This is a genomic window from Halomonas sp. HG01 (assembly GCF_000968715.2).
Taxonomy (GTDB): Bacteria; Pseudomonadota; Gammaproteobacteria; order Pseudomonadales; family Halomonadaceae; genus Halomonas; species Halomonas halophila.
In genome coordinates, this window is record NZ_CP022134.1 from 3,318,122 (window position 1) to 3,372,173 (window position 54,052).

At 69.5% G+C, this 54,052-nt stretch carries 56 protein-coding genes and 1 pseudogene (2 of these 57 cut by a window edge); 37 read left to right on the forward strand and 20 right to left on the reverse strand.

Features of this window, described 5'->3' with window-relative positions:
* On the forward strand, window positions 1–116 hold the 3' portion of the coding sequence (locus tag UN84_RS15710; protein WP_046079342.1) for a M15 family metallopeptidase. 628 nt of this gene lie to the left of the window's left edge; only the last 116 of its 744 coding nucleotides appear in the window; the start codon falls outside the window, past its left edge; the stop codon is at window positions 114–116.
* Window positions 117–206: 90 nt separating this feature from the next.
* Here UN84_RS15710 and gap read toward each other — a convergent pair whose 3' ends face one another.
* Window positions 207–1,211 (reverse strand): type I glyceraldehyde-3-phosphate dehydrogenase, encoded by a 1,005-nt coding sequence (gene gap, locus UN84_RS15715; RefSeq protein WP_035592956.1) that lies wholly within the window; start codon window positions 1,209–1,211, stop codon window positions 207–209.
* 369 nt (window positions 1,212–1,580) lie between these two features.
* On the opposite strand from gap, the gene pyk reads away from it, so the two are divergent.
* From pyk to pgi, 3 genes are read left to right on the forward strand one after another with little or no spacing between them, the layout of a single operon-like run.
* Window positions 1,581–3,047, forward strand: coding sequence for a pyruvate kinase (gene pyk, locus UN84_RS15720; protein WP_046079341.1), 1,467 nt, complete (start codon window positions 1,581–1,583; stop codon window positions 3,045–3,047).
* A complete protein-coding gene (locus UN84_RS15725; protein WP_046079340.1) occupies window positions 3,040–3,516 on the forward strand; it encodes a methylglyoxal synthase in 477 nt (158 codons plus the stop codon). Before pyk ends, UN84_RS15725 begins: the two co-directional genes overlap by 8 nt.
* Window positions 3,517–3,564: 48 nt before the next feature.
* On the forward strand, window positions 3,565–5,232 hold the full coding sequence (gene pgi / locus UN84_RS15730) for a glucose-6-phosphate isomerase (RefSeq protein WP_046079339.1): 1,668 nt from the start codon (window positions 3,565–3,567) through the stop codon (window positions 5,230–5,232).
* 118 nt (window positions 5,233–5,350) lie between these two features.
* On the opposite strand, the gene UN84_RS15735 is transcribed toward pgi, so the two are convergent.
* Window positions 5,351–5,740, reverse strand: coding sequence for a fluoride efflux transporter FluC (locus UN84_RS15735; protein WP_046079338.1), 390 nt, complete (start codon window positions 5,738–5,740; stop codon window positions 5,351–5,353).
* Window positions 5,737–6,123, reverse strand: coding sequence for a fluoride efflux transporter CrcB (gene crcB, locus UN84_RS15740; RefSeq protein WP_046079337.1), 387 nt, complete (start codon window positions 6,121–6,123; stop codon window positions 5,737–5,739). Before crcB ends, UN84_RS15735 begins: the two co-directional genes overlap by 4 nt.
* A gap of 273 nt (window positions 6,124–6,396) precedes the next feature.
* Here crcB and ybiO point away from each other — a divergent pair, with 273 nt between their 5' ends.
* On the forward strand, window positions 6,397–8,703 hold the full coding sequence (gene ybiO, locus UN84_RS15745) for a mechanosensitive channel protein (RefSeq protein ID WP_046079336.1): 2,307 nt from the start codon (window positions 6,397–6,399) through the stop codon (window positions 8,701–8,703).
* Window positions 8,704–8,845: 142 nt separating this feature from the next.
* Here ybiO and UN84_RS15750 read toward each other — a convergent pair whose 3' ends face one another.
* Genes UN84_RS15750 through hemC form a run of 4 tightly spaced genes read right to left on the reverse strand, consistent with a single transcriptional unit; the run spans window position 8,846 to window position 13,250 of the window.
* Window positions 8,846–10,102, reverse strand: coding sequence for a heme biosynthesis HemY N-terminal domain-containing protein (locus UN84_RS15750; RefSeq protein WP_035599865.1), 1,257 nt, complete (start codon window positions 10,100–10,102; stop codon window positions 8,846–8,848).
* Window positions 10,099–11,523, reverse strand: coding sequence for a uroporphyrinogen-III C-methyltransferase (locus tag UN84_RS15755; RefSeq protein ID WP_046079335.1), 1,425 nt, complete (start codon window positions 11,521–11,523; stop codon window positions 10,099–10,101). Before UN84_RS15755 ends, UN84_RS15750 begins: the two co-directional genes overlap by 4 nt.
* Before the next feature lie 6 nt (window positions 11,524–11,529).
* Window positions 11,530–12,318 carry a uroporphyrinogen-III synthase gene (locus UN84_RS15760; protein WP_046079334.1) on the reverse strand — a complete coding sequence of 263 codons (789 nt, stop codon included), beginning with the start codon at window positions 12,316–12,318 and terminating at the stop codon, window positions 11,530–11,532.
* Window positions 12,318–13,250, reverse strand: coding sequence for a hydroxymethylbilane synthase (gene hemC / locus UN84_RS15765; protein ID WP_375700492.1), 933 nt, complete (start codon window positions 13,248–13,250; stop codon window positions 12,318–12,320). The genes UN84_RS15760 and hemC overlap by 1 nt, the downstream gene beginning before the upstream one ends.
* 302 nt (window positions 13,251–13,552) lie before the next feature.
* Between hemC and argH the strand changes: the two genes are divergently transcribed.
* From argH to UN84_RS15800, 7 genes and pseudogenes are all read left to right on the forward strand, one after another.
* The gene (gene argH, locus UN84_RS15770; protein ID WP_046079332.1) at window positions 13,553–14,989 is read left to right on the forward strand and encodes an argininosuccinate lyase; all 1,437 of its coding nucleotides are present in this window, start codon (window positions 13,553–13,555) and stop codon (window positions 14,987–14,989) included.
* Window positions 14,989–15,093: pseudogene (gene lptM / locus UN84_RS17550) on the forward strand (LPS translocon maturation chaperone LptM); the annotation flags it as partial. The gene argH and the pseudogene lptM, both read left to right, overlap by 1 nt.
* Before the next feature lie 101 nt (window positions 15,094–15,194).
* Complete coding sequence (gene lysA / locus UN84_RS15780) at window positions 15,195–16,475, forward strand: diaminopimelate decarboxylase (protein WP_046079330.1); 1,281 nt, start codon at window positions 15,195–15,197, stop codon at window positions 16,473–16,475.
* Complete coding sequence (gene dapF, locus UN84_RS15785; RefSeq protein ID WP_046079329.1) at window positions 16,475–17,308, forward strand: diaminopimelate epimerase; 834 nt, start codon at window positions 16,475–16,477, stop codon at window positions 17,306–17,308. Before lysA ends, dapF begins: the two co-directional genes overlap by 1 nt.
* A gap of 43 nt (window positions 17,309–17,351) precedes the next feature.
* The gene (locus UN84_RS15790; protein WP_106488191.1) at window positions 17,352–18,071 is read left to right on the forward strand and encodes a DUF484 family protein; all 720 of its coding nucleotides are present in this window, start codon (window positions 17,352–17,354) and stop codon (window positions 18,069–18,071) included.
* Complete coding sequence (locus UN84_RS15795) at window positions 18,064–18,984, forward strand: tyrosine recombinase XerC (protein WP_046078790.1); 921 nt, start codon at window positions 18,064–18,066, stop codon at window positions 18,982–18,984. The genes UN84_RS15790 and UN84_RS15795 overlap by 8 nt, the downstream gene beginning before the upstream one ends.
* Window positions 18,981–19,766, forward strand: a complete 786-nt coding sequence (locus UN84_RS15800) for an HAD family hydrolase (protein ID WP_046078791.1) — start codon at window positions 18,981–18,983, stop codon at window positions 19,764–19,766. The genes UN84_RS15795 and UN84_RS15800 overlap by 4 nt, the downstream gene beginning before the upstream one ends.
* A 195-nt stretch (window positions 19,767–19,961) precedes the next feature.
* Here UN84_RS15800 and yihA read toward each other — a convergent pair whose 3' ends face one another.
* The gene (yihA, locus tag UN84_RS15805; RefSeq protein WP_046078792.1) at window positions 19,962–20,576 is read right to left on the reverse strand and encodes a ribosome biogenesis GTP-binding protein YihA/YsxC; all 615 of its coding nucleotides are present in this window, start codon (window positions 20,574–20,576) and stop codon (window positions 19,962–19,964) included.
* A 178-nt stretch (window positions 20,577–20,754) separates the two neighbouring features.
* On the opposite strand from yihA, the gene UN84_RS15810 reads away from it, so the two are divergent.
* From UN84_RS15810 to UN84_RS15835, 6 genes are all read left to right on the forward strand, one after another.
* Complete coding sequence (locus tag UN84_RS15810; RefSeq protein WP_046078793.1) at window positions 20,755–21,375, forward strand: c-type cytochrome; 621 nt, start codon at window positions 20,755–20,757, stop codon at window positions 21,373–21,375.
* 123 nt (window positions 21,376–21,498) lie between these two features.
* Window positions 21,499–22,128 carry a thiol:disulfide interchange protein DsbA/DsbL gene (locus UN84_RS15815; RefSeq protein WP_035595074.1) on the forward strand — a complete coding sequence of 210 codons (630 nt, stop codon included), beginning with the start codon at window positions 21,499–21,501 and terminating at the stop codon, window positions 22,126–22,128.
* 1 nt (window position 22,129) lies between these two features.
* Window positions 22,130–22,936: an endonuclease/exonuclease/phosphatase family protein gene (locus UN84_RS15820; protein WP_035595070.1), complete on the forward strand. Its 807-nt coding sequence runs from the start codon at window positions 22,130–22,132 to the stop codon at window positions 22,934–22,936.
* Window positions 22,937–23,078: 142 nt separating this feature from the next.
* Window positions 23,079–23,639, forward strand: coding sequence for a TRAP transporter small permease subunit (locus tag UN84_RS15825; RefSeq protein WP_035595067.1), 561 nt, complete (start codon window positions 23,079–23,081; stop codon window positions 23,637–23,639).
* Window positions 23,639–25,042 carry a TRAP transporter large permease gene (locus tag UN84_RS15830; RefSeq protein ID WP_046078794.1) on the forward strand — a complete coding sequence of 468 codons (1,404 nt, stop codon included), beginning with the start codon at window positions 23,639–23,641 and terminating at the stop codon, window positions 25,040–25,042. The genes UN84_RS15825 and UN84_RS15830 overlap by 1 nt, the downstream gene beginning before the upstream one ends.
* A gap of 180 nt (window positions 25,043–25,222) precedes the next feature.
* Complete coding sequence (locus UN84_RS15835) at window positions 25,223–26,326, forward strand: TRAP transporter substrate-binding protein (RefSeq protein ID WP_046078795.1); 1,104 nt, start codon at window positions 25,223–25,225, stop codon at window positions 26,324–26,326.
* A gap of 128 nt (window positions 26,327–26,454) precedes the next feature.
* On the opposite strand, the gene UN84_RS15840 is transcribed toward UN84_RS15835, so the two are convergent.
* The gene (locus UN84_RS15840) at window positions 26,455–26,886 is read right to left on the reverse strand and encodes a YqaA family protein (RefSeq protein ID WP_046078796.1); all 432 of its coding nucleotides are present in this window, start codon (window positions 26,884–26,886) and stop codon (window positions 26,455–26,457) included.
* 62 nt (window positions 26,887–26,948) lie between these two features.
* On the opposite strand from UN84_RS15840, the gene thiD reads away from it, so the two are divergent.
* The 4 genes from thiD to dtd all read left to right on the forward strand — a co-directional run bounded on the left by thiD (window position 26,949) and on the right by dtd (window position 29,884).
* The gene (gene thiD / locus UN84_RS15845; protein WP_046078797.1) at window positions 26,949–27,770 is read left to right on the forward strand and encodes a bifunctional hydroxymethylpyrimidine kinase/phosphomethylpyrimidine kinase; all 822 of its coding nucleotides are present in this window, start codon (window positions 26,949–26,951) and stop codon (window positions 27,768–27,770) included.
* 99 nt (window positions 27,771–27,869) lie between these two features.
* The gene (locus UN84_RS15850; RefSeq protein WP_046078798.1) at window positions 27,870–28,715 is read left to right on the forward strand and encodes a universal stress protein; all 846 of its coding nucleotides are present in this window, start codon (window positions 27,870–27,872) and stop codon (window positions 28,713–28,715) included.
* Window positions 28,716–28,803: 88 nt separating this feature from the next.
* Window positions 28,804–29,382, forward strand: a complete 579-nt coding sequence (locus UN84_RS15855; RefSeq protein ID WP_035595050.1) for a chalcone isomerase family protein — start codon at window positions 28,804–28,806, stop codon at window positions 29,380–29,382.
* A gap of 64 nt (window positions 29,383–29,446) precedes the next feature.
* Window positions 29,447–29,884 (forward strand): D-aminoacyl-tRNA deacylase, encoded by a 438-nt coding sequence (dtd, locus tag UN84_RS15860; protein ID WP_046078799.1) that lies wholly within the window; start codon window positions 29,447–29,449, stop codon window positions 29,882–29,884.
* 9 nt (window positions 29,885–29,893) lie between these two features.
* On the opposite strand, the gene abc-f is transcribed toward dtd, so the two are convergent.
* A complete protein-coding gene (abc-f, locus tag UN84_RS15865) occupies window positions 29,894–31,840 on the reverse strand; it encodes a ribosomal protection-like ABC-F family protein (protein ID WP_046078800.1) in 1,947 nt (648 codons plus the stop codon).
* A 50-nt stretch (window positions 31,841–31,890) separates the two neighbouring features.
* Between abc-f and UN84_RS15870 the strand changes: the two genes are divergently transcribed.
* The 7 genes from UN84_RS15870 (at window position 31,891) to UN84_RS15900 (ending at window position 37,942) form a co-directional block, all read left to right on the forward strand.
* Entirely contained in the window at window positions 31,891–32,406 is a 516-nt protein-coding gene (locus tag UN84_RS15870) for a TIGR02444 family protein (RefSeq protein WP_052719319.1), read from the forward strand.
* 101 nt (window positions 32,407–32,507) lie between these two features.
* On the forward strand, window positions 32,508–33,530 hold the full coding sequence (locus UN84_RS15875; protein ID WP_046078801.1) for a TRAP transporter substrate-binding protein: 1,023 nt from the start codon (window positions 32,508–32,510) through the stop codon (window positions 33,528–33,530).
* 182 nt (window positions 33,531–33,712) lie between these two features.
* Window positions 33,713–34,291, forward strand: a complete 579-nt coding sequence (locus UN84_RS15880; RefSeq protein WP_046078802.1) for a TRAP transporter small permease — start codon at window positions 33,713–33,715, stop codon at window positions 34,289–34,291.
* Between the two features lie 28 nt (window positions 34,292–34,319).
* Window positions 34,320–35,606, forward strand: a complete 1,287-nt coding sequence (locus tag UN84_RS15885) for a TRAP transporter large permease (RefSeq protein WP_046078803.1) — start codon at window positions 34,320–34,322, stop codon at window positions 35,604–35,606.
* A 24-nt stretch (window positions 35,607–35,630) separates the two neighbouring features.
* Window positions 35,631–36,074, forward strand: a complete 444-nt coding sequence (locus tag UN84_RS15890) for a universal stress protein (protein WP_035595181.1) — start codon at window positions 35,631–35,633, stop codon at window positions 36,072–36,074.
* A gap of 132 nt (window positions 36,075–36,206) precedes the next feature.
* A complete protein-coding gene (locus UN84_RS15895; protein ID WP_046078804.1) occupies window positions 36,207–36,905 on the forward strand; it encodes an FKBP-type peptidyl-prolyl cis-trans isomerase in 699 nt (232 codons plus the stop codon).
* A 122-nt stretch (window positions 36,906–37,027) separates the two neighbouring features.
* Entirely contained in the window at window positions 37,028–37,942 is a 915-nt protein-coding gene (locus tag UN84_RS15900) for an AEC family transporter (protein ID WP_046078805.1), read from the forward strand.
* A gap of 257 nt (window positions 37,943–38,199) precedes the next feature.
* Here the strand turns inward: UN84_RS15900 and UN84_RS15905 are convergent, their stop codons facing one another.
* Window positions 38,200–39,084, reverse strand: coding sequence for a LysR substrate-binding domain-containing protein (locus tag UN84_RS15905; protein ID WP_046078806.1), 885 nt, complete (start codon window positions 39,082–39,084; stop codon window positions 38,200–38,202).
* 88 nt (window positions 39,085–39,172) lie between these two features.
* On the opposite strand from UN84_RS15905, the gene UN84_RS15910 reads away from it, so the two are divergent.
* Window positions 39,173–40,201, forward strand: a complete 1,029-nt coding sequence (locus tag UN84_RS15910) for a DMT family transporter (protein ID WP_082090854.1) — start codon at window positions 39,173–39,175, stop codon at window positions 40,199–40,201.
* A 15-nt stretch (window positions 40,202–40,216) separates the two neighbouring features.
* Here UN84_RS15910 and trmB read toward each other — a convergent pair whose 3' ends face one another.
* From trmB to thiS, 3 genes are read right to left on the reverse strand one after another with little or no spacing between them, the layout of a single operon-like run.
* Window positions 40,217–40,963 (reverse strand): tRNA (guanosine(46)-N7)-methyltransferase TrmB, encoded by a 747-nt coding sequence (gene trmB, locus UN84_RS15915; RefSeq protein ID WP_046078807.1) that lies wholly within the window; start codon window positions 40,961–40,963, stop codon window positions 40,217–40,219.
* A gap of 37 nt (window positions 40,964–41,000) precedes the next feature.
* Window positions 41,001–41,798 (reverse strand): thiazole synthase, encoded by a 798-nt coding sequence (locus UN84_RS15920; protein WP_035595017.1) that lies wholly within the window; start codon window positions 41,796–41,798, stop codon window positions 41,001–41,003.
* A 33-nt stretch (window positions 41,799–41,831) separates the two neighbouring features.
* Complete coding sequence (gene thiS / locus UN84_RS15925) at window positions 41,832–42,032, reverse strand: sulfur carrier protein ThiS (RefSeq protein WP_016855894.1); 201 nt, start codon at window positions 42,030–42,032, stop codon at window positions 41,832–41,834.
* A gap of 233 nt (window positions 42,033–42,265) precedes the next feature.
* On the opposite strand from thiS, the gene UN84_RS15930 reads away from it, so the two are divergent.
* Complete coding sequence (locus tag UN84_RS15930; protein ID WP_046078808.1) at window positions 42,266–42,658, forward strand: DUF423 domain-containing protein; 393 nt, start codon at window positions 42,266–42,268, stop codon at window positions 42,656–42,658.
* Here UN84_RS15930 and UN84_RS15935 read toward each other — a convergent pair.
* Together UN84_RS15935 and UN84_RS15940 are read right to left on the reverse strand one after the other, a co-directional pair.
* The gene (locus UN84_RS15935; protein ID WP_035595012.1) at window positions 42,634–43,047 is read right to left on the reverse strand and encodes a PaaI family thioesterase; all 414 of its coding nucleotides are present in this window, start codon (window positions 43,045–43,047) and stop codon (window positions 42,634–42,636) included. The genes UN84_RS15930 and UN84_RS15935 overlap by 25 nt on opposite strands.
* 158 nt (window positions 43,048–43,205) lie before the next feature.
* A complete protein-coding gene (locus UN84_RS15940) occupies window positions 43,206–45,380 on the reverse strand; it encodes a malate synthase G (protein WP_046078809.1) in 2,175 nt (724 codons plus the stop codon).
* Between the two features lie 229 nt (window positions 45,381–45,609).
* Between UN84_RS15940 and UN84_RS15945 the strand changes: the two genes are divergently transcribed.
* Together UN84_RS15945 and UN84_RS15950 are read left to right on the forward strand one after the other, a co-directional pair.
* Entirely contained in the window at window positions 45,610–46,593 is a 984-nt protein-coding gene (locus UN84_RS15945; protein ID WP_046080322.1) for an alpha/beta hydrolase, read from the forward strand.
* Window positions 46,590–47,090, forward strand: a complete 501-nt coding sequence (locus tag UN84_RS15950; protein ID WP_046078810.1) for a hypothetical protein — start codon at window positions 46,590–46,592, stop codon at window positions 47,088–47,090. Before UN84_RS15945 ends, UN84_RS15950 begins: the two co-directional genes overlap by 4 nt.
* Before the next feature lie 19 nt (window positions 47,091–47,109).
* Here the strand turns inward: UN84_RS15950 and UN84_RS15955 are convergent, their stop codons facing one another.
* Together UN84_RS15955 and UN84_RS15960 are read right to left on the reverse strand one after the other, a co-directional pair.
* Window positions 47,110–48,615: a YifB family Mg chelatase-like AAA ATPase gene (locus tag UN84_RS15955; RefSeq protein ID WP_046078811.1), complete on the reverse strand. Its 1,506-nt coding sequence runs from the start codon at window positions 48,613–48,615 to the stop codon at window positions 47,110–47,112.
* A gap of 85 nt (window positions 48,616–48,700) precedes the next feature.
* Window positions 48,701–49,060: an accessory factor UbiK family protein gene (locus UN84_RS15960; protein ID WP_046078812.1), complete on the reverse strand. Its 360-nt coding sequence runs from the start codon at window positions 49,058–49,060 to the stop codon at window positions 48,701–48,703.
* Between the two features lie 316 nt (window positions 49,061–49,376).
* Here UN84_RS15960 and UN84_RS15965 point away from each other — a divergent pair, with 316 nt between their 5' ends.
* The 3 genes from UN84_RS15965 (at window position 49,377) to glnK (ending at window position 51,562) form a co-directional block, all read left to right on the forward strand.
* Window positions 49,377–49,715, forward strand: coding sequence for a P-II family nitrogen regulator (locus UN84_RS15965; RefSeq protein WP_016855902.1), 339 nt, complete (start codon window positions 49,377–49,379; stop codon window positions 49,713–49,715).
* 39 nt (window positions 49,716–49,754) lie between these two features.
* The gene (locus tag UN84_RS15970) at window positions 49,755–51,077 is read left to right on the forward strand and encodes an ammonium transporter (RefSeq protein WP_035594997.1); all 1,323 of its coding nucleotides are present in this window, start codon (window positions 49,755–49,757) and stop codon (window positions 51,075–51,077) included.
* Window positions 51,078–51,223: 146 nt separating this feature from the next.
* Complete coding sequence (gene glnK, locus UN84_RS15975) at window positions 51,224–51,562, forward strand: P-II family nitrogen regulator (RefSeq protein ID WP_035594994.1); 339 nt, start codon at window positions 51,224–51,226, stop codon at window positions 51,560–51,562.
* Window positions 51,563–51,819: 257 nt separating this feature from the next.
* Here glnK and UN84_RS15980 read toward each other — a convergent pair whose 3' ends face one another.
* Window positions 51,820–52,596, reverse strand: coding sequence for a ferredoxin--NADP reductase (locus UN84_RS15980; protein WP_016855905.1), 777 nt, complete (start codon window positions 52,594–52,596; stop codon window positions 51,820–51,822).
* A gap of 160 nt (window positions 52,597–52,756) precedes the next feature.
* On the opposite strand from UN84_RS15980, the gene UN84_RS15985 reads away from it, so the two are divergent.
* On the forward strand, window positions 52,757–53,683 hold the full coding sequence (locus UN84_RS15985; RefSeq protein WP_035594992.1) for a LysR family transcriptional regulator: 927 nt from the start codon (window positions 52,757–52,759) through the stop codon (window positions 53,681–53,683).
* A 22-nt stretch (window positions 53,684–53,705) separates the two neighbouring features.
* On the opposite strand, the gene UN84_RS15990 is transcribed toward UN84_RS15985, so the two are convergent.
* Window positions 53,706–54,052: the 3' end of a methyl-accepting chemotaxis protein gene (locus UN84_RS15990; protein ID WP_107181771.1), read on the reverse strand. 1,507 nt of this gene lie beyond the right edge of the window; only the last 347 of its 1,854 coding nucleotides appear in the window; the start codon falls outside the window, past its right edge; it ends in the stop codon at window positions 53,706–53,708.

A 54,052-nucleotide genomic window follows, 5' to 3' on the forward strand; every position in this document is an offset into this window, starting at 1 on the left:
GGTGGCACTTCGACCTCGGCGACCCGCTGTGGGCCCACTACGGCGACCATCCCGCCGCCCGCTACGGCCCCACCCGACCGATGACGCTGGAGAGCCGCTGGCGGCGCGGCGTCTAGCGCGACCTCATTTTCTCATGGCCAGACACGGCGACGCCGGGCCACTCGCGTGGCCCGGCGTCGCTCGGTTCGGCGCTTCTGCTGGAGGAATCAGGCCGTGGCGTGCATCGCCAGGGCGGTATCCAGCATGCGGTTGGAGAAGCCCCACTCGTTGTCGTACCAGGCCATGACCTTCACCAGGCGACCGTTGGTCACGCGGGTGTGGTTGCTGTCGAAGGTGGAGGAGTTGGCGTCATGGTTGAAATCGATGGACACCAGCGGCTGGGCGTTGACCGCCAGCACCGGCGACGCCTGGGCCGCCTCGGCGACGATGGCGTTGATCTCTTCCTTGGTGGTGTCGCGACCCGCGGTGAAGGTCAGGTCCACCAGCGAGACGTTGATCACCGGCACGCGCACCGCCAGGCCGTCGAGCTTGCCATCCAGCTCCGGCAGCACCAGCCCCACCGCCGCGGCGGCACCGGTCTTGGTCGGAATCATGGAGTGCGTGGCGCTGCGGGCCCGGTAGGGGTCCGTGTGGTAGACGTCGGACAGGTTCTGGTCGTTGGTGTAGGCGTGCACCGTGGTCATCAGGCCGTTCTCGATGCCCACCGTCTCGTTCAGCACCTTGGCCACCGGGGCCAGGCAGTTGGTGGTGCAGGAGGCGTTGGACACCACCTTGTGCTCGGCGGTCAGCACGTCCTCGTTGACGCCGAAGACCACGGTGGCATCGGCGTCCGGGCTCGGCGCGGACACCAGCACGCGGCCGGCGCCGGCCTCGAGGTGCTTGCCGGCATCGGCACGCTTGGTGAACAGGCCGGTGCACTCCATCACCAGGTCCACGCCCAGGCGCTCCCAGGGCAGCTGGGCCGGGTCGCGCTCGGAGCGGATCTCGATGCGATCGCCGTCGACCGTCAGGCTGCTCTCGTCGTGGGAGACCTCGAACGGGAAGTGGCCGTGCACGGTGTCGTGGCGCAGCAGGTGGGCGTTGAGGGCCGGATCGCCCAGGTCGTTGATGGCGACGACCTGCACCCGGTCGCGATAGCCACCCTCGTACAGGGCACGAAACACGTTGCGACCGATACGACCGAAACCGTTGATGGCGATCTTGAGCGTCATGGCGTGATCCTCTCGAAACCAGTTGCCGACTTGTCAGGTGGGAGCGTGTCGAACCAGGGCAGGCGGCGGGCAGAGGCGCCTGCCGTCTCGTGGGCGGCTCGAAGGCTCGTCATGCCTCCAATGTGGATCAGGATGACGCCCGAGACAAGTTGTTTTTAGTAATTTTACAACACAAACCCCCTCGCCACCCCTACGCCCCCCGGTTAGAATCGCGAAACCAAAGGGTTTCAATGAAGAAAGCCGCAACACGGCGCCTCGGGCTCGACTTTCGTCGCGGACGCTTTGTTTCGTAATATCACCACTACTACGCTATCTTGACCCTTTCACTTCTCGCCTCGCCGCAACGGCCGCGCCCACAGGAGAACCGGCATGTCTGATCGCCCCACCCCCCTCCGCCGCACCAAGATCGTCGCCACTCTCGGCCCCGCCAGCGACCGGGAGGGCGTGCTGGAGCAGATGATCGCCGCCGGCGTCGACGTGGTGCGCCTCAACTTCTCCCACGGCGCCGCCGACGACCATCGCCGCCGTTTGAGTGCGGTGCGCGAGATCGCCGCCCGCCAGGGCAGAAGCGTCGCCGCCCTCGGCGACCTGCAGGGGCCCAAGATCCGCATCGCCCGCTTCACCGAGGGCAAGGTCGTGCTGGAGGAAGGCGCACCCTTCGTCATCGACGTGGCCCTCGACGGCCAGGCCGGTGACGCCAGCCGCGTCGGCTGCGACTATCGCGAGCTGGCCGACGACGTCACCGCCGGCGACCGCCTGCTGCTCGACGACGGCCGGGTGGTGCTCGACGTCGAACGCGTCGACGGCAGCGCCATCCACACCACCGTGGCGGTGGGCGGCGAGCTGTCCAACAACAAGGGCATCAACAAGCAGGGCGGTGGCCTCTCCGCCCCGGCGCTGACCGACAAGGACAAGGCCGACCTGGAGACCGCCATGGCCATCGGCGTCGACTACCTGGCCGTGTCCTTCCCGCGCAGCGCCGCGGACATGCAGGAGGCGCGGGACCTGCTGGGCGAGGCCGGCCGCGACATCGGCCTGGTGGCCAAGCTCGAGCGCGCCGAGGCGGTGGCCGACGACACCACCCTCGACGGCATCATCGAGGCCAGCGAGGCGGTGATGGTGGCTCGCGGCGATCTCGGCGTGGAGATCGGCGACGAGACGCTGATCGGTACCCAGAAGCGCATCATCAAGCACGCCCGCAGCCTCAACCGCGCGGTGATCACCGCCACCCAGATGATGGAGTCGATGATCGACTCGCCCTTGCCGACCCGCGCCGAGGTGTTCGACGTGGCCAACGCCGTGCTCGACGCCACCGACGCGGTGATGCTCTCCGCCGAGACCGCCGCCGGCGACTTCCCGGTGGAGACCGTGGAGGCCATGGCCCGGGTGTGCCTGGGCGCCGAGCGCGAGCGCATCGCCCAGTCCTCCGGCCACCGCATCCACGAGGGCTTCTCGCAGATCGACGAGACCATCGCCCTGTCGGCGATGTATGCCGCCAACCACCTGGAAGGCGTGGCCGCCATCGCCTGCATGACCTCGACCGGCTATACGCCGCTGATCGCCTCGCGCATCCGCTCCGGGCTGCCGATCGTCGGGCTGGCGCACAGCCCCGTCGCCCAGCGGCGCATGGCGCTGTATCGTGGGGTGATCTCGCTGCCCTTCGACACCAGCGAGATGTCGGCCGACGAGCTCAACGACCAGGCCCTGGCCCGGGTGGTGGCTCAGGGCATCGCCGCCCAGGGGGATCACGTGATCCTCACCCGCGGCGATCACATGAACGCCCACGGCGGCACCAATACCCTGAGGATTCTCGAGGTGGAAGCCCAGCATGAATGAGACACGCCCGCGGCGGGACATCCGCCGCACCCTGCCGGCCCGCAAGCGCATCGCGCTGATCGCCCACGACGGCAAGAAGCCGGAGATGCTGGCCTGGGCCAAGCGCTGGCAGGACACCCTGGCCCGCCACGAACTGGTCGGCACCGGCACCACCGCGACACGGCTGGCCCGGCAGCTGGGGCTCGAGATCGAGCCGCTGATGAGCGGGCCGCTGGGCGGGGATCAGCAGATCGGCGCGCGCATCGCCGAACAGGGCCTCGACCTGCTGGTGTTCTTCTGGGACCCCTTCGCGCCCCAGCCCCACGATCCGGACGTCAAGGCGCTGCTGCGCCTGGCCGCGCTGTGGAACGTGCCGGTGGCCTGCAACCCGGCCAGTGCGGACTTCCTGCTCAGCTCGTCCTGTCTCGACCGCGACGTCGAGATCGACATCCCCGATGCCGGCGGCTGGATCTCCGCGCGCACCGACTAATCGCCGCCAAGAAGCGACACGAGAACGACCACAACGAGGACACCTTGCATGTTTCAGCTCACCCGCAGCGTCACCTGGCAGGCCCTGAAGCGTCTGCATGCCGACACGGCCCATGATCGCATCGCCGACTACTTCACCGCCGATCCGCAGCGCTTCGACAAGATGAGCCTGCGCGTCGGCGGCCTGTTCCTCGACTACTCCAAGCACCATATTTCCGAGGCGGTGCTGGAGAAGCTGCTCGAGCTGGTCGATCACTCGGCGCTGGTCCAGCGCCGCGCCCAGATGTTCTCCGGCGACATCATCAACGTCACCGAGGACCGCCCGGTGCTGCACACCGCGCTGCGCAACGTCGGCGAAGGGCCGCTGATGGTCGACGGCCAGGACGTGATGCCGGAGATCCAGCGCACCCGCGAGCAGATCCAGCGCTTCTCCGAGGCGGTACGCAGCGGCGAGTGGAAGGGCTACAGCGGCGAGCGCATCAAGGACGTGGTCAACATCGGCATCGGCGGCTCGGACCTGGGCCCCAACATGGCCTGCCGCGCGCTGCTCAAGTACCGCCACCCGGAGCTCAACTTCCACTTCGTCTCCAACGTCGACGGCGCCCACATCCAGAAGGTGCTCAGCGGTCTCGATCCGGCCACCACGCTGTTCATCGTCTCCACCAAGACCTTCTCCACCCAGGAGACGCTGCTCAACGCCAAGACCGCGCGGCGCTGGTTCCTTGAGCACGCCGGCGAGGACGCCGACGTGGGCGCGCACTTCGTCGCCGCCTCCACCAACCGCAAGGCGGCGATGGCGTTCGGCATCCGCGAGGAGAACGTCTTCGAATTCTGGGCCTGGGTCGGCGGGCGCTACTCCATGTGGTCGTCGATCGGCCTGCCGATCGCCCTGGCCGTGGGCTTCGAGGGCTTCATGGAGATGCTCGAAGGCGCCTACGAGATGGACCAGCACTTCCTGAACGCGCCCCACGACGCCAACATGCCGGTGCTGATGGCGCTGATCGGGATCTGGTACATCAACTTCGCCGGCGCCGAGACCCACGCCATCGTGCCCTACGATCAGGCGCTGCATCAGCTGCCGTCCTTCCTGCAGCAGCTCGACATGGAGTCCAACGGCAAGTCGGTGGACATCTTCGGGCATCCGGTCGACTACAAGACCGGGCCGATCGTCTGGGGCCAGACCGGCTCCAACGGCCAGCACGCCTTCTTCCAGCTGCTGCACCAGGGCACCCGCTACGTGCCGATCGACTTCATCGCCTCGCTCAAGCCCGAGCCCGGCATGGAGGACCACCACTTCGCGCTGCTGACCAACATGCTGGCCCAGGCCAACGCCTTCATGGAGGGCAGCCAGAAGGGCAGCGACCTGGACCCCTACAGCTGCCCGGGCAACCGCCCCTCCAGCACCCTGCTGCTCGACGAGCTGACGCCGAAGACCCTCGGCGCCCTGATCGCCCTGTACGAGCACAAGGTCTTCGTCCAGGGGGTGATCTGGAACATCAACTCCTTCGACCAGTGGGGCGTGCAGCTGGGCAAGCGCATCGCCGGCGAGATCAGCGAGCGCATCGACGAGCACAGCCAGGACTTCGACGGCTCCACCCAGGGCCTGCTGACCCTCGTGCGCGAGCACTTCCCGAGCCAGAAGCGCCAGGCCGACGCCGGCGAGGCCCCCAAGGCCAAGCCGGAACCGAAACCCAAGCGCAACAAGGCCTCGAGCTGATGCCGCGATGAACCGAAGCAGGGCTTCGGGCGCTTATGATCCTCAGACATGGGGCGAACGCCGGTGACCTGAGGCGTTGCTTCGGGCGCCTATAACCTCAGACGCGGGGGGCGGGCGCCTATAAAGCGCCGCTCCCGACCCGCTGCCCCCACCAGGCGGCGCCCAGCCACAGCGGCACGCTGCCGACGCCATAGGCCAGCGCCAGCCCGGGGCGCGACGTCTCCAGCAGATAGAGCGTCTCCAGGCCGAACAGCGAGAAGGTGGTGAAACCGCCGCAGAAGCCGGCCACCAGGAAGGGCTGCCAGCGGGCAGCATGGCCGGTGAGGCGGCGGGCCGCCCGGGCGGCGAAGGCGGCGATCAGCCAGGAGCCGATCAGGTTGACCGCCAGCGTCCCCCACAGGAAGGCGCTGCCCAGCGCCTGCATCACGCCGAGCCCCACCAGATGGCGCGCCAGCGCCCCCAGACCACTGCCGAGCCCTACCGCCAGATAGCTCCGCCAGCCCGTCATGCGCCGCCTCCGGCCAGCCACCAGCCCAGCGCCGCAGCGGCCACGCCCGCGATCAGGGTGACCAGCACGTTGACCGCGGCCGGGCCGGGGCGCCCTTCCTGCCACAGGGTCAGGGTCTGCAGGCTGAAGGACGACACCGTGGTGAAGCCGCCCAGCCCGCCGACCGCCAGCAGCGACCAGGCGGGCGATGCCGTCATCGGCCAGCCCAGCGCCGGCGCCAGGGCGCCGATCGCCAGACAGCCCAGCACGTTCACCGCCAGGGTGCCCCAGGGGAAACCGCGCCCCAGCCAGCGTGCCGCCAGCTCGCCCACCGCCAGACGGGCCATGCCGCCCAGCGCGCCTCCCATCGCCACCAGGCCCAGCCCCAGGATACCGACGCTCATGGTGCGTCTCCGCGTGAATTCGCGACCATGCTAGCCGAGCCGAGAAGGCACCACAAAAAACGCCACCCCGGGGAGGGATGGCGCAACGTCATGCTTGCTTGCAGGAAACGTCGCCGTTCAGGCTTGAAGACCAAGGTGACACAATATTCGACATATGTACAACTCTCGTACACCATTGTAATACCGCCGAGACTCGACGCCTTTCCCCCAGACTGGGAAGATGCCGACTATTGCCATGCTTCACACCCACGCCACGACAAGGAGGCCCATCGCGTGACGCTCCCCAGACGAACCCTCTATCTGATCAGCGGCTGGCTGCTGGCCTGCCTGCTGCTGGTCTCGGGCCCGCTGCAGGCGCAGTCGCCCGAGGGCCAGCAGGCGGCCAACGCCACCCTGGCCAGCCTGCTGGAGAACCCCGAGACCCGTCAGCAGCTGATCGACCAGCTGCGCGCCCAGGCCCAGGCGCCGGCCGAGGCCGCCACCGAGGCGGCCCAGGACGTCGCCAGCGAGCCCTCGCTGCCCCGCCAGCTGGCCGACGCCACCAGCCACATCGTCGATGAGCTAGGCGGCCAGATCGGCGGCGCGGTCGATACCCTGGCCGGCCTGTTCGGCGGCAACCTGGTCGATGACGGCGGCTTCGACATGAGCGCCGTCACCAGCGCCGCCATCAACCTGGGCCTGGTAATCCTGGCGACCTTCGTGCTGTTCCTCGCCATCCGCCGCCTCGCCAGGCCATTCTTCACTCGGCTCAGCCAGTGGTCGCTGAACGGCCAGGGCCTGCAGCCGCTGCTGCGGCTGGTGATCTGCGTTGCGGTGGCGGCGCTGATCGACGCCCTGGTGGTGGCGCTGGCCTACGTCGGCGGCAACCTGGTGGCGACCTTCGCGGTGGGCGAGAGCGGCGAGCTGTCGACCCGCGCCTCGCTGTTCCTCAACGCCTTCCTGGTCATCGAACTGCTCAAGGCCGCGGTGCGCATGCTGTTCGCCTCGCACTACGAGGGGCTGCGCCTGCTGCCCATCGGCGCCGCCAACGCCAGCTACTGGAACCGCTGGATCGCCCGGCTGATCGGCCTGGCCGGCTACGGCCTGATGGTGGTAGTGCCGCTGGTCAACGCCTACCTGTCACCGGCGCTGGGCAGCGCCGTGGGCACCCTGATCATGCTTGGCGCCTACGTCTATGCCGTGGCCGTGGTGATGCGCAATCGCCAGGCGCTGCGCCAGGCCCTGAACCATAAGGCCGGGCAGACCACCATGACCGCCAGCCGGGTCTCGCTGCAGCTGTTCGCTCGTACCTGGCACCTGTTCGCCCTGGCCTACTTCACGGTGGTGCTGGTGCTGACGCTGACCCGGCCCGAGACCGCCCTGCCCTTCGTGCTGCTGGCCACCCTCAAGACGCTGGTCACGGTGCTGGCGGGCATGCTGGTGTCCTCCTTCCTGACACAGACCATCGGCCGGCGCATCCGCCTGGGCGATGACCTGCGCCGCAAGCTGCCGATGCTCGAGGCGCGACTCAACCACTACGTGCCCACCGCGCTGCGAGTGGTGCGCGCGGTGATCCTGATCGTGGTGGCAATGCTGGTGCTGAACGCCTGGGGCGCCTTCGACCTCGCCGCCTGGTACGCCTCCGAGGCGGGTCGCGGCCTGATCGGCAAGCTGCTCAGCGTGTTTGTGATCCTGGTGGTGGCTGCCGCCGCCTGGCTGGGACTGGCCAGCCTGATCGAGCACAAACTCAACCCCGAGACCGGCGGCGGCGTGCCTTCGGCCCGCGCCCAGACGCTGCTGGCGCTGTTCCGCAACGCCCTGGCCATCGCCCTGGTCACGCTGACGGCAATGATCGTGCTGTCCGAGATCGGCATCAACATCGGGCCGCTGATCGCCGGCGCCGGTGTACTGGGCCTGGCCATCGGCTTCGGCGCCCAGAAGCTGGTGCAGGACATCATCACCGGCGTCTTCATCCAGGTGGAGAACGCCATGAACACCGGCGACGTGATCACGGTGGGCGGCGTCACCGGGGTGGCCGAGAAGCTGAGCATCCGCTCGGTGGGCATCCGCGATCTGAACGGCACCTACCACATCGTGCCCTTCTCCAGCGTCGACACCGTGTCCAACTACATGCGTGATTTCGCCTACCACGTCGGCGAGTACGGCATCGCCTACCGCGAGGACATCGACGAGGCGATCCAGGTGCTTCGCAATGCCTTCGAGGATCTCAAGGCCGACGAGGAGCACAACGTCAACCTGCTGGAGCCGCTGGAGGTCGCCGGAGTCATCGCACTGGCCGACAGCTCGGTGAACATCCGCGTGCGGATCAAGACCACGCCGGGCACCCAATGGGCCACCGGCCGCGCCTTCAACCGGCTGGTCAAGCTGCACTTCGACGCCGCCGGCATCGAGATCCCCTTCCCGCACACCACGCTGTACTTCGGCGAGGACAAGGACGGCGGCGCACCGCCGGCCCGGGTGCGCGTGCTCGAGAAAAAAGCATCGCGCCAGAGCAGCCAGAGCGACGTGGAGGAAGAGGTGCACTTCGGCCCCGCCGACACCCAGAACTCCCAGGAGGTCCACAACGACGAGGACGGCTGAGGCCGTCCGGGGCCTTGCCGAGCCCCGAACGCTCGGCACCCATCGGGCGCCAGCGAGACACTCAAGCCGCAATGAAGAAGGGGCTGCCGGTCGGCAGCCCCTTCTTTCGTTTCCGCTGGCTTCGCGGGTGTCGCCCGTCGACTCAGGAGGCCTGCCGGCTACCGTTGCGCGCCAGGGTATCCTCGGGCTCGGTGGGCTGAGGCAGCGAGGGCAGCGACTTGTCGAGCATCTCGACGCTCTGGCGGTAGTAGAGCTGACTCTTGTTGTGCTCGCCCAGGTTAGCGTAGAGCCTCGCCAGCTCGGCGCACACCACCCCGCTCGGACGCTGACGCTGGCTGGCCTCGAAGTACTCCTGGGCCTTGCCCCAGTAGGCGTTGCGCAACGACAGGCGACCCAGGGTCAGCAGCAGGTCCGGGTCATTGGGCCGCTCCTGCAGCCACTTCTCAGCCACCACCAGCTGGCGGGCGGCGTCCACCTCGAGCAGGCCGTAGCGCAGCACCAGGCGGCTGTCCCACTGCTCCTTGAGCGAGTGGCGCAGCAGGCGCTCGGCGATGCCCTGCTCGTTGCCGCGCACCAGCGCCTCGGCGTAGAGCACGATCAGCTCGACGTTGTTGCGCAGCGGCTCGGGCATGTCGGCCCACAGGTTGCGGACGCGCTCGATATCGCCCGGCTGACGGGCCTCGCGGCCGATCAGCTCGCGGTAGGCCTGCAGTTCGAGCTGATCGCGCTCCTCCGGCGAGATCAGCTGCTGGGCCCCCAGCCGCGGCATCAGGCGGCGCAGGCCGTCCCAGTCGCTGAGGCTGATGTAGGCCTGCTTGAGCTGCTTGAGCACCTGCGGGTGATTGGGCAGATGGCGGTCCAGGCGGGTGAGGATGGCCAGCGCCTCCTCGTACTGCTGGCGATCCAGCATCAGCTGGGCCTGCATCATGCCCACCGCGGTGTCGGCGCCCTCGGTGCTGAGGTGAGCGCGCTTGAGCAGGGTGTCGGCCTGCTCGTAGCGGCCCTGGTAGTGGGCCGCCAGCGCCGCGGAGAGGTAATTGACCAGCGGCGTGCTGGAATCGTCCGCGGCCTTGACCAGCGACTTCTCGGCGCGCTTCCAGCGGCCCTCGGCCAGCGCCACCAGGCCGCGCACGGTACGCTTCATGGCGGTGCGGTTGCGTGAGCGGCTGTTCCACACCTTGAAGCGCGACACCGGCCGCGACAGGCGCATCAGCAGGCGCAGCGCGAAGTGCAGCACGATGAAGGCGGCCAGCAGCAGCACCAGGCCGAACCAGAAGGAGGTCTGGTAGGAGGTGTCGCCGACCCGCACCAGCCAGTAGCCGGGCACCGACATCATCAGCTGGCCGAACAGGGCCCCCACCGCGAGCCCGACGACGATGAGCAGGATCAGCTTTCTCATGACGCGCCTCCCTGGCCGTTGCCGCTAGCCTCGAAGCGACGATCGACGAACTCGGCCAGCGCCTGCTGGGAGGCACTGATGTCCGGCAGCTCGGGGCGGATGGTGCGACCCTGGAGCGCCTCGAGCTGGTTCAGGACCGCCTGCACGCCCTCGTCGTCGGTATCGTAGTAGCCGTCGATCAGGGTCAACGCCTTGTCGAGGCTGGCGTCGTAGAGTTCCTGCTCTTCCTTGAGCAGTGCCAGCTGGGCCTGCTCGAGGATCAGCCGCACGCTCTGGCGCAGGTAGGACTCCTGCTCCGGCGTGATCAGCGCTTCCATCGCCTCGCCATGCTGGCGCACGGTGACCAGGTCCTTGAGCTCCTCGCCGAAGCGCGAGAGCTGCTGCTGCCAGCCGCCGCTCGGCGCCTCCTCGATGGTGGAGTTGGCGGCGATCTCCTCGATGTCCTGGGCCAGCGGCAGTCCGGCGATCCGCTCCTGCTGGGCGTTGAGCGCCAGGTAGAGGCCGGTGCGGTCGACCCGGGGCACGGCCTCCAGCGCGGCCAGCTCGGAGGCGATCTCGCGGCGCACCGGCAGCAGCGCCGGGTTGTCCGCCTCGCGCAGCCGGGCATCGGCGGTGCGCAGCAGCGCCATGGCACCCTCGACGTCACGCTCGAGCTGCAGGCGCTGGTTGGCCAGGCGCAGCAGATAGGCGGCCTCGGCGTGGAGCCAGTCGCGCTCGTCGGTCTGCTGTTCGCTGGCCAGCTCCTCGAGCACCCGGTCGAGGGCGTCGTCGACGCTGCCGCGGTAGTCGGAGAACTCGCTGCGCAGGTCGCTGATGGCGGCATCGCGCTCGCTCTGGCCGTTCTCCAGCCGCGAGGCCAGGTCATCCAGCGCGCCCTGGGTCGCGGGCTGCTCGGGCAGCGCGGCCAGGTCCTGGCGCTGGGCGTCGAGGCGCTGCCAGACCTGCCAGCCGAAGTAGGCGCCGCCGGCGCCGAGCAGGATCACCAGGCCCAGCGCCACGGCGCCGGCCTTGCCGCCGCCCTTGCCGGAGCCGTCACTCCCGCCGGCGGCCTTGGCCGCGCCGCCGTTGCCGCCGGACTTGCCCGACGCCGGCCTGCTTGCCGCGCCCGTCTTCGCACTGCCTGAAGAGGAAGCCCCGCCGCTCTTGCCGGCGGAGGCGGTGTCCTTGGCCGGCGCGGCGGCATCGGCCTTGCTTCCACCGGACGCGTCGGGCTTGGCGGACGCCTGCTGAGAAGATGCCTTGTCGCCGTTCGACTCGCTGCCCTTGGCCGCGCCGCCGCCCTTGCCACGACGCCGGGACCGGCGTGAGGAAGTGCCGCTGCTCGGGTTCGCCTCGGCCTCGACCTGGGGCGACGAGTCGGCGCCATTCCCGGCGCCGGAGGGCGTCTGTTGTTCGTCCTGATCGTTTTGTTGCTTGCTCATCTGTCGCTAGCCCTTTTCGAGATCGTCATGATCGACATCGGCCCTCTCCGGGTCTGCCTCGGCCACGGCCTTCGCCAGCGTGGCGGGCGTGGCTCCCGCCGCCACCACGGGGCGACGAAACCCCAGCGTGCCGGCCAGTGTAGCCAACCGGGTACTGGACACGATTAGCGGTTGGTGCAAGGCGGCGCGCGAGCACCATCTTGCCAGATGTTCGAGGATTTCTCCGCTGGTCACCACCAGGGCGCGATAGTCGCCCGTGGCGAGCCGGCCGGCGAACGCCGCGTCGGGGTCGAGCAGGCGGCGGCGATAGAGCGCCAGCCGGGTCAGTCGCCCCCCCCTTTCGGCGAGCGTCTCGCCGAGCAGCGCCCGGCCGCCCTCGCCCGCCGCCAGCAGCACCTTCTGCTCGTCGAGTCGCGCGAGCGACCCCAGGCCGAGCAGCGCCTCGCTGGTATCGCCGCCGCCGGCCGGCGGCACATGCACGCGCACGCCCAGCTCGCGGTGCAGCACCTCGGCGGTGGCCGCGCCCACGGCATAGTAGTCGATGCCCACCGGCAGCTGCGGCCAGTAGCGGTCCAGCGCCTCGGCCAGGCATTCGGCGGCGAAGGGACTGACCACCACCACCCGCCGGAACTGATCGAAGTCCAGCCAGGCGGCCCGCTGCTCGGCGGTTTCCGGCAGAGCCTCCAGGGCCATGGCCTCGCCGTGCTCGACGGCGAAGCCCCGCGAGGCGATGGCCTCGGCCAGCGCCGCGGCCCGGGGGCCGGGGCGACAGATCAGCACCGGCGCGCTCGCCATCAGCCGGCGCCGTAGACCTCGGCGAGGATGTCGCCGGCGCCCATCTCGAGCAACTCCTCGGCGACGCGGATGCCGAGCGCCTCGGGCTCGTGGATCGAGCCGCGGCCCTCGGCGCGCAGCACCTCGGTGCCCTCGGGGTTGCCGACCAGGGCGCGCAGCCACAGGGTCTGGCCGTCGTCCTCGAACACCGCATGGCCGCCGATCGGCACCTGGCAGCCGCCCTCGAGGCGGGTGTTCATGGCGCGCTCGGCGCGCACTCGGGTGGCGGTGGCCGGATCGTCCAGCGGCGCCAGCAGCGAGATCAGCTCGGCGTCGTGCATGCGGCACTCGATGCCCAGCGCGCCCTGGCCGCAGGCCGGCAGGCAGACCTCCGGCGGCAGCTCCATGGTGATGCGGTCGCCGAGCCCCAGGCGCTTGAGCCCGGAGGTGGCCAGCAGGATGGCGTCGAACTCGCCGTCATCGAGCTTGCCGAGGCGGGTCTGGACGTTGCCGCGCAGGCTCAGCACCTCGAGGTCGGGGCGCGCCTCGCGCATCTGCAGGCCGCGGCGCAGGCTGGAAGTGCCGATGCGCGCACCCTCGGGCAGCTCGTCCAGGGAAGCGTAGTGGTTGGAGACGAAGGCGTCGGTGGGCTCGGCGCCCTCGAGGATCACCGACAGCCCCAGGCTCTCGGGGAAATGCATCGGCACGTCCTTCATGGAATGCACCGCGATGTCGGCGCGGCCGTCGAGCATCGCCTCCTCGAGTTCCTTGACGAACAGCCCCTTGCCGCCGACCTTGGCCAGCGGCGTGTCGAGGATCTTGTCGCCGCGGGTGGACATCGGCACCAGCTCCACCTTGAGCTCGGGGTGCGTCGCCATCAGGCGGTCACGGACGTATTCGGCCTGCCACAGGGCCAGCTGGCTCTTGCGGGTGGCGATACGCAACGTTGTCATGGCTTGCACAGGCTTCTCTCCGTCCCGGTTCATAGCGCCGGCGCCTCCCATCGCGCGGGCGCCCGGTGATCTCTGATATCACTTCATCATAAAGGACCCGGCAGGCCAGGAAAATCGCCGCCCCGCCAGGACCGCCTTCCGATCGTCGCCGCCAGGCATGCGCGGGGCGCCGGGGCGACGGCCGGGGAAGCGCCCGGCCCCCTCGCCTGACCCGCGGACTCTGGTACACTTTCCGCCATGTCAAGCCGGCACGGCCCGCCGCTCGCCGCCTCCCTCTTACCGTCATGCAGGATGCCAGCCCGATGAGCCAAACCCCGACGAACGATAGCACCAACCAGTCCTGGGGCGGCCGCTTCAGCGAGCCCACCGACGCCTTCGTCGCCCGCTTCACCGCCTCGGTCGGCTTCGACCAGCGTCTGGCCCACCACGACATCCAGGGCTCGCGCGCCCACGCCACCATGCTGGCACGGGTCGGGGTGCTCACCGAGGACGAGCGCGACGCCATCCTGGCAGGCCTCGACGAGGTCCAGGCGGAGATCGAGGCCGGCACCTTCGAGTGGTCGGTGGACCTCGAGGACGTGCACATGAACATCGAGGCGCGGCTCACCGACAAGATCGGCATCACCGGCAAGAAGCTGCACACCGGCCGTTCGCGCAACGATCAGGTGGCCACCGACATCCGCCTGTTCCTGCGCGACGAGATCGATACCGTGGCCGCCGAACTCGCCCGCCTGCGCCAGGGGCTGATCGCGCTGGCCGACCGCGAGGCCGACACCATCATGCCCGGCTTCACCCACCTGCAGACCGCCCAGCCGGTGACCTTCGGCCACCATCTGCTGGCCTGGCAGGAGATGCTCGCCCGCGACCACGAACGCCTGCTCGACTGCCGCAAGCGGGTCAACGTGCTGCCGCTGGGCGCCGCCGCCCTGGCCGGCACCACCTACCCGATCGACCGCCACGTGACCGCCGAGCTGCTGGGCTTCAACCGCCCCGCCGAGAACAGCCTCGACGCCGTCAGCGACCGCGACTTCGCCATCGAGTTCACCGCCTTCGCCAGCACCCTGCTGATGCACCTGTCGCGCATGAGCGAGGAACTGGTGCTGTGGACCAGCGCCCAGTTCGACTTCATCGACCTGCCCGACCGCTTCTGCACCGGCTCCTCGATCATGCCGCAGAAGAAGAACCCGGACGTGCCCGAGCTGGTGCGCGGCAAGACCGGCCGCGTCTACGGCCACCTGATGGGCATGCTGACGCTGATGAAGTCCCAGCCGCTGGCCTACAACAAGGATAACCAGGAGGACAAGGAGCCGCTGTTCGACGCCGTGACCACCGTGCAGGACTGCCTCAAGGCGTTCGCCGACATGGTGCCGGCCATCGAGGCCAAGGCCGACAGCATGCGCGAGGCCGCGCGCAAGGGCTTCTCCACCGCCACCGACCTGGCGGACTACCTGGTGTGCCGCGGCGTGGCCTTCCGCGACGCCCACGAGATCGTCGGCCAGTCCGTGGCCTACGGGCTGCGCGAGGGCAAGGACCTCTCCGACATGAGCCTCGAGGAGCTGCGCCAGTTCTCCGACGTCATCGAGCAGGACGTGTTTGAGGTGCTGACCCTCGAGGGCTCGGTGGCCGCCCGCAATCACATCGGCGGCACCGCCCCGGACCAGGTACGCGCCGCCGCCCAGCGGGCCCGCGAGGCCCTGGCCGCGCTGACCGCTGCCGACACCCCGGGAGGCGAGGGCTGATGCGCCGCCTCGCCCCCCTCGCCCTGCTGACGCTCGCCCTGCTGGCCGGCTGCGGCCAGAAGGGCCCGCTCTACCTGCCCGGCGACGAGGCCGCCGCGGAGCGCTACGCGCCCCAGAATGACCCGCAGGACGACGCCCAGGGCAACGACGATGCCCAGGGCGACGACGCCAACGCCGACGACACACGCAGCGCCGAGGAAGACTGATGGACCATTTCGAATATCGCGACGGCGTGCTCCACGCGGAAGACGTGGCCCTGCCGCGCCTGGCCGAGGAATTCGGCACGCCCTGCTACGTCTATTCCAAGGCCACCCTGGCGCGTCACTTCCGCGCCTACACCGAGGCCCTGGGCAGCCACCCGCACCTGATCTGCTACGCGGTGAAGGCCAACTCCAACCTGGCGGTGCTCAACCTGCTGGCGCGGCTCGGTGCCGGTTTCGACATCGTCTCGGTGGGCGAGCTGGAGCGGGTGCTGGTGGCCGGCGGCGATCCGGCCAGGATCGTGTTCTCCGGCGTGGCCAAGGAGGAGAACGAGCTCGAGCGCGCGCTGTCGGTGGGCATCAAGTGCTTCAACGTCGAGTCGCGGGCCGAGCTTGAGCGCCTCGAGGCCGTGGCTCGGGGCACGGACAAGGTCGCCCCGGTCTCGCTGCGGGTCAATCCCGACGTCGACGCCGGCACCCACCCCTACATCTCCACCGGGCTCAAGGACAACAAGTTCGGCATCCCGGTGGACGAGGCCTACGAGGTCTACCGCCAGGCCGCCGCCATGGAACACGTCCGGGTGGCCGGGCTGGACTGCCACATCGGCTCCCAGCTCACCGACACCACGCCCTTCCTCGACGCCCTCGACCGCCTGCTGGTGCTGCTCGAGAAGCTGCGCGAGGACGGCATCGAGATCGAGCATCTGGACCTTGGAGGCGGCCTCGGCGTGACCTACCAGGACGAGCGCCCGCCGCAGCCGTTCGACTACGCCTCCGCGCTGCTCGAGCGGCTGTCGTGCTGGCCGGGCAGCGAGCGCCTGACCCTGCTGTTCGAGCCGGGCCGCTCGATCGCCGCCAATGCCGGCGTGCTGCTGACCCGCGTCGAGTTCCTCAAGCCCGGCGAGACCAAGAACTTCGCCATCGTCGACGCGGCCATGAACGACCTGATCCGGCCCTCGCTGTACCAGGCCTGGCAGGCGATCCTGGCGGTCGACACCACCGGCGAGCGCGCCAGCGACACCTACGACGTGGTCGGCCCGGTGTGCGAGACCGGCGACTTCCTCGGCAAGGACCGCGAGCTGGCCATCGCCCCGGGCGACCTGCTGGCGGTGCGCTCCGCCGGCGCCTACGGCTTCGTCATGGCCTCCAACTACAACAGCCGCCCGCGCCCGGCCGAGGTCATGGTCGACGGCGATCGCGCCCACCTGGTGCGCCGCCGCGAGCGGCTCGAGGACCTGTGGGCCGGCGAAGCGGTGCTGCCGGACGACAGCGCGGAGACGCCTTGATGCTGCTGCAGTTCACCAAGATGCACGGGCTGGGCAACGACTTCATGGTGGTCGACCTGATCAGCCAGCGGGCGCGGCTGCGCGACGAACAGATCCGCGCCCTGGCCGACCGCCGCTTCGGCATCGGCTTCGACCAGCTGCTGGTGGTCGAGCCGCCGCGCGACCCCGACATGGACTTCCGCTACCGGATCTACAACGCCGACGGCAGCGAGGTGGAGAACTGCGGCAACGGTGCCCGCTGCTTCGCCCGCTTCGTGCGTGACCAGCGCCTGACCCACAAGCACGAGATCCGCGTCGAGACCGCCGGCGGCCCCCTGACCCTGGTGGTCGAGGAGGACGAGCGGGTGCGCGTCGACATGGGCACCCCGCGCTTCACCCCCGAGGCGCTGCCCTTCGAGGCCGACGAGGATCGCCCGCGACACGCGCTCACCGTCGAGGGCGAGACCCTCGAGGTCGGCGTGGTATCAATGGGCAATCCTCACGCGGTGCTGCGGGTGGACGACGTCGACGGCGCCCCGGTGGAGCGCCTGGGCCCGCTCATCGAGCATCACCCGCGCTTCCCGAAACGGGTCAACGCCGGCTTCATGCAGGTCGTGTCGCCGCATGACATCAGGCTGAGGGTGTACGAGCGCGGCAGCGGCGAGACCCTGGCCTGCGGCACCGGCGCCTGCGCCGCGGTGGCCACCGGCATCCGCCTGGGCTGGCTCGAGAGCCCGGTCACCGTGCACCTGCCCGGCGGCGACCTGGAGATCGCCTGGTCCGGCGACGACGCCCACCTGACCATGACCGGACCCGCCACGCGGGTCTTCGAGGGACGCGTGCCCCTGGCATAAAGACCGACAACACCGCGCGCCCAACGCAGAGGAGAGATCGCCCATGAGCCAAGCCGCCCCCGAGCCGCGCAAGACCCTGGACCCCGACGTCGTCGCCCAGTGGCTGGCCCGCCATCCGGACTTCTTCGTCGGCCGCGAGGGCCTGCTGCAGCAGCTCCGGGTGCCGCATCCCGAGGCCCGGGGCGCCACCTCCCTGCTGGAACGCCTGGTGCACGACCTGCGCGGCCGCGCCGAGCAGGCCGAAGACCGGCTCGAGCAGCTGCTCGAGTCGGCCCGCCACAACGAGGCCCAGTACCGGCGCACCCGCGAGCTGGTGCTGGCGCTGCTCGAGGCCGAGGACGGCGACGCCCTCGGCCAGGCGCTGGCGACCCAGTTCAGCGAACGCTTCCAGACCCCGGCGCTGGCGCTGTGGTGCCCGGCCTCGCTCACCGACGACGAGCCGACCCCGCCCCAGGCCCCCCGCCAGGTGCTCGACGATCACGCGACCCGGCGCCTCAATGCGCTGCTCGACGGCCGCACCAGCCGCTGTGTACGGCTCACGCCCGGCGACTGGAAGCGCCTGCTGCCCCATGCGCCGGCGCCCGAACAGGCCGGCTCCTGCGCCCTGGCGCGGCTGACACTGGGCGAGCCCATGGGCTACCTGGTGCTGGCCAGCCCCGACCCGGACCACTTCCGCGCCAGCATGGACACCCTGTTCACCGAGTACGTCGGTGACGTGGTCGCCCGCCTGCTGGTGCGGCTGGCACCCGCCCGCCATGGCTGACGACACCCTGCTGGCGCGTCAGGTCGAGGCCTGCCTCGCCGAGCTCGCCCGCACCGCGAGCCCGGCCACGGTGAGCGCCTACCGGCAGGACCTGGCGGCGCTGACCGACTTCCTCGACGCCCAGGGCGTGGACGACGGCGGCGCGCTGGACGTGGCCCTGATGCGGCGCTTCCTCGGCGGCGAGCGGGCCCGCGGCCTGGCACCGCGCAGCCTGGCCCGCCGCCGTGCCGCCGTGGCGCGCTTCGCCGAATGGCTGCGCCGCGACGGCCGGCTGGCCCACAACCCGACTGAACTGGTGCGCACGCCCAAGGCGCCCAAGGACCTGCCGCGCCCGGTGGACGTGGACGCCCTCGCGCGCTTCCTCGACACGCCCCACGACGGCTCGCCGCTGGCGGTGCGTGACCAGGCCATGCTCGAGCTGTTCTACTCCAGCGGGCTACGCCTGGCCGAACTGGCGGCGCTGGACCTGAGCGACCTTCAGCCCCAGCGGGTGCGGGTGCTGGGCAAGGGCGGCAAGCCGCGTCAGGTGCCGGTGGGCGGACGCGCCCGCCAGGCCCTGGACGCCTGGCTAAGCGTGCGCGGCGCCCTGGCGGGCGACGGCGAGAGCGCGCTGTTCGTCGGCGCCCGCGGCCGTCGCCTCGGCCATCGGGCGATCCAGCAGCGCCTGGCCCAGCTGGCGCGGCGACGCGGCCTGGACGAGCACCTGCATCCGCACCGCCTGCGCCATTCCTTCGCCAGCCACCTGCTCGAATCCAGCCAGGACCTGCGCGCGGTCCAGGAACTCCTGGGCCATGCCCACCTGTCTACCACTCAGGTCTACACCCGGCTGGACTGGCAGCATCTGGCCACCGGGTACGACGCGGCACACCCCCGGGCGCGACGCCGCCCCGACGACAGCGACACTTCCCCATGACCCGACGCCCTCTCCACCACCCCGGCCACCACCCCGGCCAGCGCCCGCTACAGGCCCTGACCTTCGATCTCGACGACACCCTGTGGGACAACCAGGGCGTGATGACCCTCACCGAGGACGGCCACTACGCCTGGCTCGACGAGTCTCTCGCCGCCTGGCTCGCCGAACGCGGCGAGCATCAACTGGGCCGCTTCAGTGAGCGCATGCCGATCGAGGCCTACCAGCGCCGCCGGCGCGAGCTGGCTGAGCGCCATCCGCTGCGGCGTGGCGACTTCACCTGGATTCGCGAGCAGGCGCTGTGTGCACTGCTGGAGGAATTCGGCCTGCCGCGCTCGGCGGCCTGGATGTGGGCGCTGGCGGCCATGGAACACTTCCATCACCTGCGCCTGCGCGTCTCGCCCTATCCGGAGGTGGAGCCGATGCTCGAGGACCTGCGCAGCCGCTACCGGCTGGCCTCGATCACCAACGGCAACCTGGCCTTCCACCGGCTCGAGCTGTCGCGCCACTTCGAGGTCTCGATCGCCGCCGGCGAGATGCACGCCCCCAAGCCGGACCCGCGCTGCTTCCTGATGACGCTGGCCAAGCTCGGCACCACGCCCGAGCGGGCGATGCATATCGGCGATTCCTGGCAGGAGGACATCCTGCCGGCGGTGCGGCTGGGCATGCAGGCGGCCTGGATCGCCGGCGACACGCCCCACGGCGAGGCGATGCCCGCCGGCGTGCACCGGCTCTCACATATCCGCGAGCTGCCGGCGCTGCTGGAGAGGCTGGGGCGAGCGTGATCCGCGTGGGAAATGGGAACCCCGAGGAAAAACGCGGCGAGCGACGGCCAGGGCTATGTCCGCTCCCGGCGGACATACGTATTTCCCACCTCCCTGTGGGTCAAGGCAACCGACGCCGCAGAAGCGGAGTTTACGAGCAGTCAATGAGCATTCTAAAACGGCGGTTAACGCCGCCTGGCCGAGCGCAGTCCGTTTTTACCGGGGTTCGGCCAAGAGCCAGTCGTCGAGGCGCTGATGCACCTCCTCGATGCCGTCCTTCTTGAGCGACGAGAACAGCTGCACGGTCACCAGATCCTCCCACTCGCGCAGCCGCGAGCGCACCTGCTGCAGGGCGTTCTTGGCAGCGCCACGCTTCAGCTTGTCGGCCTTGGTCAGCAGGATATGCACCGGCATGTCGGCCTCGTCGGCCCAGCCGAGCAGGGTCTGGTCGAACTCGGTGAGCGGATGGCGCACGTCCATCAGCAGCACCAGCCCCCGCAGCGAGGCACGCCGGCGCAGGTAGTCGGAGAGGTGACGCTGCCACTCCAGCTTCACCTGCTCGGGGACCTTGGCATAGCCGTAGCCCGGCAGGTCGACCAGGCGATGCTCGTCGCCCTCGTCCAGCGAGAAGAAATTGATCAGCTGGGTACGGCCCGGGGTCTTGGAGGTGCGCGCCAGCGCCTTCTGGCGCGTCAGGGCGTTGATGGCGCTGGACTTGCCGGCGTTGGAACGGCCGGCGAAGGCGACCTCGGCCCCGGCATCGGCGGGACATTTCGCCAGCGTCGGCGCACTGGTGATGAAGCTGGCTGCCTGATAATTGAGGCGCGACATGGCGGGGTTCCTGACGTCGATCAAGGGCGTCGCGGGTTGCATTTCCGCGATTCCGGTGTTCCTTTTATACTGCAGTCGATTTTGTCTGCGGCCGGGGGCGGCAGTATACACCGTGCACCCAACGCCAGCGACAGGCGACCCCGCCCGCTCCACTCCAAAACGGCAGTGTGGATTCGCGATGAGAAAGCTTCTGGCAAGCCTGGCCATTACCCTGGGCGCCTCCGGCGCCACCCATGCCGCGTCCCTGGCCGACGCCGACGCCGCCGCGGGTCGCGACAAAGCCGCGGCCTGCGCCGCCTGCCACGGCCAGGACGGTATCGGCATCACCCCGGCCTTTCCCAACCTGGCTGGCCAGCAGGCCTCCTATCTGGCCAAGCAGATCATGGACATCCGCGATGGCAACCGCCAGGTGCCGCAGATGGTTGGCCAGGTGGACGGTTTCTCCGATCAGGACGCCTGGGACGTGGCCGCCTACTATGCCGGCATGGAGCCGGCGCTGGGCCAGGCCGACCCCGATCCCGCCCTGGTCGAGCGCGGCCGCGAGCTGTACCGCGCCGGCGACATGGAGAAAGGCCTGCCGGCCTGCGCGGCCTGCCACACCCCGACCGGCGCGGGCATCGGCAGCGCCGGCTACCCGGCCCTCTCGGGCCAGCAGCGCGACTATGTCGTCACCACCCTGCAGGCCTTCGCCGCCGGCGAGCGCGCCAACGATCCAAGCGCTATCATGCGCGACATCGCGGCCAAGATGAGCGAGCGCGACATGGAGGCGGTCGCCAACTACGTGCACGGGCTGCACTGAGCCTGGCCGCGTCGAGACCGCCGGCGCCAGGGAACCCCTGGCCCGGCGGCGACTCCAAGGTCGCGAACGCCGTTCTCGAACGACGGCGCCAGGCACACGTCATATCAAGGAGAGACTCCCCGAATGCTCAAGTCACTGATGGTCGCCGTGGCCGGCCTCGGCCTGTCCACTTTCGCCTCCGCCGCGCCGGTCGCCGGCCAGGACTACACCGTGCTCGACGAGCCGGTCCAGACCCAGGTCGCCGACGGCAAGATCGAGGTCACCGAGGCCTTCTGGTACGGCTGCCCGCACTGTTACGCCCTGGAAGACAGCCTCAACGCCTGGGTCGACGAACTGCCCGAGGACGTCGAGTTCCAGCGCATGCCGGCCACCATGGGCGGCGCCTGGAACCGCCACGCCACCGCCTTCTATGCGGCGCAGCAGCTGGGCATTCAGCAGCAGATGCACAGCGATTTCTTCGACGCCATCCACGAGCAGGGCGCCCAGCTGACCGACAGCGAGGACATCGCGGCCTTCTTCAGCCAGTACGGGGTCAGCGAGGACGAGGCCCTCGACGCCCTGGACGCCTTCGGCGTGAAGTCCCAAGTCAACCGCGCCCATGCGCGGATGCGCAGCATGAAGCTGATGGGCGTGCCGGCGCTGATCGTCGACGGCCGCTTCGTGGTCAGCCCGAGCACCGCCGGCAGCCTCGACAACATGCCGCAGATCGCCGGCGCCCTGGTCGACCAGGTGCGCGAGGAGCGGGCCGAATAACATGACCCATCCGGCCGAGGACAGGGGCCTGGCCCCGCAGGGGAAGCCCCTGAAGCTGCTGACCTTCAACCTGCAGGTGGGCATCCAGACCTCGGCCTACCATCACTACCTGACCCGGGGCTGGCAGCACCTGCTGCCCCACCCCCGCCGCGGCGAGCGCCTCGACGCCATGGGCGAGGTGCTCGGCGGCTTCGACATCGTCGGCCTGCAGGAGGTGGACGGCGGCAGCTTCCGTTCCGGCCACGTCAATCAGGTCGAATACCTGGCCAGCCACGCCGGCTTCCCCCACCACTACCAGCAGCTGAACCGCAACCTGGGTCGCGTGGCCCAGCACAGCAACGGCCTGCTGTCGAAGCTGACCCCGGCGCGCATCGAGGAGCACCGCCTGCCCGGCACCCTGCCCGGGCGCGGCGCCATCCACGCCCGCTTCGGCGACGGCCCCGACGCCCTGCACGTGTTCGTCGCCCACCTGGCACTGAGCCATCGCGGCCGCGTGCGCCAGCTCGACTACCTCAGCGAGCTGATCCAGCCCCTGCGCCACGTGGTGGTGATGGGCGACCTCAACTGCACGCCGGACCAGATCCACGCCCATTCGCGCTTCCGCGAGGCCCTGCCGCTGCATCCGGTGCGCCCACCGCTGAGCTATCCCTCCTGGCAGCCCCGCCGCGCCCTGGATCACATCCTGCTCTCCGACTCCCTGGAGGCCGACCGGGTCGAGGTGCTGGAGCACCTGTTCTCCGACCACCTGCCGGTGGCGATCGAGATCCAGCTCCCCGACGCCTGCCGCACCAGCCTGGGCCGCGCCTAGCGCCCCGGCATCGGGGCAGGGGTAAGACCAATGTCCCACCCGGCCTTCTGACAGGCGTTGACCAATTCCCGTATAGTCGGCTGGGCCGTTTCAACGCACGGCGCTAATATCTCGACATCCTTGCAACCTCGAGCGATCGCCCATGCCTTCCACCCACGAGCTACCGAGCCTCCTGGCCCGGCTCGACCGCTTCTCCGAGTGGCTCGGCCGCGGCCTGTCCTGGCTGATCCTGCTGATGATGCTGGTCCAGTTCCTGATCGTGGTGCTGCGCTATGCCTTCAGCATCAACAGCATCCCCATGCAGGAATCGGTGATGTACATGCACGCCACGGTGTTCATGCTGGCCGCCGGCTACACCCTGCGCCACGGCGGCCACGTACGGGTGGACATCTTCTATCGGGCCATGACGGCGAAGCGCAAGGCGCTGGTCGACCTGCTGGGCACATTGTTCCTGCTGCTGCCCTTCATGACCTTCGTGATCCTGTCCAGCCTGGGCTACGTCAGCAAGTCCTGGGCGATCCTCGAGACCTCGCCGGACACCGGCGGCATCCCCGGCATCTTCCTGCTCAAGACCCTGATCCCGGTGTTCGCCGGGCTGATGATCCTGCAGGGCCTGGTCGAGGCCTCGCGTAACCTGCTGATCCTGATCGGCCGCATCGATCCCGAGGCCGACGTCCCCGACCACCACGAGGAGCACCTGTGATGCTGGAGTTCATGCCACTGGTGCTGTTCGCCGTGATCTGCACCGTCCTGATGTTCGGCTACCCGGTCGCCCTGTCGCTGGCCGGCACCGCCCTGGCCTTCGCCGGCCTGGGCTTCGGCCTCGAGGCGCTGGGCGTCGACGCCAACTTCGACGGCGGCTACCTGGCCGCCTTCCCCAACCGCCTCTACGGCATCATGAGCAACCAGACGCTGCTGGCGGTGCCGCTGTTCGTGCTGATGGGGGTGCTGCTGGAGAAATCCCGGGTCGCGGAGACGCTGCTCGAGGCCATGGCGTTGCTGTTCGGCTCGCTGCGCGGCGGCCTCGGCATCTCGGTGACCGTGGTCGGCATGCTGCTGGCCGCCTCCACCGGCATCGTCGGCGCCACCGTGGTCACCATGGGCCTGATGTCGCTGCCGACCATGCTCAAGCGCGGCTACAGCATGCCGCTGGCCACCGGCACCATCTGCGCCACCGGCACCCTGGGCCAGATCATCCCGCCTTCCATCGCCCTGGTGCTGCTGGGCGACGTGCTGTCCTCCGCCTACCAGCAGGCCCAGCTGTCGATGGGCATCTTCAGTCCCAAGACCGTCTCGGTGGGTGACCTGTTCATGGGCGCGCTGGTGCCCGGCCTGATCCTGGTGGGGCTGTATATCGTCTACGTCGCCGTGACCGCCTGGATCAAGCCCGCCTCCGCCCCGGCCGTCGATCGCCGCGACCTGATGGAGGAGCTCGGCCACCAGGGCGGCCTCGGCCTGCTGCTGCTCAAGGGGCTGGTGCCGCCGATCGTGCTGATCGTGGTGGTGCTGGGCTCGATCCTCGGCGGTTTCGCCACGCCCACCGAGGCCTCCGCGGTTGGCGCCTTCGGCGCGCTGGTGCTGGCCCTGGCCTATCGCCGCCTGGACATGGCCACCCTCAAGGAGGTGCTGCGCTCCACCGTGGACGTCACCACCATGGTGTTCCTGATCCTGATCGGCGCGGCGCTGTTCTCGCTGGTGTTCCGCGCCTACGGCGGCGAGGAGCTGGTCACCCACCTGTTCGAGAGCATGCCCGGCGGCGTGGTCGGCGCCACCATCATCGTGATGCTGGTGATCTTCCTGCTCGGTTTCATCCTCGACTTCATCGAGATCACCTTCGTGGTGGTGCCGATCGTCGGCCCGATCCTGCTGGCCATGGGCCTCGACCCGGTGTGGCTGGGCATCATGATCGCCATCAACCTGCAGACCTCGTTCCTGACGCCGCCGTTCGGCTTCGCGCTGTTCTACCTGCGCGGGGTGGCCCCGGATTCGGTGCCGACCTCGGCCATCTACCGCGGCGTGATGCCGTTCATCGCCCTGCAGCTGGCGATGCTCATCGCGCTGTCGTTCTTCCCGCAGCTGGCCACCTGGTTGCCGCAGCAGTTCTAGCGGCACCGGCCCCAGCGCAGCGTTGGCGCCCCGTGGACGAGACGCGGGCGCCGACGACTACAGTGTCGGAAGCGACTCACCGTCCTTCCCACGACGGCTCGGCCCGGCCGAGCCTTGTGCAAGCCCTGCCCTGCCGGAATCCCCGGTTCAACAACGCCACAACAGATCTAGGGAGCAAGCATGCAACGCACGTCACTCGCCAACGCCATTACCCTCGCCGGTGCCGCCACCGGCCTACTGCTCGTCGGAGCCCAGGCTCAGGCCCAGGAGACCTTCGAGTGGAAGATGGTGACCTCCTGGCCGAAGAACTTCCCCGGCGTCGGCCAGGGCCCCGAGCGCCTCGCCGAGCTGGTCGACCAGATGTCCGACGGCCGGCTGACCATCGAGGTGTTCGGCGCCGGCCAGCTGGTGCCGGGTTTCGAGGTCTTCGACGCCGTGTCCGAGGGCACCGCCGAGCTGGGCCACTCCGCCTCCTACTACTGGAAGGGCAAGGCGCCGGCGGCCCAGTTCTTCGCCGCCGTGCCGTTCGGCATGAACGCCCAGGAGATGAACGCCTGGCTGCACTACGGCGGCGGCCTGGAGCTGTGGAACGAGCTCTACGAGCCGTTCGGGGTCGACGTCATGGCCGCCGGTGCCTCCGGCGTGCAGATGGGCGGCTGGTACAACGAGGAGATCAACTCGGTCGACGATCTCGACGGCCTGAAGATGCGCATGCCGGGCCTGGGCGGCGAGGTCATGAACCGCATGGGCGTGGCGATCGTCAACATGCCCGGCGGCGAGATCTTCACCTCGCTGCAGTCCGGCGCCATCGATGCCACCGAGTGGATCGGCCCCTACAACGACCTGGCCTTCGGCCTCCACCAGGCCGCGGACTACTACTACTATCCGGGCTGGCACGAGCCGACCGTGATGTTCGAGGCGATCGTCAACGACGAGGCCATGGCATCGCTGCCGGACGATCTCCAGGCGATCCTGCGCACCGCCATCCGCGACGTGAACGCCGACGTGCTGGACGAGTACACCGCCCGCAACAACGACGCCCTGGAGACGCTGATCAACGAGCACGACGTCGAGCTGCGCCGTCTGCCGGACGACGTGCTGGCCCAGGCCAAGGAGCACTCCGCGGACGTGGTCGCCGAGCTGGCCGAGTCCAGCGAGATGGCCGGCAAGATCTACGAGTCCTACCGCGCCTTCCAGGAGAAGGTGGAGAACTACCACGCCATCTCCGAGCAGGCCTACTACAACGCCCGCAACCCGGAAGGCGACACCACCAGCGCGGAGTAAGGCCGCCGGCCCGGTCACCATTACGGCGACCGGGCGCATCAGACGGGCTGATCCGGCGCCCGTCCTGGTGCCACCTCTTCCCAGCAGGGCCGCCTTCGGGCGGCCCTGCTGCGTTTGCAGGGTCCCGCCTATCCGCAGTAGGACGCCAGCCAGGCCTCGGCCATCGCCAGCACCAGCGCATAGCGCCCGCCCTTGGCCACCAGGATCCACAGCGTGGCCCGCCACCAGGGCAGTCGGAAGATGCCCGCCAGCACGGTCAGCGGATCGCCGATCACCGGGGCCCACGAGAGCAGCAGGCTGGCCTCGCCGAAGCGCCGGTAGCCGCGCTCCGCCCGTGCCAGGCCACGCGGCGAGACCGGGAACCAGCGGCGATCCTGAAAGTGCCGGGCATAGCGGCCCAGCGCCACGTTGATCAGGCTGCCCAGCACGTTGCCCGCGGTGGCCGCCGCCCACAGCGCCGGCAGCGCCCCGCCCTGGCACCACTGCCGGGCCAGCCATGCCTCGGAGCCGCCGGGCAGCAGGGTGGCGCTGGCCAGGGCGATCATAAAGAGGCTCAGCATGGCCGCCTGCCCGGCCGCTGGCGTATGCTAGGCGCCGGATTCACGCCACGAGACGACATACGATGTCCTCCATTCCCCATACGCTTACCATCGCCGGCTCCGACCCCTCCGGCGGCGCGGGCCTGCAGGGCGACCTCAAGACGCTCTCGGCGCTGGGCACCTACGCCACCAACGTCATCACCGCGGTGATCGCCCAGAACACCCGGGGCGTGGCCGCCGTCCACCCGGTGCCGGCGCCGGTGATCGGCGAGCAGCTCGAGAACCTGCTCGACGACGTGCGCATCGACGCGGTGAAGATCGGCATGGTCGCCGACCGCGCCGTGGCCGAGACGCTGGCCGAGGTGCTCGGCCGCCGCCGCCCGCGCTGGATCGTACTCGACCCGGTGATGGTGGCCAAGAGCGGCGACATCCTGGTCGACGCCGCCGGCATCGCCGCGGTGCGCGACGTGCTGGTGCCGCTGGCCGATGTCATCACGCCCAACCTGCCCGAGGCCGCGGTGCTGCTCGACGCCGAGACGCCGCGCAGCCCGGACGCCATGGAGGCCATGCTGCCCGCCCTGCAGGCCCTCGAGGCGCCCTACGTGCTGCTCAAGGGCGGCCACCTGAGCGGCGCGACCTGCCCCGACCTGCTGGCCACGCCCGAACGCAGCCAGTGGCTGCCGGCGCCGCGCATCGCCACCGAGAACCTGCACGGCACCGGCTGTGCGCTGTCCTCGGCCATCGCCGCGCAGCTCGCGCATCTCCCGCCCGGCGCCGACGGCGACGCCATCGTCGGCGCCATCGGCGAGGCCAAGCGCTGGCTGCATGCCGCCCTCGATGCCAGCCCGCAGCTGACGGTGGGCCAGGGCCGCGGGCCGGTGCATCACTTCCACGCCCTGTGGTAACGAGGCGCAACCGGGCAGTACCGAAAAACCCAGCTTGCAGGGGCGGCGGCAGCCACCCATCCTGAAACGGTCATCTTCCGGCCGTACGAGGGTTGTGCCATGTCCCGCACCCTGCTGTTCGCCTGCGATCTCTCCGCCGAGAACCGCGCCGCCTTCGCCCGCGCCATCCGGCTGGCGAACGAGACCGGCGCCCGGCTCGACGTCGTCCACGTGCTCGACCCCTACCTGCCCCGGCGGGTCCTGCACGACCTCGAGGAAGCCGTGGTGGCGGACATCGCCGCCACCCTCACCGACATCCGCGAGGACTACGCCCTCGCCGAGCCGGCCAGCCTGATCCAGACCGTGGCCGGCGCGCCCTACGCCGAGATCATCCGCGAGGCCCACGAGCGCGAGGCCGACATGATCATCCTCGGCGCCCACCGCAAGCGCGGCCAGCCGGACCTGGTCACCGGCACCACCCTGGCGCGGGTGCTGCGCGGCGCGCCCTGTCCGGTGCTCTCGGTGAGCCACCCCGCCACCCAGTCGTGGCAGGACATCCTGGTGCCGGTCGACTTCTCGCTGACCTGCCGCCGCACCCTGCGCGAGACCCTCAAGCGCTTCCCCGAGAGCCGGCTGACCCTGCTGCACGCCTGGAACATCCCCGGCGAGCGGGAGCTGGGCTCGTCGAGCGACTACGCCCGCTGGCGCGACCGTGAGGTCGCCACGCTGCGCCGCCACCTGGAGCAGGAGACCGAGCAGCTGATGGGCGAATTGGAGCGCGTGCCCGAGGTGGAGCTGGAGCTCGAACAGGGCGACCCGCTGGACGTGCTGCTGACTCGCCTGCGCCGCCAGCCGCCCCAGCTGCTGGCGCTGGGCAGCCGCGGCCAGCTCGGCCGCCAGAGCCAGATCACCGAGCGACTCCTGGCCGAGCCGCACTGTGACGTCATGCTGTGCCGCAGCTGGTAACGGCCTCACGCGAAGGGCCATAGTTATACAGAACCATTACAGAAAAGCGGTGTCGGTATGAGTGATAGCCACTCTGGAGGATGTCTTCATGCCGATGCTGCGCCTGCCCTTCGCCGCCCTCATGTTTGCCCTGGCGCTGGCCACGGGCCTTGCCGCCATGCCCGCCGGCGCGGAGGTGGTGGTCAAGAACGCCCGCTTCGCCGCCGTCCAGCAGGTCGACGGGCGCCCCTTCCGGATGATCGGCCACGGGCTGTTCCGCTACATGATCTGGGACGCCTACGCCGGCGCCTACTACCAGGCCGAAGGCTTTCCACGGCCCGCGCCCCAGTCGGGCAACGTGCCGCGGCGCCTGGAACTCGAGTACTTCCACGCCATCGAGGCCGGCGACTTCGCCGAGGTTACCCGCGATACCCTCCGCGACCAGCTCGGCGCGGCCGACTTCCGATCGCTCGAGCCGGCGCTGTCGGCCTTCAACGCCCGCTACCGCGACGTCTCGCCGGGCGACCGCTACGCCCTGACCTGGGACGGCGAGACCCTGAGCCTGGCCCTGAACGGCGAGTCGCTCTATGCGCGGCCAGAGCCGGCGCTGGCCGATGCCCTGTTCGGCATCTGGCTCGGCGAGGCGCCGCTGGGCGACGGCTTCCGGGACGACCTGCTGGGGCGCTGAACGCGGGCGTGCTAGGCTGCCGGCTTTTGCCAGCCGCCGAGGGCGGGAAGAGAGGGAAAGTGCCATGAAAGCCCTGATCCAGCGCGTTCGCCACGCCAGCGTCACCGTCGACGACCGCGAGACCGGCGCCATCGACCACGGCCTGCTGGCGCTGATCGGCGTCGAGAAGGGGGATGACGAGCAGAGCGTCGAGCGGCTGCTGCACAAGCTGCTGCACTACCGGGTGTTCTCCGACCCGGACGGCAAGATGAACCTCAACCTGCAGCAGGCCGAGGGCAGCCTGCTGCTGGTGTCGCAGTTCACCCTGGCCGCCGACACCCGCAAGGGGCTGCGCCCCGGCTTCTCCAGCGCCGCGCCGCCCGCTGAGGGCCAGCGGCTGTTCGAGGCGCTGGTCGAGCGCGCCCGGGCCGCCTGGCCGAAGGTCGCCACCGGCGAGTTCGGCGCCGACATGCAGGTGGCGCTGGTCAACGACGGTCCGGTGACCTTCCTGCTCGAGAGCTGAACCGGCGCCTCAGGTCGCCTCGCGCAGCTCCGCTTCCATCGCCTCCAGCGATTCCTCCGCCGCCAGCCAGGCCTGCTCCAGCTCGCCGAGCCGCGACGCCAGCTCGGCCTGCTCGGCGAGCCGCTGGGAGAGTTCGTCCTTGCGCGCCTCGTCGGTGTAGAGCTCGGCGTCGCCCAAGGCGTCCTCCACCTTGCCGAGCGAGGCCTGCACCTTCTCCATCTCGCGCTCGGCGCGATCGCGCTCGCGCTTGAGCGGGCGCAGCTTCTCGCGCAGCTCGGCGGCGGCGCGACGCGCGGCCTTGCGATCCTCCTTCGGCGCCTCGGCGGCCTCCTGACGCTCGACCTTCTGGGCCCGGGCCTCGCGGCGCTCGTTCTCGAGCCGCGTCTTGAGCCAGGCGCGATAGTCGTCGAGGTCGCCGTCGAAGGGCGTGACCCGGTGGTCGGCGACCCGCCAGAACTCGTCCACGGTGGCGCGCAGCAGGTGGCGATCGTGGGAGACCACGATCACCGTGCCCTCGAAGCTGGCCAGCGCCTCGGTGAGCGCCTCGCGCATCTCCAGGTCCAGGTGGTTGGTCGGCTCGTCGAGCAGCAGCAGGTTGGGCTTCTGCCAGGCCACCAGCGCCAGCGCCAGCCGCGCCTTCTCGCCGCCGGAGAAGCGCCCCACCTCGGCGAAGGCGTCGTCGCCCTTGAAGCCGAAGCCGCCCAGGAAGTTGCGGATGTCCAGATCCGCGGCCCGCGGCGACAGCCGCTGCACGTGGATGAAGGGCGTGGCCGAGAGGTCGAGCCCCTCGAGCTGATGCTGGGCGAAGTAGCCGATGGCCAGGTGCTCGCCGGGCACCCGACGCCCGCCGAGCAGCGGCAGCTCGCCGGTCAGCGACTTGATCAGCGTCGACTTGCCGGCGCCGTTGGGGCCGAGCAGGCCGATGCGCTGCCCCGGCTGCAGGGTCATGTCGACGTCCTCGAGCTGGACGGTCTCGCCGTCCTCGCCGCGATAGCCGAGCCGCGCCTCGTCCAGCACCAGCAGCGGGTGCGAGGTGCGGTCGGCGGACGGCAGCGTGAAGTGGAAGGGCGAATCGACGTGGGCCACGGCGATCTCGCCCATGCGCTCGAGCATCTTCAAACGGCTCTGGGCCTGGCGGGCCTTGGTGGCCTTGTAGCGGAAGCGCGCCACGAAGCGCTCGATCTCCTCCTTGCGCGCCTGCTGCTTGGCCGCCTCGGCCTGCTGCAGGGCCAGCTTCTCGGCCCGGGTGCGCTCGAAGGTGGAGTAGTTGCCGCGATACAGCACCAGCGAGCGACGATCGAAATGCACGATGTGATCGCACACCGCGTCGAGGAAGTCGCGGTCGTGGGAGATCAGCAGCAGGGTGCCCGGGTAGCGGGTCAGCCACTGCTCGAGCCACAGCAGGGCGTCGAGGTCCAGGTGGTTGGTGGGCTCGTCGAGCAGCAGCAGGTCGGAGGGCATGAACAGGGTGCGCGCCAGGTTGACGCGCATCCGCCAGCCGCCGGAGAAGTCCGACAGCGGCCGCGCGAGGTCGCCCTGGTCGAAGCCGAGCCCGACCAGCAGCTGGGCCGCCCGGGCCGGGGCGCTGTAGCCGTCCAGCGCCTCGATGGTGCCGTGCAGCTCCGCCTCGCGGTGAACATCGCCGTTTGCCTGAGCCCTGGCCAGCGCGGCTTCCGCCTCGCGCAGGGCCCGGTCGCCGTCGAGCACGTAGTCCTGGATGCTGCGCTCCAGCGCCTCGACCTCCTGCGCCATGTGGGCGATGCGCTGGCCGCCGCTCATCTCGAGCTCGCCGCGATCGGGGGCGAACTCGCCGCGCAGCAGGCCGAACAGGCTCGACTTGCCGGCGCCGTTGGGCCCGACGATGCCCGCCTTGTGGCCGGCGTGCAGGGTCAGGTCGGCGTCCTCGAGCAGCGCTTGGGTGCCGCGTTGCAGGGAAACTTGGCGCAGTGCAATCATGAAGGCTCCACAGGAAGGCATAGGGCCGCCGCCGTGACGACAGCCGAATCATGACGCCCGATTCTACCGAATTGCCGGCCGCTCTGCGGGCCCGGCTCGCCGCCGATCCGCTATGGGACGTCGCCCTGGCGCTCTACGCCCGCCCCGGCGCGGAAGCCGCCTGCCTGCACCTGCAGGACGACGCCGGCGTCGAGGTGATCGAGCTGCTGTGGCGGCTGTGGCTGTTCCGCCACGGGCTGGCCGCCGGCCCGATGCCCGATGCGGTGGCCCGCTGGCAGGCCGAGGTGACCGCGCCGCTGCGCCGGCTGCGCCGCTCGCTCAAGGCCGAGGCCGCCGAGCGCGAGAGCGTCGCCTCGCTGCGCCAGCGGATCAAGGCCTGCGAGCTCGACGCCGAGCGTGAGGCCCTGGCGCGGCTGGAAGCGCATAGCCTCGACGACAACGCCACTCATCGGCCTCTATCACCCGGCGATGACCTGCGAGATGCACTGCCTTTTTATTCCCGACTGACAAAACCGTCTCATCTTGCGGCGCTAGGAAGGTTGAATGACCAACTTGACCCTTCATGATCGCCCCACTAGCCTGAACAAACGCTGCAAAAACAAAACGTTCTTTTCGTTAGCAATATCATCGTGATGTTGCTGGCAGAACCTGCAGAGGAAGCGCATCAATGAAGTCACAAAAGCTGCTGGCCACCGCGGGCATCGGTGCCCTGATGCTGGGCATGTCGACGTCCGCCTTCTCGGACAACTGGCGCTACGCTCACGAGGAGTACGAGGGCGACGTACAGGACGTCTTCGCCCAGGAATTCAAGCGCTACGTGGAGGAGAATTCCGACCACAACGTGCAAGTCTATCGCTTCGGTGAGCTCGGCGAGTCCGACGACATCATGGAGCAGACCCAGAACGGCATCCTGCAGTTCGTGGACCAGTCCCCCGGCTTCACCGGCGCCCTGATCCCGGCGGCCCAGATTTTCTTCATTCCGTATCTGATGCCGACCGACATGGACACCGTGCTCGAGTTCTTCGACGAGAGCAAGGCCATCAACGAGATGTTCCCCGAGCTCTACGCCGAGCACGGCCTGAAGCTGCTGCAGATGTTCCCCGAGGGGGAAATGGTGGTCACCGCCGACGAGCCGATCACCGAACCCGCGGACTTCGACAACAAGAAGATCCGGGTGATGACCAATCCGCTGCTCGCCGAGACCTACAACGCCTTCGGCGCCACCCCGACCCCGCTGCCCTGGGGCGAGGTGTACGGCGGCCTGCAGACCGGCATCATCGACGGCCAGGAGAACCCGATCTTCTGGATCGAGTCCGGCGGCCTCTACGAGGTGTCTCCGAACCTGACCTTCACCGGTCACGGCTGGTTCACCACCGCCATGATGGCCAACCAGGACTTCTACGAAGGCCTGTCCGACGAGGACAAGCAGCTGGTGCAGGACGCCACCGACGCGGCCTATGACCACACCATCGAGCACATCCAGGGCCTCGCCGAGGACTCGCTCGACAAGATCATGGAAGCCTGCGACGAGTGCACCGTGACGCGCCTGAACGACGAGCAGATCGCCACCTTCAAGGAGCGCGCGCCCCAGGTCGAGGACGCCTTCCTCGAGATGACCGGCGAGGACGGCGCCGCGCTGCTCGAGCAGTTCAAGGCCGACCTCGAGGCCGTGCAGCAAGCCGAGGAGTGATCGCGATCACCCGACCGGCACGATGGGGGCAGCCTGGCTGCCCCCGTTTTGTTTCCGCCCGGGCAACGTTCAACCAACGTTGATCCGCGGGGCCTATGGCATGGCCTCCAGCCGTTACGCTGCTCCATAGGGATGTCGCTCGCGCGTCATGCCGTTCGCCACGATTCCAGGGAATTACGCCCATGACCGACGAAGATTCCGAAAAGCACTATCGTTCCGGACTGCCGGGCTTTCTCGGCGTCATCGACACCTTCATCAGCAAGGTCGAGGCGGTGATCCTCGCCCTCGGCGTGCTGCTGATGGCCGCCAACACCATCGCCAACGTCATCGGCCGCTTCGTCTTCGGCGAGAGCATCTTCTTCTCCGGCGAGATCAACCGCATCCTGATCATCATGATCACCTTCGCCGGCATCGGCTATGCGGCGCGCCACGGCCGGCACATCCGCATGTCGGCGATCTACGATGCCCTGCCGGTGGGCGGGCGCCGCGCGCTGATGATCGCGATCTCGCTGTTCACCTCCCTGGTGATGTTCTTCCTGCTCTATTTCTCGGTGCTCTACATCCTCGACCTGCACGACAAGGGCCGCATCCTGCCGGCGCTCGGCTTCCCTATCTGGATCATCTACGTCTGGGTGCCGCTGGGCTTTCTGATCACCGGCATCCAGTACCTGCTCACCGCCATCAAGAACATGACGTCCCGCGACGTCTACCTGTCGACCTCGGTGCTCGACGGGTACAAGGATACGGAAACGGAAGTCTGATGATGGGCACGACCCGGGGGAACGCACGATGACGACAATAATGGTGGTGACCATGATCGCCCTGCTGCTGCTGGGCTTTCCGATGATGATCCCGCTGATCACCGCGGCGGTGATCGGCTTCTTCATGATGTTCAACGGCCTGGGCCAAATGGAGACGCTGATCCAGCAGATGATGGCCGGCATCCGGCCAGCCTCGCTGATCGCGGTGCCGATGTTCATCCTCGCCGCCGACATCATGACCCGCGGCCAGTCGGCGGAGCGCCTGATCAACATGGTGATGTCCTTCATCGGCCACGTGAAGGGCGGTCTGGCGGTCAGCACCGCGGCCTCCTGCACCCTGTTCGGCGCCGTCTCCGGCTCCACCCAGGCCACCGTGGTGGCGGTGGGCTCGCCCCTGCGCCCGCGGATGCTCAAAGCCGGCTACTCGGACTCCTTCACCCTGGCGCTGATCATCAACGCCAGCGACATCGCCTTCCTGATTCCGCCCAGCATCGGCATGATCATCTACGGGGTGATCTCCGGCACCTCCATCGGCGAGCTGTTCATCGCCGGCATCGGGCCCGGCCTGCTGATTCTCGCCATGTTCTCCGCCTACTGCGTGGCCTACGCCGTGATCCGCAAGGTGCCCACCGAGCCCAAGGCCGGCTGGGGCGAACGCCTGGGCGCGGTACGCATGGCGCTGTGGCCGCTGGGCTTCCCGGTGATCATCGTCGGCGGCATCTATGGCGGTATCTTCAGCCCCACCGAGGCCGCCGCGGCCTGCGTGCTGTATGCCATCCTGCTCGAGTTCGTGGTGTTCCGCTCGCTCAAGATCAATGACATCTACGCCATCGCCAAGTCCACCGGCCTGATCACCGCCGTGGTGTTCATCCTGGTCGCCGTCGGCAACGGCTTCTCCTGGATCATCTCCTTCGCCCAGATTCCCCAGGCGATCCTCGAGGCGGTGGGCATCAACGAGGCCGGCCCCACCGGGGTGCTGATCGCGATCTGCATCGCCTTCTTCGTGGCCTGCATGTTCGTCGACCCCATCGTGGTGATCCTGGTGCTGACGCCGATCTTCGCCCCCGCCATCGAGGCCACCGGCCTGGACCCGGTGCTGGTCGGCATCCTGATCACCCTGCAGGTGGCCATCGGCTCGGCGACGCCACCCTTCGGCTGCGACATCTTCACCGCCATCGCGATCTTCAAGCGGCCCTACCTGGACGTCATCAAGGGCACGCCGCCGTTCGTGTTCCTGCTGATCCTCGCCGCCGCCCTGCTGATCATGTTCCCGCAGATCGCCCTGTTCCTGCGCGACCTGGCCTTCAGCGGCTGACCGGGACCCAAAGGAGAGCTCATGATGTTCAAGCGGATCATGGTACCGGTGGATGGCTCCAAGGGCGCCATCAAGGCACTGGACAAGGCCGTCGCGCTGCAGCGGCTCACCGGCGCCGAACTCTACCTGCTGTGCGTGTTCAAGCATCACAGCCTGCTCGAGGCCTCGCTGTCCATGATCAGGCCCGAGAAGCTCGACATCCCCGACGATGCCCTCAAGGAGTACGCCACCGAGATCGCCGTGCAGGCCAAGGCGCACGCCGCCGAGCTCGGCGTGCCCGCCGACAGGGTGCGTGCCTTCGTCAAGGGGGGCCGCCCCTCGCGCACCATCGTGCGCTTCGCCCGCAAGCGCGACTGCGACCTGATCGTGATCGGCGCCCAGGGCACCAACGGCGACAAGGGTCTGCTGCTGGGCAGCGTGTCGCAGCGGGTGGCGGGCTCGGCCCACTGCCCAACCCTCGTGGTCTAGGGCCGCCGGCGCGCCTCCTGCCGGGTCGGTTTCCGCGCCGTCGAGACGGGTGCGGAACCGATCCGGCCCTGTTAGAGTCCCAAGAACCCCATTCACCGATGGCGCCAAGGCGCCGGAGTACAAGGCATTTTCATGAAGCGACTGCTGACCACCGCATCCCTGACGGCGCTGCTGACCGCTGCCCCGCTGGCACTGGCCGCCCCCGAGACCGACGGCGAGAAGCTCGGCTACAGCCTCGGCGTGACCCTGGGCAAGAGCATCCAGCAGGACGTCTCCGATCTCGATGTCGACGCCTTCACCCAGGCCGTTCGCGATGTCTTCGACGACAACGAGCTGGAGATGACCGAGGACGAGATGAACGCCACCATGCAGGCCTTCCAGCAGCAGGCCATGCAGCAGCGCGCCGCCGAGGCCCAGCAGCTGGCCGAGGAGAACCAGGCCGCCGGCGAGGCCTATCAGGCCGAAAACGCCGAGAAGGACGACGTGACCGTCACCGCCTCCGGCCTGCAGTATCGCGAGATCGAATCCGGCGACGGCGCCTCGCCCAGCGACGGCGACACCGTCAAGGTCAACTACGAAGGCCAGCTGATCGACGGCACCGTCTTCGACAGCTCCTACGAGCGCGGCGAGCCGGTCAGCTTCCAGGTCGGCCAAGTCATCGAAGGCTGGCAGGAAGCCCTGAAGCTGATGAGCGTCGGCGACACCTGGGAAGTCGTGATCCCGGCCGAACTCGGCTATGGCAGCCGCGGCCAGGGCCCGATCGGCCCCAACGAGACCCTGGTGTTCAAGGTCGAGCTGCTCGATGTGAACCCGGACAACGCCGAAGGCTGATCGCCCCAGGGCGAGCGCGCCTCGATGGCGCGACCGGCGGCCGGCCTCCCTCGGGGCCGGCCGCCTTGCGTTGGGCGGCCTGACGCGCCGCGCTCACCTCTCGACCAGGGAATGGCATCGTCATGGAAAGCATCATCGGCGCCCTCGGGCCCCTGTTCCTGCTGATCCTGCTCGGCGCCCTGCTGGGCCGTGGTCCCTGGCCCGGCGGCGACTTCTGGTCGCGCCTCGAGGGCCTGATCTACTACCTGCTGTTCCCGGCGATGCTGGTGGCCACCCTGGCCGAGGCCGACATCCGCGCGGTGCCGGTCGCCCGCCTCGCCCTGGTGCTGCTCGGTGGCCTGCTGCTGCTGGCCGTCGGCCTGTGGACGCTGCGGCCGCGGCTGGGGCTCGGCATGCCGGCCTTCACCTCGGTCTTCCAGGGCGCGCTGCGCTTCAACACCTACGTGGGCGTGGCCGGCGCCGCCGCCCTGCACGGCCCGGCCGGCGCCACCGTGGCGGCGGTCGCCGTGGCGCTGATGGTGCCGCTGGTCAACGTACTGTGCGTGCTGACCTTCCTCGCTGCCGGCACCCTGGGCAAGGGCGGCGTGGGCGCCAGCCTCCGGGCCCTGGCCCGCAACCCGCTGATCCTGGCCTGCCTGGCCGGGGCGGGGCTCAACCTCTCGGGGATCGGCCTGCCCGGCTGGAGCCACGACGCGGTGGCCCTGCTCGGCCGGGCGGCGCTGCCGCTGGGCCTGGTGGCGGTGGGCGTGGCGCTCCGCCCCCAGGCGGTGCTGCGCCGGGACGGCGGCCTCTGGACCGCCACCCTGATCAAGCTGGCGCTGCTGCCGGCCCTGGTGCTGGGGCTGACCACCCTGCTCGGCCTGGACGCGGTGAGCCGCGACGTGGCGCTGCTCTTCGCCGCCCTGCCCACCGCCACCTCGGCCTATATCCTGTCGCGACAGCTGGGCGGCGACGCCGAATTGATGGCCGCGTTGATTACCGTCCAGACCCTGCTGGCCATGCTGAGCCTGCCGCTGTGGCTGCGCCTGATCGCCTAGCCAGCGACATCAAATAAAAAATATTCTCGTTACGCTTGACGCATCAAATGAGAATGATTTACCTTTCATTCATGGCATCGCCGAGGTGCGTGTCAGACCCGCGGGGCCCTGCCAGTCCTCCGCGGGGGATTCTCCTCCTCATTGCTAGTCACGGTCTTTCGCCGCCCCGCCCAGGGCGGCTTTCTTTTGCGCGCGACCTTTCCGCACTGGCTCCGAGCGCCCGCGGCACCGTGACGTGCCCTCACCGCACGCGTGCGTCAGCTCCGCTGGCCCAGGCGCGCCTTGATCATCTCTCCCAGCGCCTCCACCGCCGGCCAGGAGGCCGCATTGACGCCTCGCCCGTAATGCAGCTCGGCCTGGCAGTCCGCCAGCCGCGGCAGGCCCTCGGCCTCACCCAGCTCGCGCATGGCCGGCGTCAGGCGATCACGCTCCAGGATGCTCACCGCCAGCCCCGCCTCCACGGCAGTCTCCAGCGCATGGATGCTGGTACTGGTGAAGACCGCATGCCAGGGGCGCCCGCCGGCCTCCAGGGCCTCGATGCCGAGCTGGCGGTAGGGACAGTCCACCGGATGCAGCGCCAGCGGCAACGGGGCCTCCGGCGCCAGCGCCAGGTCCCGGGCGCCGGCCCATACCGGCGAGGTACGCCACAGCGGCTCACCGCCGCTGAGTCGATGAGGACGGTCCAGCGCCACGACCAGCGACAGCTGGCCCCGCTCCAGGCGGCGGGCCAGCTCGCCGCTGGTCGCGGTCACGGCCTCCAGCACCACGTCAGGATGGCGGGCCAGGAAGTCCGGCAGCAGGCGCCCGACCAGGCGGCTGGCGTAGTCCTCGGGCATACCGAAGCTGACCCGGCCGGACAGGCCGCGGCCGCTGATCCGAGCCACCAGGCCGTCGTGATGGCGCAGCAGCTCCCGGGCCTCGCCGAGCAGCGCCTCGCCGCTGGCGGTGAGCGTCATGCCCCGGGCACCGCGCACCAGCAGCCGGGCCTCCAGGCGCGTCTCGAGGCGCTTGATCTGCATGCTCAGGGCACTGACGGTGCGGTGGCGCTGCTCGGCCGCCGCGGCCAGCGAGCCCAGCCGCGCCACCGCCACGAAGCTGCGCAGCGCCTCCAGGTCCAGGGTCTGGGAAGAGACTTCAACCATACTGAACACTCACTGAAAAAAGTTGCGATTCACTGAAGACATTAGCCGGCGCAGACTCGCCCCTGCAAGTTCGCGGGAGGAGACCGACATGCTGGCGAGACAATGGGTTCAGTGGGCACCGCCCCAGCCGCAGCAGCTGGGGAGCCTGGCGATCGCTGTGGGCTTCGTGATCTGCTGGAGCAGCGGCTTCGTGGGCAGCCGTCTGGCCGTGGCCGCCGAGTCGCCGGCGCTCTCGCTCTACGCCTGGCGCTTCGCGCTGGCCACCCTGCTGGCCGGCCTGTGGACGCTGATCGCGACCCGCGCGCAACGCACTCGAGCACCGGGCGCCCTGGCCCACGAGGCCCTGGTCGGCAGCCTCACGGTGGGCGGCTATCTGCTGGCCATGCTGCTGGCGGTGGAAAGCGGCGTCAGTGCCGGCGTGGCGGCCCTGATCGGCGCCCTGCAGCCCCTGGCCGCGACGCTGATGGCCGGCCGCCTGCTGGGCGAGCGTCCGCGGATGGCCCAATGGCTGGGACTGGGCGTGGCGACCCTGGGGGCGGGGCTGAGCGTGATGGACGATCTCGGCGGCGTCGGCGGGGCACCGCTCTGGGCCTACGGACTGCCGCTGCTGGCGGTGATCGCGGTGAGCCTCGGCAGCGTGCTGAGCGCCGGGCGGCCGGCGACCCTGCCCATGGCGACGCGCCTGACCGCCCAGCTGGCGGCGGCCACCCTGGTGTTCGCCCTCGCCGCCTGGCTGAGCGGCGAAGGACTGCCCGCCCCGGCGCTGGAGGCGGAGACCCTGGCGGCCCTGGCCTGGCTGATCCTGCTGGCAACCTTCGGCGGCTACGGTTTCTTCAACGCCAGCCTGCAACGCTTCGGGGTCAGCCAGAGCGCCGCGCTGGTGGCCCTGACACCGGCCGCCACCCTGGCCGCCACGGCGCTGATGTTCGGCGAATGGCCGGGCATGCTGGGCGCCGCCGGCATGGCCCTCGGGCTGCTCGGCGCCGTGAGCGCCCTGGCGAGCGGTCGGCGCCGCGGGCGAGGCGCCGGCGGCCATGTCGCCACGGCCCGCCCGGTCACGGAGCGGGAAGCGCGTCGACGGGTCCGACCGAACGCCCCGACCACGCGGCGAGGCTGAGCGCGCGGGAAGGAATCAGTCGGCGCGACGGAAGATCAGGTCCCAGACGCCGTGGCCGAGCTTCTCGCCGCGCTGCTCGAACTTGGTCAGCGGGCGGAACTCGGGGCGCGGCACGTAGGGGGCCGTCTCGTCGGTGGCGGTGTTCTGGTAGCCCGGCGCCTCGACCATCACCTCGGCCATCCACTCGGCGTAGGCCTCCCAGTCGGTGGCCATGTGCAGGGTGCCGCCGGGCTTGAGGCGCGTGCGCACCAGCTCGACGAAGGCCGGCTGGACGATGCGCCGCTTGTGATGCTTCTTCTTGGTCCAGGGGTCGGGGAAGAACAGCTGCAGGGTGTCGAGGCTGCCCTCGGGCAGGCACTGCTCGAGCACCAGCAGCGCGTCCTCGCGATAGACCCGGAGGTTGGTCAGGCCGCGCTTGTCGGCCTCGTCGAGCAGCTTGCCGACGCCGGGCGCATGCACCTCGATGCCGATGAAGTCGGTGTCGGGATGGGTCTCGGCCTGCTCGATCAGCGAGCCGCCCATGCCGAAGCCGATCTCCAGCACCACCGGAGCGCGACGCCCGAACAGCGTCTCGAGGTCCTGGCGGCCGTCCTCGAGGGTCAGCCCCAGACGCGGCCACACCTCCTCGAGGCCGCGGGTCTGGGCGGCGGTCATGCGCCCGGCGCGCAGCACGTAGCTCTTGATCCCGCGGCGATGCAGCGGGGCGTCGGGGCCCTCGGGAGCGTCGGTCGAGGGCGTGTCGGGGCGTTGTTCGTCGTTCATGCGCGGCGTTGAAACTCGTGAAGGTCGAAAGACAGGATCAGGCGTTGATACGCCCGGCCAGCGGCGAGGACGGCTCGGCGCCCTGGCGGCGCGGCATGCGTCCGGCAAGGAAGGCCTCGCGGCCGGCCAGCACGGCCCGCTTCATGGCGCCGGCCATCAGCACCGGCTGGCGGGCGTGGGCGATGGCGGAGTTCATCAGCACCCCGTCGCAGCCCAGCTCCATGGCCTGGGCGGCCTCGGAGGCGGTGCCGATGCCGGCATCCACCAGCACCGGCACGCTGGCCTGCTCGATGATCAGGCGGATGTTGTGCGGATTCTGGATGCCGTGGCCGGAGCCGATCAGCGAGCCCAGCGGCATCACGGCGCAGCAGCCGAGACGCTCCAGCTCGCGGGCAACGATGGGATCGTCGCTGGTGTAGACCATGACGTCGAAGCCGTCGTTGACCAGGGTCTCGGCGGCGGCCAGGGTCTCCACCACGTTGGGATACAGGGTGGTGTCATCGCCCAGCACCTCGAGCTTGACTAGGTTGTGGCCGTCGAGCAGCTCGCGGGCCAGCCGGCAGGTGCGCACCGCATCCTGGGCGGTGTAGCAGCCGGCGGTGTTGGGCAGCAGGGTATAGCGCTCCGGGGACACCACGTCGAGCAGATTGGGCGCCGAGGCGTCCTGGCCCAGATTGGTGCGACGCACGGCGAAGGTCACCACCTCGGCCCCGCTGGCGGCGATGGCCTCGCCGGTCTCGTCGACATCGCGGTACTTGCCGGTGCCCACCAGCAGGCGCGAGGCGAATTCACGGCCGGCGACGCGCAGCGGCGCGTCCTGGAAGAAGTCGGTCATTGTATTGTGGCTCCTATGCGGGGGTCTCGCGGCTCAGCCGCCACCGATGGCATGGACGATCTCCACCCTGTCGCCGTCGGCCAGACGCGTCTCGCCGTGCGCGCTTCGGGGGACGATCTCCTCGTTGACCTCCACGGCGATGCGCCGTCCGGCCAGGCCGAGGGTCTCGACCAGCTGGGCCACGGAGGCCTCGGCCTCCAGGGTGCGCGCCTCGCCGTTGAGCTGGATCTGCATGGCATCCTCCGGGGCTGCGATTTCGCGGGTCCATATTGTAGCGCCTCGGGGCGCCCCCGGGTACGGTAGGGCGCAGACCTGGCGGGGCCGATCTGGCAACAGGCCGCCGCGGGGCGCTGTGACCCCATCCCTGGGCGCTACCTTTTGCCGTCCCTGGCAAAAACCCCGCTCTGGCCTGTCCCCAGCCCCTGCTCAGACATCACGGGAACACACCCCAACGGGAGAAAGACAGCATGCGGGATCGCGGCTGGTGGATGGCAGTGGCGCTGTGCGGCGCCCTGACGGTGATGGCCGGGGCCTTCGGCGCCCATGCCCTGAACGGCACGCTGACGCCGAGACTGATGACGGTGTTCGAGACCGGGGTGCGCTACCAGGCCTGGCATACCCTGGCGATGCTCGCCGTGCTGGCCTGGCGCGCCACGCACCCGCTGGCCGGCCAGCGCTGGGTCCTCGGCCTGTGGCTGGCCGGCATGACGCTGTTCTCGGGCTCGCTCTACGCCCTGGCGATCAGCGGCGTGAAGGTGCTCGGCGCCATCACGCCGATCGGCGGCGGGCTGCTGATCCTCGGCTGGCTGGCGCTGGCCGTGGCGGCCTGGCGCCGTCAGTCGGCATCGGGCAAGGCATAAGTCGCGGTGACCAGCGCCACCGGCGCCTCCTCGCCGTCGGAGAACAGCTGCACCTCGCCCACCGCCAGCCGTCGCCCCAGCTTGAGCAGCCGGGCGTTGGCGATCAAGTCGCGATCGCCCCGCGGGCGACGCAGGAAGCGGCAGTGCAGGTCGCTGGTGACCGCCATCGGCTCGGGGCCGATCTGGGCCAGGATCGCCACGTAGAGGCAGACGTCGGCCAGCCCCATCAGAGTCGGGCCGGAGACGCTGGCACCGGGACGCAGGTGCTCGTCCTCGATGGCCAGGCTCATGGTGGCGCGGCCCTCGCCGACGCCCTCGATGGTGCCGGCACGCTGGGGAAACACCTCGTCGAGGAATTCCTCGATGGCGGCGGCGGTCATCACGGTCATGGGCGCGCTCCCTGCGGCTGAACGATGGCCACAAGATAGCCCAGCCCGCGCGCGACGCACACCCGGGGCATCTCCCTTTTCCCTTCTCTCGTTTTCTCGCCCCCAACGAAAGCCGCCCCCATGAAGGGGGCGGCGAACGGCATGCTGGCGAGAGGCGATCAGCCGGCCTTGTGGACGGCGCGCCAGTGGTGCAGCAGCGGCTCGGTGTAGCCGGAGGGCTGCTCGATGCCCTTGAAGATCAGGTCCGAGGCGGCCTGGAAGGCGTGGGAGCCGGCGAAGTCGGCGCTCATCGGCGAGTAGGCCGGGTCACCGGCGTTCTGCTCGTCGACCACCTTGGCCATGCGCTCCAGGGTGGCGCGCACGCGAGCTTCGTCGACCACGCCGTGGTACAGCCAGTTGGCCACGTGCTGGCTGGAGATGCGCAGGGTGGCGCGGTCTTCCATCAGGCCCACGTCATGGATGTCCGGCACCTTGGAGCAGCCGACGCCCTGCTCGACCCAGCGCACCACGTAGCCGAGGATGCCCTGGCAGTTGTTGTCCAGCTCCTGCTGCAGCTCGTCCTCGGACCAGTCGGTGTTCTCGGCCACCGGCACGGTCAGCAGCTCGTCCAGCAGGTCCGGCTCGCCCTGGGCCTCCAGCTCGCGCTGCACCTCGGCCACGCTGACCTGGTGGTAGTGCAGGGCGTGCAGGGTGGCGGCGGTCGGCGACGGCACCCAGGCGGTGTTGGCACCGGCCTTGGGATGGCCGATCTTCTGCTCGAGCATGGCCGCCATCAGGTCCGGCATGGCCCACATGCCCTTGCCGATCTGGGCGTGGCCGCGCAGGCCGCAGGCCAGGCCGACCTGAACGTTGTTGCGCTCGTAGGCACCGATCCAGGCGGCGCCCTTCATGTCGCCCTTGCGCACCATGGGGCCGGCCTGCATGGCGGTGTGCATCTCGTCGCCGGTGCGGTCGAGGAAGCCGGTGTTGATGAACACCACCCGCGAGGTCGCCTCATTGATGCAGGCCTTGAGGTTGACCGAGGTGCGGCGCTCCTCGTCCATGATGCCCATCTTGAGGGTGTCACGCTGGAGGCCCAGCAGGTCCTCGACGCGGCCGAACAGCTCGTTGGTGAAGGCCACTTCCTTCGGGCCGTGCATCTTCGGCTTGACGATGTAGACCGAGCCCTCGCGGGAGTTGCGGGCCTCGCCCTCGCCCTTCTGCAGGTCGCGGATGGACAGCAGGCTGGTCATGACCGCGTCGAGGATGCCTTCCGGCAGCTCGTTGCCGTCGGCGTCCAGCACCGCCGGGGTGGTCATCAGGTGGCCGACGTTGCGCACGAACAGCAGCGAGCGGCCGGGCAGGGTCACCTCGCCGCCGTCCGGCGCGGTCCAGGTGCGATCCGCCGCCAGCTTGCGGGTGAAGCGCTTGCCGCCCTTCTCGATCGGCTCCTCGAGGTCGCCGGCCATCAGGCCCAGCCAGTTGGCGTAGACGCCGACCTTGTCCTCGGCGTCCACCGCCGCGACCGAGTCCTCGCAGTCCATGATCGAGGTCAGCGCGGCCTCGACGACCACGTCCTTGACGCCTGCCGCATCAGTCTTGCCGATCGGATGGGTGGCGTCGATCTGGATCTCCAGGTGCAGGTCGTTGTTGGCCAGCAGCACCGAGGTCGGGGCGTCGGTCTCGCCCAGGTAGCCGACCAGCTTGCCCGGCTCCTTGAGGCCGGTCTCGCGGCCGCCTTCCAGGCTCACCACCAGGTGGCCGTCGCGCAGCGCGTACTTCACGGCCTCGGCGTGGGAGCCGGTGGCCAGCGGCACGGCACGGTCGAGCACGCCGCGGGCGTAGGCGATGACCTTCTCGGCGCGCTTCGGGTTGAAGCTGTCGCCGCGCTCGGCGCCGTCTTCGTCGGCGATGGCATCGGTGCCGTAGAGCGCGTCGTAGAGGCTGCCCCAGCGGGCGTTGGCGGCGTTGAGCGCGTAGCGGGCGTTGTTCACCGGCACCACCAGCTGCGGGCCGGCCTGCACGGCGATCTCGCGGTCGACGTTGGTGGTAGTGACCTTGACCTCGGCGGGGGCCGGCTGCAGATAGCCGATGCGCTCGAGGAAGCCGCGATAGGCGGCCATGTCACGCACCGGGCCTGAATTCTCGCGGTGCCAGGCGTCGAGCTCGGCCTGCAGGGCATCGCGCTCGGCGAGCAGTTCGCGGTTCTTCGGTGTCAGATCATGAAAGAGGGCGTCGACGCCGGCCCAGAAGGCCTCGGGATCGACGCCGGAGCCCGGCAGGGCCTGCTCATTGATGAAGCGGTCCAGCTCGGCGGCCACCTGCAGACGGTGGCGAGTGATACGTTGGGTCATGGGTCGTTCTCCTATGCGAGGCGTTTCGGCGCTCCCCAAGCGCCAATCGGCCGGACAGGCAATGGTGACTGCGTGGCCTCAGTATTGTGGAAAATACTTCCACATGTAAACCCGAAGCCTGCGAACCACCCCCGGAACTCGACCAATAGACGAGGCCGGAGACGTTGGAAGGCGACGCTGGTGACCGTCCCGACGGGACGCTAGCATGGGCATCCACACGGAGGACTCGATGACCGACTTCACCCCCCTGCAGGCGCTCGGCCCCATCGCCCCGGCCGACCCCGCCGGCCACCCGCTCCAGGGCTACCTGGGCCACTACGGCCTGGCGCCGCTGCTCGCCGAGCGGGTGGGCCTGCAGGTGGGGTACGTGGACGCCCACGGCTTCCGGCTGTGGACCCAGATCTGGCGCCCGCCATCGCCGCGCGGCACCGTGTTCGTGGTGCACGGCTACTACGATCATCTGGGCCTCTATCGTCACCTGCTCGAGTGCCTGCTCGAGCGCGGCTGGCAGGTGGTGCTGTGGGATCTGCCCGGGCACGGGCTGTCCAGCGGCCCCCGCGCCACCATCGCCGACTTCGATGACTATGGCAGCTGCCTGGACAACCTGCAGACCCAGTTGACCGCCCGCGACCTGGCGCCCCGGCCCTGGGTCGGCATCGGCCAGAGCACCGGCGCGGCGATCCTGGCCACCGACGCCCTGCGCCGGGGCGACGACGGCCACTGGAGCGGCCTGGCCCTGCTGGCGCCGCTGGTGCGCCCCTGGGGCTGGCACCAGTCGAGCTGGCTGCACCGCCTGCTGGGCCCCTTCGTGCGTTCGGTGCCGCGCCGCTTCCGCGAGAACTCCACCGACAGCGACTTCGCCACCTTCCTGCGCGAGAGCGACCCGCTGCAGCCGGACCGCCTGGCCATGGAGTGGGTGGACGCCATGCGCCGCTGGATGCCGCGGCTGCTGGCCATGCCGGCCAGCCCGCTGCCGACGCTGATCCTGCAGGGCGAGCAGGATCTGACGGTGGACTGGGAATGGAACCTGGAGGTGCTGACGCGCAAGTTCCCGCGGGCCGAGATCCATCGCCACCCCGAGGCCCGCCATCACCTGGTCAACGAGGCCGAACCGATCCGCCGGGTGCTGTTCGAGGAGCTCACGCGGTTCCTCGCCGGCCTCGAGGAGGCCGACATTCCCTCTTCCACCACCCGCAGGGTCTCCCGCCGATGAGCCGTCGCCGCTTGCCGCTGCTGCCTCTCCTCCTGCTGACGGTGCTGCCGCTCGCCGGCTGCGCCGTCGGCACGCCGGACGCTCCCCAGACGGTTCGCCAGGCCCTGTTCGGCCTCGGCGAACGCGCCGCGCAGCGGGTGGCCGAGGCGCCACCGCTGCCACGACCGTCCTCCGACGAGGTGCTGCTGCTGGCCGCCCCCGAGGTCGATGACGCGCTCGGCGTCGGCGAGGACCGCCTGCTGGAAAGCCTGACCCGCTCCCTGCTGGGCCTCGGCCAGGGGCCCCAGGTGCTCGACTGGCAGCCCGCGCTGGCCTCGGGCGCCGCGGCCAACCAGTGGCGGCTGGACAGCCGGCTGGTCAGCGCCGGCCCCCGGCTGGCACTGTCCGACCGGACCCTGCTGCCGTATCGCCTGGAGCTGACCCTGCGCCGCCCGGGCGACGCCACCCCGTTGTGGCAGACGCGGCTGGATGGCGCCCTGGACGCCACCGCGCTCTGACGCCGGGGGCCGTGCTTCGTCAACGCCCCTGCAGCAGCCGATCGAGCTGACGATAGCCGATCGCCTCGACCAGTTGCTCGCGCCCGGGGTGCGGCTCGCCGGCCAGGTCGGCCAGGGTCAGCGCCACCCGCAGCACCCGATGATAGGCCCGCGCCGAGAGATTGAGCCGCTCCAGCACCCCGGCCAGCCAGGCCCGATCCGTCCCGCTCAGTGCGCAGGCGGCCTCCAGCTCGCGACTGCCCAGCCGGGCATTGAGCGCCCCGCGCGCCCACTGCCGCTCCCGGGCCGCCAGTACCCGCTCGCGTACCGCCGCCGAGGGCTCTCCGCTCTCCCGGGCGGTCAGCTGCTCCGGCGCCAGCGCCGGCACCTCCACCTGCAGGTCGATACGGTCGAGCAGCGGTCCGGAAAGCCGCGCCTGATAGCGCTGGATCTGGGCGGCGGTGCAGTGGCAGGCCCGGCGAGGGTCACCGAGATGGCCGCAGGGGCAGGGATTCATCGCCGCCACCAGCTGGAAGCTCGCCGGATAGCGCCGCTCGTGGCTGGCGCGGGCGATGTGGATGCGCCCGGATTCCATGGGCTCGCGCATCACCTCGAGCACCTGGCGGGGAAACTCGGGCAACTCGTCGAGGAACAGCACGCCCCGATGGGCCAGCGAGATCTCGCCAGGCCTGGGCCGCGAGCCACCGCCGACCAGCGCCACCGCGCTGGCGGTGTGGTGGGGCGAGCGGAAGGGGCGCCGCCCCCAGTCCTCGTCGAGCGGCAGGCCACACACCGAACGCACCGCCGCCACCTCCAGGGCCTCGTTCTCGGTCAGCGGCGGCAGGATCCCGGGCAGGCGGCTGGCCAGCATGGTCTTGCCGGTGCCTGGAGGACCGGCCAGCAGGAGATTGTGGCCACCGCTGGCGGCGACCTCCAGGGCGCGCCGCGCCTGGTGCTGGCCACGTACCTCGGCGAGATCGGCACCCGTCGTCAGCGCCTCGGCGGGGCGCGACGCCCGATGGGGCTCGATCGGCGTCTGGCCCAGCAGGTGTGCGACCACCTCGAGCAGGTGATCGGCGGGCAGCACCTCGAGATCGCCCGCGAGCGCCGCCTCGTCGGCGTTGGCCCGGGGCACGATCAGACGCCGCCCGGCCCCGCGGGTGGCCAGCGCCAGCGGCAGCATCCCGGGCACCGGACGCAGCGCGCCGTCCAGGGCGAGCTCGCCCGCGCATTCAATCTCGGCCAGCGCCTCGGCGGCGATCTGGCCCGAGGCCACCAGCAACCCCAGGGCGATGGGCAGATCGAAGCGCCCGCCTTCCTTGGGCAGGTCGGCGGGCGCCAGGTTGAGGGTGATGCGACGCATCGGGAAGTCGAAGCCGGCGTTGACCAGCGCGCTGCGGACCCGCTCGCGGCTCTCCCGAACGGCGGTCTCCGGCAGCCCGACCAGGGTGATGCCGGGCAGGCCGTTGGCCAGATGCACTTCCACCAGCACCTCGGGAGCCTCGAGGCCGAGGCCGGCCCGGGTGCGAACGATCGACAGGGTCATCGGCGGTCCCTCGCGCGGTTCCTTTCCTCAGGTAAGTCCTAAGGCTAGTTCAGCGCGACGAGCCCCGCTCGGTGACGGTTCGGAATCAGCGCCCGGTCTCGCCGGCGCCGGCATCTTCCTCAGGGGTGGACGACTGCGCCTCGGCGGCCGCATCGACCGAGGCCTCGTCCGCCACGGCCGGCACCTCGCCGCCCGCGCGGTTGGCGTCCAGGGCCTCTTCCAGCGCGGCGACCTGCTTCTCCAGCGCCTCGACCCGGCCGCGGGTGCGCTGCAGCACGTCCATCAGGATGTCGAAGTCCTCCCGCGACACCAGCTCGAGCCGGTCGAAGGCGCCGCGCACCACCTGCTGAATGCCTTTCTGCACGTCTTCCGGCGCCTGGGAGGCGCCCTGCAGGCGCTCGCCGATCTGCTGGGCCAGGCGGCCGATGCGGTCTTGGCTGACCATGATGTCTCTCCTGAGTGGAATGGGCCTTAGGGGAATAGGGCTGACTCCAAGGATACGCAAGCCGCCCGGCGGGCGCATTCCCGGGTGGCGCGGGCCTCGCCCTCGGATGGTGCGAAGCGCTCGCTCACCAGCATCAATTCAGTGCACGGCGTCCATTCACGCCTGCACCAGCCTCTCTCTGCCGGGGCGCTATTGGCAATCAACGCCCTGAAAAATATGGCAAATCCAGTTCGATGGCACGGTTTAAGCAGATGCAGGGAAACCTGCACACACACCGCGCGGAGCAGCCCGCGCTCATCCAATGGGGAGATCCGGGATGAAGCTGATTACCGCCATCATCAAGCCGTTCAAGCTCGACGACGTGCGCGAAGCGCTCGCCGACAACGGGGTCCAGGGCATCACCGTCACCGAAGTCAAGGGCTTCGGTCGCCAGAAGGGCCACACCGAGCTGTATCGCGGCGCCGAGTACGTCGTCGACTTTCTGCCCAAGGTCAAGGTCGAGATCGCCGTGGACGACGGTCGCCTCGATACCGTGCTGGACGCCATCTGCAGCGCCGCCAACAGCGGCAAGATCGGCGACGGCAAGGTCTTCGTGACCCCCCTCGAGGACGTCATCCGCATCCGTACCGGCGAGCGCGGCGCCGACGCCGTCTAAGCCGACCGTCTCTCTCCCTTTCCTTCTGGAGTGACAGCCATGAACGAGTTGACCGAGCTGAGCTACGCGCTCGATACCTTCTACTTCCTGATCTGCGGCGTCCTGGTGATGTGGATGGCCGCGGGCTTCTCGATGCTCGAGGCCGGCCTGGTGCGGTCCAAGAACACCGCCGAGATCCTGACCAAGAACATCGCCCTGTTCGCCATCGCCTGCACCATGTACCTGCTGCTGGGCTACTACCTGATGTACTCCGGCGACGCCGGCGGCATCCTGCCCAACCTGGGCTTCCTGCTGGGCGACGACAATACCGTGGCCGCGGTGACCGCGGGCAGCGACGACGCGCCCTACTACTCCATGCGCGCCGATTTCTTCTTCCAGGTGGTGTTCGTGGCCACCGCCATGTCCATCGTCTCCGGTGCCGTGGCCGAGCGCATGAAGCTGTGGGCCTTCCTGGCCTTCGCCGTGGTGATGACCGGCGTCATCTATCCGGTCTCCGGCTACTGGACCTGGGGCGGCGGCTGGCTGGCCGAGGTCGGCTTCTCCGACTATGCCGGTTCCGGCATCGTGCACATGGCCGGCGCGGCCGCGGCCCTGGCCGGCGTGCTGGTGCTCGGTCCGCGCAAGGGCAAGTACGGCAAGGACGGCAGCATCTTCGCCATCCCCGGCGCCAACATGCCGCTGGCCACCCTGGGTACCTTCATCCTGTGGATGGGCTGGTTCGGCTTCAACGGCGGCTCCGAGCTGAAGGTCTCCGACGTGAGCTCCGCCAACAACATGGCCCAGGTGCTGGTGAACACCAACGCCGCGGCCGCCGGTGGCGTGATCGCCGCACTGATCCTGGCCAAGGCCTGGTTCCGCAAGGCCGACCTGACCATGGCCCTGAACGGCGCCATCGCCGGCCTGGTGTCCATCACCGCCGACCCGCTGTCGCCCAGCGCCCTGGGCGCCACCCTGATCGGCGCCTTCGGCGGCCTGCTGGTGGTGGTCTCCATCGTCGGCCTCGACAAGCTGAAGCTCGATGACCCGGTCGGTGCCATCTCCGCCCACGGCGTGGTCGGCATCTGGGGCGTGCTCGCGGTGCCGCTGTCCAACGACGGTGCCTCCTTCGGCCCGCAGATCATCGGCATCATCGGCATCTTCGCCTGGGTCTTCATCGCCAGCCTGGTGGTGTGGCTGATCATCAAGGCGATCATGGGCGTGCGTGTCAGCGAGGAAGAGGAATACGAGGGCGTGGACCTGGCCGAGTGTGGCCTCGAGGCCTACCCCGAGTTCACCGTCTCCAAGGTGCACGGTGGTGGTGGCGCCTCCGGCCGTACCCGCAGCGAGGGCGCGAGCCAGGCCCAGGCAGCCGCCCGCTCCTGATCGCCCCGCCCTGCCGGCAACACGACATGGCCCCCTCGCGGGGCCATTTTTTCGTTCTTCTCTCCGTGGGTGTATGCTCTGGCACAATGACTCCGTCAGGGATGGCGAGTGGCGCCATCGGACACGAACAACGCGAGGAGAGACCCATGAAGCTGGTGACCGCCATCATCAAGCCATTCAAGCTCGACGACGTCCGCGAGGCGCTCTCGGACATCGGCGTCCAGGGCATCACCGTCACCGAGGTCAAGGGCTTCGGCCGCCAGAAGGGCCACACCGAGCTCTATCGCGGCGCCGAGTACGTGGTCGACTTCCTGCCCAAGGTGAAGCTCGAGGTCGCCGTGGACGAGACCATGGCCGAGCAGGTGATCGACGCCATCACCCAGGTCGCCAACACCGGCAAGATCGGCGACGGCAAGATCTTCGTCACCGCCCTGGAGCAGGTCATCCGGATTCGCACCGGCGAGACGGATAAGGACGCCGTCTAAGCTGCAAGCTGCAAGCTGCAAGCTGCAAGCTGCAAGCTGCAAGCTGCAAGCTGCAAGCTGCAAGCTGCAAGCTGCAAGCTGCAAGCTGCAAGCTGCAAGCTGCAAGCTGCAAGCTGCAAAACAGCAGCGTAAACGCCCGACACAAAGAAACCCCCGAAGGCATCAGCCTTCGGGGGTTTCTTGTAGCTCGGCGCTTGTAGCTCGGCGCTTGTAGCTCGGCGCTTGTAGCTCGGCGCTTGTAGCTCGGCGCTTGTAGCTTACTTCTCGACGAAGGCGCGCTCGATGACGTAGTCGCCCGGCTCGCCGAGGCGCGGCGAGATGTTGAAGCCCAGCTCGTCCAGCAGCGCGCTGGTCTCGTCGAGCATCGCCGGGCTGCCGCAGATCATGGCGCGGTCCTGCTTCGGGTCCAGCGGCGGCAGGCCGGTGTCCTCGGCCAGCTTGCCGCTGCGGATGTGGTCCGTCAGGCGGCCCATGGTGTGGAACTCCTCGCGGGTCACGGTCGGGTAGTAGACCAGCTTCTCGCTGATTTCCTCGCCCAGGTACTCGTGGGCCGGCAGCTCCTTGGTGATGAAGTCGGCATAGGCCAGCTCGCTGACGGTACGCACGCCGTGGATCAGCACGATCTTCTCGAAGCGCTCGTAGGCTTCCGGATCCTGGATCAGGCTCATGAACGGTGCCAGGCCGGTGCCGGTGGACAGCAGGTAGAGGTTGCGACCCGGCAGCAGGTCATCGGTGACCAGGGTGCCGGTGGGCTTGCGGCTGACCATGATCTGGTCGCCGACCTTGAGATGCTGCAGGCGCGAGGTCAGCGGGCCGTCCGGCACCTTGATGGAGAAGAACTCCAGGTGATCCTCGTAGTTGGGGCTGGCCACGGAGTAGGCGCGCATCAGCGGCTTGCCGTCGACTTCCAGGCCGATCATCACGAACTGACCGTTCTTGAAGCGCAGGCTGCGCTCGCGGGTGGTCTTGAAGCTGAACAGGGTGTCGTTCCAGTGATGAACGCTGAGGACTTCTTCCAGGGCGAACTTGCTCATGCCGGCTCCTATGTATCGCGAGGGCGCATATACCGAAAGCTCATAATTGCGCCGATTGATCTTTGCAGAGAATTCTAAGAGACGGCAGGATATCTGTTAAATGGGTTGTATGGATAAAGCTTATCTATACTCCAGATATACTAGCTCGGAGCCCCCTCCCATGCGCTATACCCTGCGCCAGCTCGAGGTGTTCGTGGCCGTGGCCCAGCACGAGAGCGTCTCCCACGCCGCCCGCGCCCTGGCGCTGTCCCAGTCGGCGGCCAGCACCGCCTTGGCCGAGCTGGAACGCCAGTTCGACTGCCGCCTGCTCGACCGCATCGGCAAGCGCCTCAAGCTCAATGCCCTGGGCTTCCAGCTGCTGCCCAAGGCCGTGGCGCTGCTCGACCGCGCCGAGGAGGTCGAGGAACTGCTGCGCGGCCAGCAGGGCATCGGCACTCTCGACGTGGGCGCCACCCTGACCATCGGCAACTACCTGGCCACGCTGCTGATCAGCGACTTCATGCAGCAGCACCCGGGCAGCCGCATCCGCCTGCAGGTGCGCAACACCCGCACCATCATCGACGGCGTGCGCCACCACGAGCTGGACCTGGGACTGATCGAGGGCCAGTGCGAGGACGAGGAGGTAATCACCCAGCCCTGGGTGGAGGACGAGCTGGCGGTGTTCTGCGCCCCGGGCCATCCGCTGGCCGGCCAGGGGCCGGTGGAGCTCGACCGGCTGCTGCGTGAGGACTGGATCATGCGCGAGGAGGGCTCCGGCACCCGGCTGACCCTGGAACAGGCCGCCCGGCACCGGCGCGGGCGCTTCAACACCCTGCTCGAGCTGGAGCACACCGAGGGCATCAAGCGCGCCGTGGAGTCGGGGCTGGGGATCGGCTGCGTCTCGCGCCTGGCGCTGCGCGACGCCTTTCGCCGCGGCAGCCTGGTGCCGATCCCCACCCCCGACCTGGACCTGAGCCGTCAGTTCGCCTTCATCTGGCATCGCCACAAGTACCTGGCGCCGGGCATGCGCGAGTTCCTCAAGCTGTGCCGGCAGATGACTGAAGGCATCCGCTGCAGCGACCAGATCGACCTGCCCCACCCCTCCTGAGGGTGAGGCAGCGGGCGAGCCCCTAGGCCGGCTCGCCGCGGCGGGCGCGGGCGTCCGGCAGCGCCGCGGTGGCGCCGTGCTGGCTCAGGGTGAAACCGCCCACGGCCTCGGCGAGGCGGTCGGCCTGCGCCTTGAGATGCTCGGCGGCGGTGGTCGATTCCTCCACCAGGGCGGCGTTCTGCTGGGTCATGTTGTCCAGCTCCGAGACCGCCACGTTGACCTGGCCGATGCCGTCGCTCTGCTCGCCGGTGGCGCTGGTGATCTCACCCAGCACGTCGGCCACGCGGGTCACGCTCTCGACCAGCTCCTCCATGGTCTCGCCGGCGGCCTGCACCTGGCGCTCGCCCTCCTGGGTGCGGGTCGCCGAGG

Excerpts from the sequence above, each read along its gene's own strand:
- gap (WP_035592956.1), bottom strand. The coding sequence starts at position 1,211 with ATGACGCTCAAGATCGCCATCAACGGTTTCGGTCGTATCGGTCGCAAC.
- pyk (WP_046079341.1), top strand. The coding sequence starts at position 1,581 with ATGTCTGATCGCCCCACCCCCCTCCGCCGCACCAAGATCGTCGCCACT.
- UN84_RS15725 (WP_046079340.1), top strand. The coding sequence starts at position 3,040 with ATGAATGAGACACGCCCGCGGCGGGACATCCGCCGCACCCTGCCGGCC.
- pgi (WP_046079339.1), top strand. The coding sequence starts at position 3,565 with ATGTTTCAGCTCACCCGCAGCGTCACCTGGCAGGCCCTGAAGCGTCTG.
- UN84_RS15735 (WP_046079338.1), bottom strand. The coding sequence starts at position 5,740 with ATGACGGGCTGGCGGAGCTATCTGGCGGTAGGGCTCGGCAGTGGTCTG.
- crcB (WP_046079337.1), bottom strand. The coding sequence starts at position 6,123 with ATGAGCGTCGGTATCCTGGGGCTGGGCCTGGTGGCGATGGGAGGCGCG.
- UN84_RS15750 (WP_035599865.1), bottom strand. The coding sequence starts at position 10,102 with ATGAGAAAGCTGATCCTGCTCATCGTCGTCGGGCTCGCGGTGGGGGCC.
- UN84_RS15755 (WP_046079335.1), bottom strand. The coding sequence starts at position 11,523 with ATGAGCAAGCAACAAAACGATCAGGACGAACAACAGACGCCCTCCGGC.
- UN84_RS15760 (WP_046079334.1), bottom strand. The coding sequence starts at position 12,318 with ATGGCGAGCGCGCCGGTGCTGATCTGTCGCCCCGGCCCCCGGGCCGCG.
- hemC (WP_375700492.1), bottom strand. The coding sequence starts at position 13,250 with ATGACAACGTTGCGTATCGCCACCCGCAAGAGCCAGCTGGCCCTGTGG.
- argH (WP_046079332.1), top strand. The coding sequence starts at position 13,553 with ATGAGCCAAACCCCGACGAACGATAGCACCAACCAGTCCTGGGGCGGC.
- lysA (WP_046079330.1), top strand. The coding sequence starts at position 15,195 with ATGGACCATTTCGAATATCGCGACGGCGTGCTCCACGCGGAAGACGTG.
- dapF (WP_046079329.1), top strand. The coding sequence starts at position 16,475 with ATGCTGCTGCAGTTCACCAAGATGCACGGGCTGGGCAACGACTTCATG.
- UN84_RS15790 (WP_106488191.1), top strand. The coding sequence starts at position 17,352 with ATGAGCCAAGCCGCCCCCGAGCCGCGCAAGACCCTGGACCCCGACGTC.
- UN84_RS15795 (WP_046078790.1), top strand. The coding sequence starts at position 18,064 with ATGGCTGACGACACCCTGCTGGCGCGTCAGGTCGAGGCCTGCCTCGCC.
- UN84_RS15800 (WP_046078791.1), top strand. The coding sequence starts at position 18,981 with ATGACCCGACGCCCTCTCCACCACCCCGGCCACCACCCCGGCCAGCGC.
- yihA (WP_046078792.1), bottom strand. The coding sequence starts at position 20,576 with ATGTCGCGCCTCAATTATCAGGCAGCCAGCTTCATCACCAGTGCGCCG.
- UN84_RS15810 (WP_046078793.1), top strand. The coding sequence starts at position 20,755 with ATGAGAAAGCTTCTGGCAAGCCTGGCCATTACCCTGGGCGCCTCCGGC.
- UN84_RS15815 (WP_035595074.1), top strand. The coding sequence starts at position 21,499 with ATGCTCAAGTCACTGATGGTCGCCGTGGCCGGCCTCGGCCTGTCCACT.
- UN84_RS15820 (WP_035595070.1), top strand. The coding sequence starts at position 22,130 with ATGACCCATCCGGCCGAGGACAGGGGCCTGGCCCCGCAGGGGAAGCCC.
- UN84_RS15825 (WP_035595067.1), top strand. The coding sequence starts at position 23,079 with ATGCCTTCCACCCACGAGCTACCGAGCCTCCTGGCCCGGCTCGACCGC.
- UN84_RS15830 (WP_046078794.1), top strand. The coding sequence starts at position 23,639 with ATGCTGGAGTTCATGCCACTGGTGCTGTTCGCCGTGATCTGCACCGTC.
- UN84_RS15835 (WP_046078795.1), top strand. The coding sequence starts at position 25,223 with ATGCAACGCACGTCACTCGCCAACGCCATTACCCTCGCCGGTGCCGCC.
- UN84_RS15840 (WP_046078796.1), bottom strand. The coding sequence starts at position 26,886 with ATGCTGAGCCTCTTTATGATCGCCCTGGCCAGCGCCACCCTGCTGCCC.
- thiD (WP_046078797.1), top strand. The coding sequence starts at position 26,949 with ATGTCCTCCATTCCCCATACGCTTACCATCGCCGGCTCCGACCCCTCC.
- UN84_RS15850 (WP_046078798.1), top strand. The coding sequence starts at position 27,870 with ATGTCCCGCACCCTGCTGTTCGCCTGCGATCTCTCCGCCGAGAACCGC.
- UN84_RS15855 (WP_035595050.1), top strand. The coding sequence starts at position 28,804 with ATGCCGATGCTGCGCCTGCCCTTCGCCGCCCTCATGTTTGCCCTGGCG.
- dtd (WP_046078799.1), top strand. The coding sequence starts at position 29,447 with ATGAAAGCCCTGATCCAGCGCGTTCGCCACGCCAGCGTCACCGTCGAC.
- abc-f (WP_046078800.1), bottom strand. The coding sequence starts at position 31,840 with ATGATTGCACTGCGCCAAGTTTCCCTGCAACGCGGCACCCAAGCGCTG.
- UN84_RS15870 (WP_052719319.1), top strand. The coding sequence starts at position 31,891 with ATGACGCCCGATTCTACCGAATTGCCGGCCGCTCTGCGGGCCCGGCTC.
- UN84_RS15875 (WP_046078801.1), top strand. The coding sequence starts at position 32,508 with ATGAAGTCACAAAAGCTGCTGGCCACCGCGGGCATCGGTGCCCTGATG.
- UN84_RS15880 (WP_046078802.1), top strand. The coding sequence starts at position 33,713 with ATGACCGACGAAGATTCCGAAAAGCACTATCGTTCCGGACTGCCGGGC.
- UN84_RS15885 (WP_046078803.1), top strand. The coding sequence starts at position 34,320 with ATGACGACAATAATGGTGGTGACCATGATCGCCCTGCTGCTGCTGGGC.
- UN84_RS15890 (WP_035595181.1), top strand. The coding sequence starts at position 35,631 with ATGTTCAAGCGGATCATGGTACCGGTGGATGGCTCCAAGGGCGCCATC.
- UN84_RS15895 (WP_046078804.1), top strand. The coding sequence starts at position 36,207 with ATGAAGCGACTGCTGACCACCGCATCCCTGACGGCGCTGCTGACCGCT.
- UN84_RS15900 (WP_046078805.1), top strand. The coding sequence starts at position 37,028 with ATGGAAAGCATCATCGGCGCCCTCGGGCCCCTGTTCCTGCTGATCCTG.
- UN84_RS15905 (WP_046078806.1), bottom strand. The coding sequence starts at position 39,084 with ATGGTTGAAGTCTCTTCCCAGACCCTGGACCTGGAGGCGCTGCGCAGC.
- UN84_RS15910 (WP_082090854.1), top strand. The coding sequence starts at position 39,173 with ATGCTGGCGAGACAATGGGTTCAGTGGGCACCGCCCCAGCCGCAGCAG.
- trmB (WP_046078807.1), bottom strand. The coding sequence starts at position 40,963 with ATGAACGACGAACAACGCCCCGACACGCCCTCGACCGACGCTCCCGAG.
- UN84_RS15920 (WP_035595017.1), bottom strand. The coding sequence starts at position 41,798 with ATGACCGACTTCTTCCAGGACGCGCCGCTGCGCGTCGCCGGCCGTGAA.
- thiS (WP_016855894.1), bottom strand. The coding sequence starts at position 42,032 with ATGCAGATCCAGCTCAACGGCGAGGCGCGCACCCTGGAGGCCGAGGCC.
- UN84_RS15930 (WP_046078808.1), top strand. The coding sequence starts at position 42,266 with ATGCGGGATCGCGGCTGGTGGATGGCAGTGGCGCTGTGCGGCGCCCTG.
- UN84_RS15935 (WP_035595012.1), bottom strand. The coding sequence starts at position 43,047 with ATGACCGTGATGACCGCCGCCGCCATCGAGGAATTCCTCGACGAGGTG.
- UN84_RS15940 (WP_046078809.1), bottom strand. The coding sequence starts at position 45,380 with ATGACCCAACGTATCACTCGCCACCGTCTGCAGGTGGCCGCCGAGCTG.
- UN84_RS15945 (WP_046080322.1), top strand. The coding sequence starts at position 45,610 with ATGACCGACTTCACCCCCCTGCAGGCGCTCGGCCCCATCGCCCCGGCC.
- UN84_RS15950 (WP_046078810.1), top strand. The coding sequence starts at position 46,590 with ATGAGCCGTCGCCGCTTGCCGCTGCTGCCTCTCCTCCTGCTGACGGTG.
- UN84_RS15955 (WP_046078811.1), bottom strand. The coding sequence starts at position 48,615 with ATGACCCTGTCGATCGTTCGCACCCGGGCCGGCCTCGGCCTCGAGGCT.
- UN84_RS15960 (WP_046078812.1), bottom strand. The coding sequence starts at position 49,060 with ATGGTCAGCCAAGACCGCATCGGCCGCCTGGCCCAGCAGATCGGCGAG.
- UN84_RS15965 (WP_016855902.1), top strand. The coding sequence starts at position 49,377 with ATGAAGCTGATTACCGCCATCATCAAGCCGTTCAAGCTCGACGACGTG.
- UN84_RS15970 (WP_035594997.1), top strand. The coding sequence starts at position 49,755 with ATGAACGAGTTGACCGAGCTGAGCTACGCGCTCGATACCTTCTACTTC.
- glnK (WP_035594994.1), top strand. The coding sequence starts at position 51,224 with ATGAAGCTGGTGACCGCCATCATCAAGCCATTCAAGCTCGACGACGTC.
- UN84_RS15980 (WP_016855905.1), bottom strand. The coding sequence starts at position 52,596 with ATGAGCAAGTTCGCCCTGGAAGAAGTCCTCAGCGTTCATCACTGGAAC.
- UN84_RS15985 (WP_035594992.1), top strand. The coding sequence starts at position 52,757 with ATGCGCTATACCCTGCGCCAGCTCGAGGTGTTCGTGGCCGTGGCCCAG.